Genomic DNA, 54,900 nt, shown 5'->3' with positions numbered 1-54,900 from the left:
ACTTCGACACCACCAGCAGCGGGATGCGCGTGCCGTCGCCGAAGAAGTCGATCGGCTGGATGTAGCCAGAATCGTAGTAGCCACCACCTTCATCGAAGGTCACCATGATCACGGTGTCGTCCCACACCTTCGGGTTGGCTTGGGCCATTTCGACGATCTTGCGCACGTAGCCTTCGAGCAGGTCCAGCTTCGAGGAGGCGGGATGGCCATCGAGGATGGCGTCTGACTTGGAGATGGAAACGGCCGGCAGCGTGTTGTTCTGGATGTCGTTGTACAGGTCGTTGATGTCCTGGTTCTTGGCGCGCAGTTCCGGGTTGGTCATGACCTGCGTGGAGTACAGGAACGGATCGCAGATGTTGCAGAAGGTACCGGCCTCGCCGTCTTCCTTGCCACCACCGAAGCCTTCGCCGTAGTACTTCCAGGAAACCTTGTGCTTCTCCAGCAGCAGCGCCAGGTTCTCCTGCGTGGTTGGCGGGATCGTGAACTGGTCGGCGCCCAGCGGAGCCGGCGTGCCATCACCCAGGTAGCCTGGGTTGTAGTTGTTCACCAGGTAGTAGGCCTTGGCCTTGCAGTCCGTACCCTTGAACGACAGGTACGGCAGCGAGCGCAGGTAGTTCTTGATCTGCTTCACGCCCGGCTGGCTTTCGTCAGCGCAATTGACGTACGAACCGCCACCATAACCGTCCTGCTCCCACCAGTTGTTGGTACCGAACTGCGCGTCCGGATTCTCGATCTGGTTATCCGGTGGGGTGGCCGGGTTGCCGTTGGCGTCGGCGTAGTAGATCAAGGTGCCGAAGCCAAGCATGATGTGGTTGGCACCCGTGCCGCCCATCACCGACTGGTGGAAGTTGTCGCTCAGCGCATACTTTTCGGCCAGCTTCTTGAAGTAAGGCGCATCACCCTGGGCCATGTTCAGGAACTGCATCGCGGTCGATCCTTCACCGGTGGTCTGGTCGGTGAAGTTCGCCGGCAGCGGAGCGCCGTTGTTGCCCGCGCCGATGGTCGTCTCCACCCAGGGAAACAGATCGTTGAGACAACCGCTGGGGTTGGCGGCGGTGGCGGCCCTGGTGTTGCAATCGAGCTGCTGCCACATCTGGAAGAAGCGGTGCACGGGGCTGTTGGCGTAGGCGTCGTAGCTGATCGACGCATGCATGTCCACCGGCGCGTTGGCGAGCTTGGCGGGGAAACGGGTATCGACCACGCCGTTGGGCAGGCCCGTGCCACCGGCAGCGAGCATGTCGTAGGTGCCATCGGGCAGGGCCGGCTCAATGGCCTGCGCCTGCGCCGCGGAAGCAAAGGGTGCCGCGGTGGGTGCGCCGCCGGTGTTCATCTGCGGAAGCATCTTGTACTTGCCGGCCTTCTTCGGCGACATGTCGAACTTGCCGGTGCTTGAGGCCATGAACTGCGTGGCAAGGTCCACGTTGGGACCCGGCGTGCCGTCGGCGTTGACGATACCTTTGGACAGCAGGTTGTCCACCGACTGCCCCTTCGGCGCGGTGTAGGTGCCATAAACGTGGTCGAACGTGCGGTTTTCGCCGATCAGCAGGATCACGTGCTTGATCGGCGTGGCGGTATTGTTGCTGTTGTCCTGGCCCTGGGTCGGCTTGTGCAATACGACGACGCCGCCGGGAAGGCCAACCTGGGTCTTGGAGGGAACCACGGGCACGTTCTGGCGGAATCGGGCATCGCGGTCGGGCGGAGTGGTGTCCTGGGCGCTGACGACGCCGGCGAGGCCGACGGTGAGCGCACTGATCAACAACGGCAAAAGCCGTGTGCGGCGCAACCATGTAACCATTGTGAATCTCTCCCTACTGGAAGTATTCCCCCTGATTCTCGTCGACTAAGGTTGTGGGTGGCCCGTCGACCGCCGTGAGCATCTACCCCACATGTGACGGATCGTTGGCGCGCGGGCGACAATGCGTGAGAGTGCGATGACGGTCACGTGTCGACGCAAGATGTTGCGAACAATCGTTACCACCGCAACCAAAAGCGGAGTTCAGACCAGTTCGTAGGGGCGCATCATTTCGTTGTCTTCGTGCTCGAGGTAATGGCAGTGCCAGACGTATTTGCCAGGCTCGCCGTCGAAGCGCGTGATGATGCGGGTGACCATCCCGGGGTCGCAGCGCACGGTGTCTTTCCAGCCGGCTTCGTGCGCAGCCGGTGGTATCGATGGCCCGGTGAACTTCAGTTCCTTGCGGGCGTTCCACGCGAAGAGGTCGAACGGACGGCGCTCCAGTATCTGGAAGCGCACAAGGTGCAGGTGGATCGGATGTGCGTCGCCGGTCACATTGACGAACGTCCAGGTTTCAACCGTGCCCTTCCTGGGTTTTTCGCTGATGGGATCGCTCCACATCTTTCCATCGAGGAGCATCGTCATCGGATTGCCGCCCGAATCGTCCTGCTCGCCCAGTGCAAGCACGCGGTCATGCACCGCCGTGGATGGATCGATGCGCTGGACCTGCCGCAACGTGGCCGGTACCACCGAAGTGTCGCGACGACCCTTGGCGCGAACGCGGAACTCGACGATGCCGTCGGCCTGGTGGCGTAGCTGCACCGACTGGCCTGCATAAGCACTGAAGTCGACGATTACCTCGGCACGTTCGGCCGGATAGAGTTCGATGCTCCGGCGATCGGCGGGCGCTGCCAGCAGCCCCTGGTCGCTGCCAATCTGCTGGAACGGCTTGCCATGTGACAGCGACAGGTTGAAGAAGCTGGTATTGGCCACGTTGATCAGCCGCAAGCGGTAGCGGCGCGGCTCCACTTCAAGATACGGATACAGCTTGCCGTTGCACAGCACCGCATCGCCGCGGCATTCGGACACCCAGGGTGCCTCCGGATCTTCCGAAACCGGGTAGTAAAGCTTGCCGCTTTTGGCGAGAAGGCGATCGTAGAGCATTAACGGAATGTCGAATTCGCCCGAGGGCAGCCCCAGGGCTTGCTCGTCGTCGTCGTGCACATGGAAGCTGCCGAACAGGCCCGCGTAGATGTTCAACCGCGTGATGCCCATGGCGTGATCGTGGTACCACAAGGTGGTGGCGTCCTGGTCACCCGGGTAAAGGGCGGTCAACGATTTACCCGGCACGTACCAGTCTTCAGGCCAACCGTCGTTCGGCGCGGAAACGCGCGCGCCGTGCACATGGGTGATGGTGCGAACGTCGGGTTTAGATTTCTCCGCGCCATGAATACCGTGATCGATAGGCAGGAAATGCCGGGTGGGAAGCTCGTTGGCCCATTCCACCAGTACCGGCTCGCCGCGGCGCGTCACGATCGTGGGGCCAGGCGTGGACCCTGCGTAACCCCATTGCGGTGTCGGCGGCAGATCCCGGTGCACCCTGGCACTGAATGCCCGCATCGGCATGCGGTAGAGCGGCAGCTGCCGGCCTCCAAACGCGGGGTGGGCACGCTTGCCCGCGGGCAGGGCGATCGGTGGCACCGGCAGGGCATCGACGAACCTTGCCATGGTCACCGGGTTCACCAGCGGCACGTTCGGCGCGGCCAGGGCCGGCATGGCCATCCGTTGCTTCATCGGCATGGCCATCGGCGTATCCGTCGCCTGGACCACGCGCCATGTATCGACGAAAACGCATGCACCGGCGAATCCGCCGGCGACGCCCAGGAAACGGCGTCGGGAATTATCCATGGGAAATGGTCGCTGGTTGCCTGTCGTGCAGCCCACCGTAGGTCGGCTGAATGACAAGGGCATTTCAATCCAGGTCACCCGTTATGCGTAACCTTTTACGGGCGGAGTTCATGCCAATGCATGCGCTTTCCCCATGGTCGGCCAAGCTATGGTGGATCGCGCAATCGCGCAGCTGGGCAAGCCTGAATTGCGCAGGACGTCAAAAGTCCGTGGCGCGAAGTGGTGGCCCACCAGCACTAGAAAAGTCCGTCTATGTCATTGATAGCAATTTTCTTTGGTGCGCGCGCCTGGCATTCTTACTCGCTTTCTTACTCACTTTTCGCGAAGCTCGCATGCTGCGGCTGGAAGGTTCCGGATAGACCTTTAACGATGTTCGCGTTGATTGTGATTCGATCGGAGACGCAGACGGGTGGCGCCGGGCTACCCGCCAGTTGCGGCAGCGCAAGGCGGTTCGGCAGCTCTTACCTAGTCCGGGCATGGCATCCCGCTATCACAGCCAGACGCTGACGCAGCCAGCTATTGGCCGACCGAGGATAAAACACGGCGCCGCTCGCGCAAAAGGCGGCATGGGTACGCTGGACACGTCGCTGTTGCCGCCCAGCCTCCACCATGTCAACCGGGTGCCCAAACAACAAAAGCCCCGCACTTGGCAGGGCTTGGAATGGATGCGCGGGGAAGGGAATCGAACCCTCTATCCTCCCGGGCCAACGGTCAGTGTCTACACATTCGCCTTACAGCCGCTTGATTCGGATACGGTCCACACACCAGTGCCCACGCAGGATCCCCGCACCAATCTCGCCTTCTTTGTTCATCGTCGTCTCCTCAACACGGTCAGCGAACAACTCGAAAACCAACTCTACAAACAGAGCCACGCTTACGTGAGCAAAGAACGTATCCGAACCAATCGCTATAACAACTCCTGCAACTACCACTGCCTTTAGCACCGAAACGGCGGCCGAAGCCACGGTCTGACAGTAGCAAAGTCACAAGCAGGACGAAAGCGCTCTGCACCACTTGCTTGTACGTGACGGTGCGCATCGTCCGCATCAGCCCTGAACTCCACGCCAAGGCACGCTCCAGGGTGACTTCGGTGCCGCGCATCCGCTACACAGACAGGTTGCGCCCCTGGCCTCTGGGCGCAGAAGGTAGCCGGTAGTGCCTCGCGGCGCCCCTGGTCAGCAACAGCGAGATGTTCAGCGCTTAGCGGAAATTAATGTTTACCCGACATGAGCGGGCACTATAAACATTGATAACCTCCGTGTAGATGATGGCCGATCAGCCGGGAAAAATTCAGGGGGAGTGCTCGTGGCAAATCCGTTGCTTGTTTTTCGAGTGGGGTACATGCAGTCATATGCCGGCGTCGGCGAGATCACTGGCGGCGGCGCGTATGTTGATAAAAACGGCAACGGTGGAGAGATGTGGAACTTTCGCTCTGAAGGCGGACGCTGCTACGGGTACGTAATGACCCGTCATTTCGCTGGTGTCGATCTGAACCGGATCGCGCCCGACGAGAAGTGTGAAGAGAGTGACGAACTTGCCGGCGTCGATATCGTCTTCATCGCTCGCCGTCCCGATGTCGGCCAGGTGGTGATCGGTTGGTACAGAAATGCCACCGTTTTCCACAAGGCCTATCGCAAGCGCCGAGGCCGGAAAAGAATGGGGGACTGGGACGGCTTGGATTACTTATGCGAAGTGGATGCCGAGCAGGCTGTGCTGCTTCCGGAGGATGAGCGCACTTTCTCAGTGCCGCATGGACAGAAAGGGTACCCCGGCCAATCCAACGTCTGGTATCCGTCCATCGACAATCCGGACTCCGCGCGCTTTGTGGCTAAGCTCCGCAAGTTCATCGACGATGCGGCAGGAGTGCCCGCTAAGCCAACCAAGGGAAAACGAGGCGGATGGGGGGGCGAACCCGATGAAGACTTGATTACAAAAATTGAGCAGGCAGCCGTCGCAGCAACCAAAGCCCACTTCAAAAAGCACGGATACGAGGTCGAATCGTTCGAGCAGGACAACCGGGGCTGGGACCTTGAAGCTAGGAAAGGCGACGAACGGCTTCTGATCGAGGTGAAGGGGCACATCGGCAATGCAATCCAATTCGAACTGACCCCCAATGAGTACTCCAAGCTCCAGGAGAACAGCCAGAGCTATCGGGTCTGCGTCCTCCGCAACGTACTTCTGCGTGACACGGATCTAGAGGTCTACGCACCAAAGAAGATTGCCGGAGAATGGGTACTCAAACGTATCGACAACTCCGGAGAGATCCGTTTCGTTGAAAAGATCGCTGCGCGGGCTTTTGAAAGTTAACCGGACGAATCCAATAAGCAGGTGAATCAGTGGGCCTCATGAATACATGGTAAAGCGATGAATGGCTCGCATCAATTTTTCAGGAGAAAGAAAGCATGGACCATGAACGTGAATGGACAATAGCTCACGAACCCAAGAGCTTCGTTGATACATACGAGCATCTGATGGGATCGCTAAAGGATCATGCGCTTCATAAGACCAACGACTCAGTGGCGAGGTTCCTGCATGAAGTCCGTCATGAAGCTGCAGTGGATATGCTGAGCGAGGCACTTAGGGCACATCAACGCAAGAACTCCGATCACGCTTGGTACTTTCTTGTTGAGGCAGCCAATGCCATCGGCTACCTCATTGCGTCCCAGGAGGCAGTTTACCCGCGCGAAGGCGAAGCTGATCTTCGCTCTTCCCTGAGAGAGAGCGGAAGCAGAGGCGGGAAAAAGAAGGGGGAAAACGCAAAGAAGATTGAAGATGCGATCGTAGCTAAGTTGCGCTCCGCGAAGCCACCAAAGAGAGGATGGGACAAAGCTGCCTTGCGCAGGGAATACAACAAAGCCATCGAAAACTTCGACAACTACAATGACCCAGATCGCAAGTGGCGAGCCCTATGTAAGCGAGAGGACATACAAAACATTCTTGCGCAGGAGGAGCCGTAAGAACCTCGCAATTGCCGTATCGCTCGAGTTACAAAAAGAACGAGCGGCTGGGCACGAACGCCAGCACGCACAGCTTGCAGATCGGGGGGGCGATTGGCACGCACCCCCCCCCCACACACATGCAAGAACATACCAAATCGCTGTGTCGACTCCCACAAATCAGTGCCAGGCTAAATTAGCGGTTGCCGGGCGGATTCAACTCTGAAGTCGGAATTCGACGGACTGACGCCCGTCGAGGCTGTCGTGCGAAATCTCATTGTTGTAGTCGGCCGCCCACCGTTCCGCGTTCTCACGCACTTCGGTGAGGGTGCGAAAGATGTACATGTCGAGCACGCCACGACGAAAGCTCCCGTCGAAGCAATCGATGAAGCTTTTCTGCGTGGGCTTGCCCGGCTCGCTGAAGTCCAGCGCGATATCCTCGCGTTTCGCCCATTCGGCCAGTGCGATGAACTCCGGCCCGTTGTCCACGCGGAGCTTGCCCGGATAGCCGCGCCAAGCCGCGATGCGCTCCAGCATGCGGATGACCCGCGCCGCGGGCAGGTTGAGGTCGACCTCTGCCGCCAAGGCATCAGGGCTAAAGTCGTCGATCACGTTGAAGGTGGCGGAAACGTCGACTGTCCTGAATCTTCCTCGTTCTTCCGAGTCATCCAGAAGTGGATGTGGTCGATGTGCCATGGCACAGGCGACGGGTCAGAGCGCGCTGAACGATGGATGAGGTCCAGAAGCGCCTCGAGGGACAGCACGGTGTGGACCGTATAGATCCCGTACCGCAGCGCCGGCACGCGCCAACGAGCGATTTTTAGCAAATAGCCGTTGTAAATTTTTATAGCGGGCTATCCAAGCCATTGATTTAATAGATCTAGTTAGGGTGCGCACCTGGGCAACAACTTGCTGGTGCGAACTTGAACGCAGATTCGTTTTCCGCATTGCGGATCCTCCCCGTCCGTGAGACCGCCACTCGACTGAACATCGGGCGCAGCACTCTGTATGCCTGGCTCGATGATAAGTCGCCAAGCTACAAACCTGGTCTCCCCAAGCCTGTGCACCTGGGTAAGAGCACGGGCTTTATCGAACATGAGATCGACGACTTCATTCGCTGCCTCATGCAGGCACGAGGAGGTGATGTCGGGAACTGACTACGTGGCCTTTGCCTGTCTTCTCGGAAGGCAGCATGCAGGTCGCGGGTTGACCCGACATCCACGACTTGCACCCGTTGCGCGCGGATATCCCGTGGCGCACGCAACCATTCAGTGCAAGGAAAAGATCCATGAGCATGACTAATGAAAATGTGCAGGCGCACGCTGCTGACATCGCGGCAGCTCTGCGCAGCCTGAAACCCAAGGAAATACACCGCAAGAGCCAGCTGTTCTCGCTGCTGTACCCCGTGATCGTCGAAATGCTGGAACAGAACGTTACTCAGAAGGCGATCTTGAAGAAGCTCGAAGAGATGGGCCTGAAGCTGCACCCGTCTCGGTTCAAGGAGCTGATGGCTTCCAAAGCCAAGGCAAGTGCTGGCGAAGCCTGTGCCGAGGAGGGCGCATCATGAGCCAGAACTATTATCGAAAGGGCTTCCCGATCCATGCGCTGTATAACAGCATCCGGCTGGCGTTGGAGGAAGTGCGCGCCAATCTGCAAGCACCTGATGGACTCATCGCGGGCGCGTTCTTAACTGGTCTGTCGATCTGCGCCGAAGGCGACGTCAATGTCGAGCTGCCGACCGAGCAGGTCAGTCCGTGCGCACTCTACCTGGGGACCATTGCCGACTCGGGTGAGCGTAAAACCGCCACCGACAAGATCGTGCTGGCCACGATCTACGCGCGTGATGCCAAACAGGCGGCTGAGTACAAGATGGCGCTGGTCGATTACCAAGCGGATTTGCGTTTTTGGCAAGCGAAAGACGCGGCCATTCAACGCAAGCTGGTGAAGGCCATTAGCAACGACGAGGACACTGAGCATCTGCGCCGTGAGCTGAAGGAGCATGCCGAAACGGAACCGAGCAAGCCGGAGCGCTGCCGCATCGTTTACCAAAGCGTCACCGAGCGGCCGCTGATGGAAGCGTTGCAGGGTGATGGCAAGTGCATCGCTATCCTCAGCGACGAAGGAAGCATCGTGCTCAATGGCGGTGCGACCAACAAGCTGGCGACGCTCAACAAGGCCTGGGATGGCCCGAGCCTGCTGACTTTCGATCGCGCCGACGACAGCATTGAGGTGCGTGATCCGCGCGTCACGGTGAGCTTCATGATTCAGGAGAAGTTGTTCCAGGGCTTCATGGACAAGCGTGGCGTGATGGCACGCGAATCCGGCTTCCTCGCGCGCTTCTTGGTTTGCTGGCCAGCATCTACGCAAGGTTTCCGTTACATGTCGCTGGACGAGCGGGCGTGGGAGCATCTGCCGGGGTTCCACCAGCGCATGAACGAACTGCTCGAGGCCACTGCAGCTCGTCGCAAGGGCGGGTGACACGTCGCGGACAACCTTGTCCTTCTCGCCTGAGGCCAAGGAGCTGTGGGTAAGTGTGCAGAACACCATCGAACCGAAGTTGCAGCAAGGCGGCGCGCTAGAGAGCGTCCGCGATTTCGCCTCCAAGTCGATGGAGATCGTTGGTCGCTTGGCTGCATGCATGCACCATTTCGAGGGTCTGGCCGGCAGCGTCATCAGCATGGAGACCTTGCAGCGGGCGCTGGATGTGGTCGAATACTATTTCGACGAGTACATCAATCTGTTTGGCAGCGCCAACGATGTGCCGCAGGATCAGAAAGATGTGCATGCGTTGGCCGTGTACCTGCACTCGCGCTACTGGCTGAACGGTTACAACTCGGTGCTGCGTAACGAGGTTCGCAAGTGCGGACCCATCCGCCATCAGGGCCGTTTTGAGGCGGCGATCCAGCGTCTGGTTTGGGATGACTCGATTTGGGTGGGTCACGAGCAGCAGCGCGCGCGCAAGGGCAAGCTGTGGATTCACCTGAATCCCAATGTGTTCAGCCAAATTGGCCGCCTGTAATTTCGGCGAACCTTCCACCCGAGCCGCCCGTAAGGGCGGCTTTTCTCTTGTACCCTTTGCACGGCATGCGACTATGCCCCAAGTAGGGCACGTTGCGTCGCGTGCAGGCCGCCCAGGGGCCAGTAGGCCTGGCTGCCGTGTGTGAGGATGGACTGTTCGAGCACGCGGCAAGCCGGCTGAAATCAGGCTGTCCCGCCGTGACCGCTGCCGCGTACCGCGACGTACTCGGCCTTCTCTTGTGCCGACATGCGACGGATTCGCGCCGGTCCCAGATGGCGCTCCGCCTTGCGCGGTACTGCTTGTTCCTTGAGGGTACGGTGATCAACACGAGCCCCGTGCCCGTTGATTGCCAGGTGGTGGTTGATGGTTTCGGCGACAGTCTTGCGCAGTGCAATCAGTTCATCGCGCAGTTCCATCCGGTTGCGTCCGCCACTGGCCTTCTTGCGCCCGCCAGCTTCAGGTTTCCTCGGGTTGTAGCGCGAGAAGAAGGTTTCTGCAGGTCGCTCAATTCCATCGTCGACGCGATCAGACGTCATCACGTGCCCGTGCAGGTTGAGCTCACCCTCCAAGGAAGAGATTGGTGCATGGAGTGCGTACTGGAAGGGTTTGTCGTCGGCGATCTTCGCCACGAGCTCGGCTAGCAGAGCCGTGTTCTGCATGATCGTAAGCTCTCCCGGAAGCGCGATGATCGCTTCGCGATAGGTCGCGCCGTTCTTGCGCTCGTTCCTGTCCGCAGCGCTCCAGAACTTCTTGGGATCGTTATCCGACCAAGCTGGCAGGTTGCCATAGTCAGTAGCAATTAGATCTTCCCGCTTCCCGTGATAGCCCTGTCGCGCAATATAGGCCGCGTGATCCGCGGCCGCGCCCTTGCGTCCGCTCTTGATCTCGAAATGAAAGCTCGCCATGTCACTACCCTTTCCCGATAGATAATAAAAAGGCCAGCGATAAATGTCGCTGGCCTGCTGATGAGGATATTTGCCGAGTTGTTGGCTGTCGCGGAGAGAAACGGTAAGTCCGCGTAGGCTTCTCCCCCCTATACCAGTTACTCTTAGACGCTTGCTAAACAGCTCGTGATGTGAGGCGACCTAGACTTCACTCTCCTCATACATGTACGCATTGACGAGTAAGAATTTACTTGCAGCTAATGTCGTCAATTAGCACGATTGACGGCGTCCGCAATGTTCACGCCTCAGCCCGGGGCGAACATATGACTCGGCCATGCATCTGCGGGCCCCTGTTCTTGAAGATCATCGGGCGCTCGGTCAGCCACTTGGCCGTGGACGATCCCGATGCCTGTCTTCACCTCATTGACCGTTGCGTCGTCGGAGACCTCAGGCGCGAGAGTCTTCAAAGCCTGCGATCTGGCTGGAGGGGTCTTATGCGACATTGCGGTAGGCACGTGCTTGCAGCACATCACCAAGATGGATTCGGCGCTGTGAGTCGAGCGCGTTCAGTGACGTGATGATCGCGCCCATACTGGTGCCGAAAACCAGGCCAAACGTCCGGTGCAGCCACTTTCAATGTCCTCCGCGCCCATGGAGAGCTGCCGCCACCCCGACGATCATCAGCTCAGGTCACGAAGCCGCCCCAGCGGCCAGGCTTCGTGAGGGTTGGCCGAACTCCGTGCGGTGGCACCTACATTCTCGTCCCCCGCCAATCATTAAGCGACGCATACACAAATCAAAAAAGTGTGCCAGATAGATTCTGGAGATCACCTATACTAATCGTTAAACTACTCATCACTATTGCCGGTACAAGCGTTCGCTAACTCGAACGAGCCAGCCAGAATGTCGAACGAACAGCTTGCAGATCTAACCCAGCCGCAACGCGACCGGCTCGCGTTCGTGGAGTTGCGCGTGCGCTTCATCGGGGAGCTACGTCGCCAGGACTTGGTTATGCGGTTTGGCATCCAGACCGCCGCCGCATCGAGGGATCTGGCGCTGTACAAGGAGTTGGCTCCGGGCAACATTGACTACGACTCCAAGCGCAAGTCCTACGTCCTGGGGCCGGACTTCCGCCCCGTCTTCGACTTCCCCTCGGAGCGGGTGCTGTCGTGGCTGACCCAGGGCTTTGGCGACGGTGAGCCGATGCGGCTCAAGGCGTGGGTGGCCAGCGAGAGCCCCTCACGGCTCACGCATCAGGATCTGGATGTGCTGGCGAGCGTGACCCGGGCGATTCACCAGGAGTGTCCGCTCGGCATCGAGTACCACTCCATCTCCAGTGGCCGCACCGAGCGGGAGATCGTCCCGTTCGCGCTGATCGATAACGGTCTGCGTTGGCACGTCCGCGCCTTCGACCGGAAATCGCAGGAATTCCGGGACTTCGTCATCACCCGGATCAAACGCCCCGTGCTGCTCAAGGGGCAGCCCGTCTCGCCCCACGAGGCCAGCGATCAGGACATTCAGTGGACCCGGATCGTCGAGCTGGAGCTGGTGCCGCACCCGGATCAACCCCGGCCGGAGATCACCGAGATGGACTACAGCATGCAGGGTGGCGTGCTGCGGATGAAGCTGCGGGCAGCCACCGCCGGTTACATCCTTCGCCAATGGAGTGTGGACTGCACGCCCGACCACAGCTTGCGTGGGTACGAGTACCGGTTGTGGCTGAAGGACCACCTGGCCATCTACGGCGTGCGAAATGCCGTGCTGGCGCCGGGCTACCGCTCCCCTGATCAACAACGGCTCGAAGCCGAGTCGGACTAAGGGGATGAGCATGCTCGCAAAACTCGAACGACTCATCGGCGAAATCGGCGACCTCAACAGCAAGTTGATCCTGCTGGTCGGTCCCAGCCGCAGTGGAAAGAGCCAACTGCTACGCCAACTCAGCGCCAAGCTCAACATCGAGCCGCTCAACGTCGGCCTGGAGTTGGGGCGCCGCTTGGCCGCCACGCCGAACAACAAGCGCGGCTTCTCGGCAGGCGAACTGCTGCGGGAGATCGCGGACAAGGAACGAACTGAAGACCCGCTGCTTCTCGACAACCTGGAGTTGCTGTTCGAGCCGGGCCTGCAGATTAACCCGCTTGACCTCGTCAGGCGGCTGGCTCATTCCAAGCGCGTCGTGGCCGTCTGGCCTGGCGAGCTGCGCGGTGATCGCTTGGTGTACGCCGACATCAGCCATCCAGAACATCGTGACTACAGCTGTGACGGCGTGGTCGTACTCGAAATTTGACGATACAGGGAAGAGAGAACCAGATGGCCAAGAACATGAAATACGGAGATCTGATCCAGTTCGAGCAGATCGAGTCAGTCATTCAGCTGCTCGATGCCGGGCGCCCGGACGAGGCCAAGAAGCTCGTCGCGACCTATGTCATCTCCGACGACATGGCCGAGCGGATCTCCAAGCTCATGGTTCCTCAGCTCAGTTTCGACGACTCGGTCGATCACAAGGGCGTGCTGATCGTCGGCAACTACGGCACCGGTAAGTCGCACTTGATGTCGGTGCTGTCGCTGGTGGCCGAGGATGCGGCCTACGCGCCGATGATCCGCCACCCCAAGGTCGCCGAGGCGGTTGCCCCGATTGCTGGCCGCTTCAAGGTGCTGCGCATCGAGGTGGGCGGGCTGCAGATGCCGCTGCGCCAGATCATCACCCTGCAACTTGAGCGTTTCCTCGAAAAGATCGGCGTCGACTACACCTTCCCAACCGCCGACAAGGAGCTCAACAACAAGGACTCCTTCGAGGAGATGATGGCCGCGTTCGCGGAGAAATTCCCGGACCAGGGTGTGCTACTGGTGGTCGACGAGTTCCTTGAGTACCTGCAGTCCCGTCGCGACCACGAGCTGGTGCAGGATCTGGCTATCCTGCGGCAGATCGGTGAAGTCACCAAGCACCTAAAGTTCCGCTTCGTGGCCGGTGTACAGGAAGCCATCTTCGACAGCGTGCGCTTCCAGCACGTCGCCGACAGCATGCGGCGGGTCAACGAGCGCTTCACCCAGATCTTGATCGACCGCCAGGACGTCAGCTTCGTCGTCTCCGCACGCTTGCTTAAGAAGACTGCTGACCAGCAGAACAAGATCCGCGAGTACCTCACCCCGTTCGCCAAGTTCTACGGCTCCATGAACGAGCGCATGGATGAGTACGTGCGGCTGTTCCCGGTTCACCCGGATTACCTGAAGACCTTCGAGCAGATCCACTTCACCGAGAAGCGCGGCGCGCTCAAGACCATCGAGGCGGCCATGCTGGCGATCCTCGACCAGGAAGTACCCGCCGACAAGCCGCTGTTCATCAGCTACGAGAGCTTCTGGAACACCATCAAGGCCAATACGGTCTTGCGCGCCGACCCTAACATCAAGGAGGTGATGCGTGTCTCCGAAGTGCTGGAGTCGCGGGTCCAGCAGGCCTTCACGCGTCCGCCCTACAAGCCGATGGCGCTGCGCGTCATCAACGCACTGGCAGTCCACCGTCTGACCACGGGCGGAGACATTCACATTCCAATCGGACCCACCGCTGTCGAGCTGCGCGATGCTCTGTGCCTGTTCCAGCCGGGCGTGGAGGACATGCCGGGCGACCCGGCCGAAAACCTGCTGTCGATGGTCCAGACCGTGATGCGGGAGGTACTGAAGACCGTCAACGGCCAGTTCATCTCCAAGGCCCCTGACACCGAGCAGTACTACCTCGACCTCAAGAAAGACATCGACTACGACGCGCAGATTGAAAAGCGCGCCGAGGCCCTGTCCGACGACGCGTTGGACCGTGCCTACTACAGCGCCATCAAGGCGCTGATGGAGTGCAGCGACGTTCTGCCTTACCCCGGCTTTCAGATCTGGCAGTACCAGATCGAGTGGCAGGAGCACCGCGTCGAGCGTATGGGATACCTGTTCTTCGGCGCGCCCAATGATCGCCCCACAGCCCAGCCTGAGCGCGACTTCTACGTCTACTTCATCCAGCCCTTCGACAGGCCGAAGTTCGCCGACAACAACCTGTCGGACGAGGTCTTCTTTCGTCTTACCGGGCTAGACGACGATCTCAAACGCCATCTGTCGTCGTACGCTGCGGCGCTCGATCTGGCATCAACAGCCAGCGGCGGCGCCAAAGCCATCTACCTCTCCAAGGCGCAAGACTTCCTGCACGCCATGAGCAAGTGGCTGCAGGAAAAGCAGATGACCGCCTTCGAGGTCACCTACCACGGCAAGAAGAAGAACCTGCAGGAGTGGGCCAAAGGCGTGTCGCTGCGTGACCGGGCGCGGCTGGGTGCGGACGAGCGCATCAACTTCCGCGACGTGGTGAACGTCATTTCGGGCCTGGTACTCGGCCAGCGCTTTGTCGATCTCTCGCCGGAGTACCCCACCTTCTCGGTGCTGGTCACCGAGGCCAACCGCAAACAACTGATCGGCAACGCACTGCGCGCACTGGCCGGTGGCACCCGTACCAAGGATGCGCTTGCCGTACTCGATGCGCTGGAGCTGCTTGATGGCGACCGCGTCGATCCGGCCAACTCCCGCTACGCGCAGGAAGTGCTGAACCGGCTCAAGGCCAAGGGCCACGGCCAGGTGCTCAACCGCACCGAACTGCTGTCGGGCACCTCCGACGTCGAGTATTTCGCACCCATCAAGTACCGGCTGGAACCGGACCTGCTGATCACCGTGCTGGGCGGGCTCGTCTACTCCGGCGACATCGTGCTGTCGATCACCGGCGACAAGATCGACTCCGGCAAGCTGACCCAGCTGGCAGAGCGCTCGCTGGAGGAACTCAAGCAGTTCAAGCACGTCGAGGCACCCAAGGAGATCAACCTCGCGGTGCTGCGTGCCTTGTTCGAGTTGTTCGACCTGCCGTCCGGCCTGGCCCAGAAGGCCAGCCAGGGCGACACCGAGCCGGTCATCAAATTGCAGGAAAAAGTCAGCGCGCTGGTGCCGCGCGTCCTCAAGGCCGGCTCGGACCTGCAGCAAGGCAAGCTCGGCTTCTGGGGTCAGAACCTGCTGCGCGAGGAAGAAGCCAAAGACTGGCACGCCCGGCTGGATTCGCTGAAGAAGTTCACCGAGTCGCTGGCGCCGTACAACACCGTCGGCAAGCTCAAGAACTTGCGCGTCACACAGGAAGACATGGGCGGCCAGAAGAAGAATCTGGAGATCCTGGCCGCCGTCGAGCGTCTGCTCGAACTGGTGGTGGAGTTGGGCAGCACGGCGTCTTACCTCTCGCAGGCCGAGATGGTGCTGCCCGCCGAGCACCCGTGGGTGAAGCAGGCCGAAGCAGCCCGCAAGACGCTACAGGAGAAGCTGAGCCAGGACCGCACGGCCGAGCACGCGGCCGAATACCGGCAAACGCTCAACCAGCTCAAGAAGGACTACCTCACCGCCTACATCGCCAGCCACAGCAAGGCGCGCCTGGGCGTGGCCGAGGACAAGACACGCAACGCCCTGCGCAAGGACGACCGCCTGCTGGTGCTGCGCGTGTTGGCCGGCGTGTCGCTGATGCCCACCAGTCAGCTCACCGCCTTCGAAGAATCCCTCAACGGCCTGAAGAGCTGCTCCTCCCTGGATGAGCCGACATTGGTCACGGCGGCAGTCTGCCCGCACTGCCAGTTCCGCCCGTCTGCCGAGCAGCTGGAGCTGATCCCGGCGACCAACCGCCTGCACAAGCTGGATGATGACCTGGATCAGTTGGTGGCCAACTGGCAGCAGACCCTGCTGGAGAACCTGGAAGACCCATTCACGCAGGACAGCCTGGGACTGTTGCCACCCGCATCCAAGAAGCTGATCGATGCCTTCCTGGCCTCGCGCAAGCTGCCAGACCCGATGACCAGCGAGTTCGCCAACGCTGTGCAGGAGGCGCTGTCGGGGCTGGAGAAGATCGCGGTCAAGGGCGACGAGATCAAGCAGGCACTGCTGCAAGGTGGCTCGCCGGCCACGCCGGAGGATCTGCGCAAGCGCTTCGACACGTTCATGAACGAGCGCTGCAAGGGTAAGGACGCTACCAAGCTGCGCTTCGTGATCGAGTGACGGACCCAACGGAGGAAGGCAATGGATATTGAGACCGCTGGGGCCATCAGGCTGTTTTTCCCCAACCCATCGTTGACATTGGTTTATTTCGAAGCCCTTGCCAATGCGCTGGATGCGGGTGCGACCGAAGTGTCCATCGATATCGACGTGCAGGCATATGACAAGCCGGACACGTTAAAAATAACCGTTAAAGATAACGGCGATGGATTCACGGACGAGAATTTTGATCGCTTCAAAACCTTATTGAAGCCCAGAGACAAATTCCACAAGGGTATTGGCCGCTTGGTGTTCCTCAACTATTTTGATCGCGTTGAAGTTATCAGCACGCGAGACAAGTGGCTGCGGAAGTTTGTTTTCAAAGAAGGCTTTGATGGCAACGCGCCACTCCAACAGCTTGGGGAGGTGCAACAAGCCAAAACGATATTGACGTTCACCGGCTTTGCGGGCGCGCGCGTCAAGTCCTATGACGATCTGAAGCCGGATGCCATCAAGCCGCTTTTGATCGAACAATTCCTGCCAACGCTTGACGCCCGCAAACGTGATGGCAGGGCGTTCACGATTTCGATCAACCTCAAGACAGTCGAGAGCAACACTCAAAAAGAGTTTTTTCCGCACGAGGTAAAGATAACGCCCGCCGATTTACCTTCAATGACCAAGATCACCATCCACGATGATTCTCTAGATGTGTTCTCGACCATTGACATGCACTATCACGTCGAGTCGGTTTCGGGAAGAGGAAGCCTACTTGTTGCCTTCAGCATTGATGGTCGGACGATTCCCGTCAACTTGATACCGACTTCGTCTTTTCCAACGGGCTACATGGGTGTATTCCTGTTCGAGTCGGAGATGTTTCACTCCAATGCCGACAGTTCGCGCCAAAAGTTGATACTGCCGGAAGGGCTCCAAGAGGCAAATCTATATCGCGTCTTGCGTCGGGAAGTTGGCAAGGTGTTGGCAGACAAGATTCCGAAGATCACCGAGAAGAACGAAAAGGTAAAGGAAAAGTTCGAGGAGCAATTCCCGCATCTTCTGGGCTACTTCGAAAACGACACAGTTGGCTTGATTGATCGTGATGATGCTCTGGAGATCGCGCAACAGAAATTCTTCCGTGCTCAGAAGCAGGTGCTGCAATGCGAGATCCTGACCGAAGCGGCGTATGAGAAGTCGCTGGAGCTGTCATCGCGCACGTTGACCGAATACATCCTTTACCGCGACAAGATCATCGGCCGCATGAAGGAAATGACGGCCGACAATGCCGAATCAGAAATACATAACCTCATCGTTCCGAGATTCAAGGATTTTTCGCGAGAAGCCATGCCTTCGGAGATCTACCAGAACAACGCCTGGTTGCTCGATGACAAGTTCATGGTGTTTCGTACCATCCTGAGCGAGCAACGGATGGATACCGTCGTCAATGCCATACGGCTTGATGAAGAAAGCGAGAAGGATGCGGGTAGGCCAGATATTGCAATGATCTTCTCCGCCGATCCAAAAGTTGCCAGCGCAGTGGACGTAGTCGTCATCGAAATAAAGAAGAAAACGGACGACGAAAAAGAAAACCAATATGCCATCAACCAACTGCTTGATCGTGCGGTCAAGCTGGCGGCGCATTGCCCCAACATCCAGAGAATTTGGTACTACGCCGTCATTCAGATCGGCGACACGATGGGAACTCGGTTGCGCCAGCAAAACTGGGCGCCACTTTTCTCCATGGGGAAGCTTTACTACCAGGAATTTCGGACCGAGCGACCGGATGGAACTGTGGTTCCGACCCCGACTTTCGTCGTGTCCTTCGATGCCATCGTGGCAGATGCCGAAAGCAGGAACCACACATTCCTCGAAATCTTGCGCAATGGCATGAGGGGATACGCCACACAACAGGCGATGGGCCAGGCGGGCAACTAGTCAAATGGCTAAGGCAAGCGGCTTTGCCGTCCTCCTTCCCAAGGAACGGATAACAACATTTCTCCAGTGTGTCGCCGAAGATCGCGCGTTCGCCGAGCCTGTCGCTGACTTCCAGCACAGCCGAACAGCGCCGTTGGTCTGCTTTGTCGTCAGCTCAGGTAAGTTGACTCACATCGGCTTAGGCCGGCGGGGCGCGCGAGCCGGTACCGGACTTAGCCGATTGAACATTGATCAGGCCGAAGAACTCTCAGAGCCGGTGTCGATTCGGCAGGTTCTCAACCGGTTGCCAAAGCGCAACGCTGCATCGGTGCGCAATCGATTTAGGTCAGGCGGCTTATTAACCGAGAAGGGCTTCTCTGCCGTTGTCGAGTCCATCCGCCAACTCGCACCCCAAGCAAGCAGTTTGCTGGAACGCTTCAGCCAAGCTCGAGAGAGACGCATACAACGGCTGTCTGTCAAAGCAAGGGAAAACTTGGCGCAGCAGAAGGAAGCATTGCTCACGGCGCTGTCGATTGCCGGACTTAGCCGGGGCACCGTTCAGGAGTGGACACCATCGGATGGCACGCCGGTGTCATTTCTTGATGGCTTGCCCAGTGTCCGGCTGCGCGAAGACCCGATGGTGGTCAACGATCTGCAAAACCTTCCCGGTTTTGAAGTGATCAAGACCTACACCTACGGCGCAGCAGTGTTTGAATCCCAGGCAACCTCCGAGCGCCTTACCGTCATCCTTGCCAACCGCCTTCCGCTCGAGGAGCAAACCGGCGCCGACCTCATCTATTTCAATGAGACCTACCAGAGCTTCGTCATGGTTCAGTACAAGGCGATGGAGCGTGCGGATCGCAAAGGCGGCGTCCCGCTGTATCTTTACCGGCTACCGGATGCACAGTTGAAGGAAGAGATCGACCGAATGGACTCCATGCTAGGTGCGCTGAAGGCATGTGCGCCCGACACGGCCATTGGCGGGTTCCGGCTGACTGAGAACCCGTTCTTTCTCAAGCTCTGCCCCAGGCTCGTATTCAATCCGGATGACGTGGGCCTCGTGCCCGGCATGTACTTGCCGTTGGACTACTGGAAGTTGTTGGAGAACGACGCTGGCATAAAAGGGCCGAAGGGCGGCCTGCGGATCACCTACGAAAACGTACAGCGCTATTTCGACAACACCTCGTTTACCTCGGTAGTGTCCAAAGCGTGGATTGGCACCACGCCCAGTCAGTCGCAGGTGCTTCAGGAGACTATCCGGGCAGCCCTGGAAGCAGGCAAGGCGGTCGCCATTGCCATTAAACCGAAGATGTCCGCCGAACCCGAGGTGGACGATGAAGAAACTGGAGAGGAAGCACTCGATGACTGACATTTTTGCAGGGAGCGCAGCCTCGACCGCTGCTGGTCCGGTGGAATGCCTTGGCCAGACATTCGCCAGCGAGCAAGCCAGGCGCGAGCACTTCACCAAGTTGCTGGCCGAGAAGCTGAAAGATCCGGCGTTCCGCGAGATCGAAGGATTTCCGCAGGGTACAGACGAGGCCATCCTCGCTATGTCGGACCCGCCGTACTACACAGCGTGCCCGAACCCGTTCCTCGAAGACTACGTTCGCCACTACGGCAAGCCCTACGACCCGAGCGTGCGGTACAGCCGCGAGCCGCAGACCATCGACGTCTCGGTCGGCAAAACTGATCCGCTGTACAAAGCGCATTCGTACCACACCAAGGTGCCGCATCTCGCGATCGTGCCGTCGATTCTGCATTACACGGAGCCGGGTGACATTGTGCTGGACGGCTTTGGTGGCTCCGGCATGACTGGCGTAGCGGCACAGTGGTGCGCATCGGCGCCTTCCTCTTACCGTCACGAGCTGGAAATGGAGTGGAAGAAGCAAGGTAAGGCCGCGCCCAAATGGGGCTCACGTCGAGTCATCCTCAACGACCTGTCGCCTGCCGCGACCTTCATCGCAGCCAACTACAACCTGCCGCTTGACGTAGAGACGTTCGCCAAAGCCGGCCAGAAATTGCTCAACGATGTCGAGAAGGACCTCGGCTGGATGTACGAGACCCTTCACAAGGACGGCAAGACCAAGGGGCGGATCGAATACACCGTTTGGAGCCAGATCTACACCTGTCCAGAGTGTGCCGGTGAAGTGAACTTCGTCGACGAGGCTCTCGATGACGAAAGTAAGCGCATTAGGGACTCTTTTCCGTGCCCGCATTGCAGCGCAGGACTCACAAAGCAAAAGATGGAGAGGCTGTTCGTCACGGAGGTTGACCGTGCAACAGGAAAAACGCGACAGACGCCGAAGCGGAAGCCTTCGCTCATCACTTACCTGGTGGGGAAGGCTCGGTACCAGAAGGTCCCGGATGAACAAGACATGAAGGTTTTGGATCGGATCGACAAGATGGGCATACCGTCCGGCATTCCTACCGTCGAGATTCCTCCAATGCACATGACCCATGAGCGTGCTCGGATGGATTACTCGGGCGTTACGCACATTCACCATTTCTTCCTCCCGCGCGCGATGCATGGCATGTCCGCGCTTTGGGAAAAGGCAAAGGCTCATGCAGAGCCCCGCACGCGCGGGATGCTGCTGTACTTCGTTGAGCAAGCGATCTGGGGCATGTCAGTACTCGCCCGCTATGCCCCCACCCACTTTTCTCAGGTGAATCAGTATCTGAACGGTGTTTACTACGTCGGTTCGCAGCATGCCGAGTGCAGCCCTTGGTACATCCTCGAAGGAAAGCTTTCGCGACTTACGAAAGCCTTCGGTAGTTACCGTACTTCGCCAGCAATGGCTGCGATAAACACTGGCACTGCAGCAAGGGTGCCGTTGCCGGGCGCTAGCATTGATTACGTATTTACCGATCCGCCGTTCGGCGAAAACATCTACTACTCCGATCTAAATTTCCTCGTTGAATCGTGGCATCACGTGACGACTGACTCACAGCCGGAAGCGATCGTCGATAGGTTCAAGAAGAAAGGTTTGCCTGAGTATCAACACCTGATGCAGCGCTGCTTCGCAGAGTACTACCGCTTACTCAAGCCTGGGCGCTGGATGACCGTGGTCTTCTCAAACAGCAAGGCGGCGGTCTGGAATGCGATCCAAGTTGCGTTGCAACAGGCTGGCTTCGTGGTGGCCGAGGTCACTGCGCTCGACAAGATTCAAGGCAGCTATCGCCAGGTGACCTCCGCAACAGCCGTGAAGCAGGACTTGGTGATCTCGGCTTACAAGCCCAACGGCGGTCTGGAGGATCGGTTCAATCAACACGGGCCGACGGTCGACTCGGCGTGGGACTTCGTGCAGACCCACTTGAAGCAGCTGCCTGCCGTCAAAGTCACGTCCGGCTACCCGCAGGAGCTGCTGAACATCGTCGAGCGCGATCCACGTCGTATCTACGACCGCATGGCGTCATGGTTCATCCGCCACGGCTCAATGGTGCCGATCTCGACGCCGGAGTTTCTGGCCGAACTGCCTGTCCGCTTCCGTGAGATGGATGGCATGGTGTTCCTGCCCGATCAATTGGTCGAGTACGAAAAAGCTCGGTCGCGTATTCCGCAGGTGAAGCAGGCGGAACTGTTCGTGTCGGACGAGCGCAGTGCCATCGACTGGCTGACCAACTTCCTGCTGAGGCGCCCATCGACTCGATCGGAAATCCACCCGGAGTACATCCCGCAGATCGGTTCGGCCAAGCGCAAGGGCGAGATCATTCCGGAATTGGACCAACTGCTGGAAGACAATTTCTTGCGCTATGACGGTACCGCCGAGGTGCCTAGCCAGATCCACAGCTACCTCTCGACGAACCACAAGGATCTGCGCGGGTTGGAGAAGAACAGTCCAGCACTGGTGGCCAAGGCCAAGGAACGCTGGTACGTGCCCGACCCGAACAAGGCGCAAGACCTAGAGAAGAAGCGCGAAAAGGCGCTGCTCAAGGAGTTCGACACCTATCGTTCGTTCACCGGTCGCAAGATCAAGGAGTCCCGTCTCGAAGTGCTGCGTGCAGGCTTCCGCGCGGCGTGGGCCAGCAAGGACTACGCGACGATCATCAGCATCGCCAGCAAGCTGCCTGAGGAAACGTTGCAAGAGGACGAGAAGCTGCTCACCCTCTATGACCTCGCGCTGACCCGTACCGAAGACGGGATCTGATCGTGGCCGGTAGCGGATTCACCATCGGCGATTGGTGCTGGTTCACCCGGCAGGCATCGCCGTGTCGGGTGATCGAGCGGCAGGACGTGTGGGGCGAGGTTTCCTACCGCGTCTGGCTGCCGGCCAAGGAGGCGGTGGTGCGTGCACGGGCGGTGGATCTGGCTCCGCTGGAAAGCGTCCGCCCGAGCGTGGAGCAGATCCTGTACACCACGGCGGCGGCCAAGCTGCTGGATGCGCTGGAGGACAACCTGCTGCTGGCGCCGATCCAGTCCAGCGTGGTGCCGCTGCCGCACCAGCTCTACGCGTTGAACCGCGCGGTGAGCCGCGACCGCATTCGCTACCTGCTGGCCGATGAAGTGGGCCTCGGCAAGACCATCGAGGCTGGCTTGGTGCTGCGCGAGTTGAAATTGCGCGGCCGGGTGAAGCGCATCCTGGTGGTGGCGCCGAAGGGGCTGGTACGCCAGTGGCAGGCGGAGATGCGCCTGCACTTTGGCGAGAAGTTCCAGTTCATCGAGCCGTCCGAGCTGGCGGCTTTCCGCCAGTGGCGCAGCGGTGGTGCGGGTGAGGAAGAAAACCTGTGGCGCATGCACGACCAGGTGATCTGCTCGCTGGATTCGGTGAAGCCCCTGGAAGGCCGTCGCGGCTGGAGCTTGGAGCAACTGAACACGTACAACCGCGAGCGCTTTGAGGACCTGATTTCGGCGTCGTGGGATCTGGTCATCATCGACGAGGCCCATCGCATGGGCGGAAGCACCGAGCAGGTGGCCCGCTACAAGCTGGGCGCGGCGCTGGCCGAAGCCTCGCCCTATCTCTTGCTGCTTTCGGCCACGCCGCACCAGGGCAAGACGGACCAGTTCATGCGGCTGATGCAGTTGCTGGACCGCGAAGCCTTCCCGGACGAAAGCAGCGTCAGCCGCGACCGGGTGCGGCCCTTCGTGATCCGCACCGAGAAGCGTGTTTCCATCAACGCCGAGGGGCAACCGCTGTTCAAGCCCCGCGTGACCCGGCCGCAGGCGGTGGCCTGGCAAGCGCGGCACGGCTCGCAGCAGCGCCTGTACGAGGCGGTGACCGATTACGTACGCCACGGCTACAACCAGGCGATGGCGGCCAAGCAGCGCCACATCGGCTTCTTGATGATCTTGATGCAGCGGCTGGTGACATCCAGCACGGCGGCCATCCGCACCACGCTGGAGAAGCGCCAAGCCCTGCTCGACGCACCACAGCCGCAGGCGAACCTGTTTGAAAGCACCAGCGCGGACGAGTGGGCCGACCTCGACGGCCAATCGCAAGTGGATCTGGCCATGCAGTCCAGCGGCTGGGAGCTGGAGAAGTCCGAAGTCGAGATGTTGCTGGAGCTGGCGCGGGAAACCGAGGCCGCAGGAACCGATGCCAAGGCCGAGGCATTGCTGGAGCTGATCTACAAGCTCCAGCAAGAGGAAGGCGACCCAGCGCTGAAGGTGCTGATCTTCACGGAGTTCGTGCCGACGCAAGCGATGCTGGCCGACTATTTGGAGAGCCGTGGTTTCTCGGTTGCGACGCTCAACGGCAGCATGGACCTGGAAGCACGCACGCGGGCACAACAGGTGTTCTCCAAGGATGTGCGCGTGCTGATTTCGACGGATGCCGGTGGTGAAGGTCTCAACCTGCAGTTCTGCCATGTCATCGTCAACTTCGACATGCCGTGGAACCCGATGCGGATCGAGCAGCGCATTGGCCGGGTGGACCGCATTGGACAGAAGCACGTAGTTCGCGCCATCAACTTCGTGCTCGAAGACACCGTGGAGCATCGAGTGCGTCAGGTGCTGGAGGCAAAGCTCGAGGTCATTGCGCAGGAGTTTGGCGTCGACAAGGCGGCTGACGTGATGGATTCGGTCGAGGCCGACCCGATCTTCGACGAGCTGTTCGTGCATGGCCTGCAGAACCCGGATGCCATCGAACAAGAGTGCGACGCGGTGGTGTCGCAGCTGCGAACCACCTTGGCGGAGTCGAAGAAGAACAGCGATCTGCTCACCACAGAGCACGATCTGGACGCTGACGATGCACGCAAGTGGCGCGACCACCCGGCGCAGTTCTGGCTGGAGCGCGCCATCACCAGCGGGTTGGCTGCGCGCGGCGGCTCGGCAACGAAGGTTGGCAAGGCGTGGCGGGTGAAGTGGGCAGACGGCAGTGAGTCGGCACAGGCCTGCTTTGACGCCCGCACGGCGGATGAGAACCCGGAGTTGGAATGGGTCACGATGGAAGACCCACGCGCTCGGGCGGTGATCAGCGAGCTGCCACGCTTTGTCGCCGGGCAGCCGCTGCCGGTGATCCGCGTGACCGGTCTTCCGGACTCGGTACGCGGCATTTGGTCGCTATGGGAGATCAGTCTGGCGGCTGAAGGCTTGAGTCGGAAGCGCTTCCTTCCAGTGTTCATCAACGAGGAAGGCCGCCCCTTCGTGCCGACCGCGAAACGCGTCTGGGATCTGCTGCTCACTGAAACCGTAGACGTGCATGCCGTGACGGGTGCCAAGGAGTCGGTGAGGTGGTTCGAGGCATCGCATTCCGCTGCCAGCACACAGGGTGAACGGATCTTCACCGAGCTGCTGACCGAACACCGCGCCCGGCTGAAGGAAGAGCGCGAGCGTGCGGTGTATGCGTTCGAGGCCCGAGGCCAGGCCATTGGGCGCATTGGCTTACCAGCCGTGCGTGAGCACCGGCGCAAGCGGCTGCAGCAGGAACACGATGCACGCATGGCCGCCTTGGACGGCATGGAGGCCAGCGTGCCGGATTTGAATGCCGTGATGATGGTGCGCGTCGGAGGTGATGCATGAGCCTTTGGACGAAACGCATCCTGAGCCACTTCACGGCCGACCTCACCCGGCTGTGGGTGGCGTGCGACCCTGACGATGTGTTGCTCGACGAGAAGCTGTTGACCGAGCTACGCGGTCGCGGCTTCGAGCTGATGTTGTACGAAGACCCGTTTGCCTTCCGCGCGGAATATGAGGAACGCTACCGCGCCGCATGGGATCGGGGTGAGCAAGGGCCAGCGCCCTCGCTAGTTCTGCATCTGCGCAGCGCCGACGCGAACGCGTTGCCCTGGGACATCGTGCATCACGGGCGTGTGGTGCGCCTTAGCCTTGCCGATCTGTTCCCCAGGCTGGCTTACAGCGCCGTGCAACAAGTCGAGCCGGAGCATCTTGCCGGGCTGTTTCATGCCCACCAGACCGAGTTGCAGTCAGCGCGCGGCGAGAACGAGTCGAAGGACTTCATCCTCGAGCATGTCTACCAACTGGCGCCCATGTCGATTCGCAACCCGGTGGACTTCTGGCGCGAGCTGCTGCGGATGCACTTTGCCAATCGCTCGTTGCCACCCCTGTTTGCTCAGCACGCGGCAGGCATCATTCAAGGCAGGGGGCTGTTAGCGGATCTGCCTGTCGCCACATGGTTGGCGTCCAAGAGCACGTTGTTGCGCGTGGTGCAGGACGCGTGGTATCGCTACCTGAAGACCCTGGGTCTGGATGGCACGAGAACTGGCGAACCCCCGCCGCCAGACTACGTCGCTAAGATCGAGATCCCGTTCGACCACTCCGATGTGCAGGTGCTGGTCGATTCCATGTTCCTCGACGGCAGCTTGCATCCATTGGCGGTGCACAGCGTCCCGGCGGGGATGCCGAGTTGGATCAAGGCGGGGATTGTCCAGGACCCAGCGGCATTGCAGGCCTTGGTGCTCAAGGGCATCGATGGCCTGCTCGAGACGACCCCAATGGCGGCATCTTCCCACAAGGACTGGAGCGAGTTCGCCAAGCGCTACGGTGAGATCCTGGCCCGCACGCACGGCCTGCCCGGCACGGGAGGCAGCGAACACCTGCCCGTGATTCGGGAGCGGATCAAGACCTTGCAGGCGCAATCGGACGAGCGCCTGCAAGCCTGGGTCGCAGCCAAGCATTACGCCGACCTGATCCTGCAGCCGGTGACCAAAGGTCCGGTGATGGTGCACCACGTTCCGCGCTTCTTGCGCCATCGGCGGTCCGCAGGGGAAACCAAGGTCGCCTTGCTGGTATTCGACGGGCTGGCCTTCGACCAGTGGGTGCAGATCCGGGAGCGCCTGATCGCCACCACCAAGCGCTTCACGTTCGACGAGGGAACCGCGTTCGCATGGCTGCCGACCGTGACATCGGTGTCGCGCCAGGCGCTGTTCTCCGGTCTGAAACCACGTGAGTTCGACGACTCCATCGACCGGACGGACAAGGAGGAATCTTTGTGGAAGACGTTCTGGCAGAACGAGGGCGTCAACGCGAATGAGGTGATGTACCGACGTGCGCTGCGCCAAGTTGATCAACTGGACGTGCTTGAGGCCGACTTGAACGACCGGCGTCCAAAGGTGGTGGGCCTGGTCATCGATGAGGTGGATGACCGGCTCCACAAGGAGCGGTCCAAGAAGGACGTGGCGATGTGGATCGGCAACTGGTTGTCGACCGGATTCGTCGATCGGTTGTTCTCGCTGCTGCTGGACAGGGGTTACCACATCTATCTCACGGGGGACCACGGCAACGTGGAGTCCACCGGCGTCGGCAGGCCCAGCCAGGGCGTGATTGCAGAGACGCGCGGAGAGCGCGTGCGGGTCTACCGGAGTGAGCCGTTGCTGGCCGATTCCGCTGCGGCCTATCCCACCACGTTGAGGTTGGACATCGCTGGACTACCCGCGAACTTCATGCCCCTATTCGCAGGCGGACGAACCGCCTTTGTGCCGGAGGGCGAGCAGGTGGTGGTCCACGGCGGGGTGTCGGTCGAAGAGTTGATCGTGCCCTTTGTGAAAGTCAGTTATGTGATTGGTACCGAATGAATTCATCAGCCCCAAAAATAGGCTTTGATCGGTTCATTCAGCTTGATTGGGCGGCTGCGGCACTGAATATTCGTGCAGGCGTGGCTGGGCTAGATGATCTGAATGCACTGCTCGATGCAGCCGAGCTTGGCGTGGAAGCCAAGAAGAAAACACGCACCGTACTGAATCGGCTGTGGCTGGAGCCGCGCGCCGAACTGGTCGATTACGCGGATCGCGGCGTGGCCATCCACAAGACGCAGCCGGATATTCATGTCGCGGCGCTGTGCTGGGGTATGTCCGTGGCGACGTACCCGTTCTTTGGCAAGGTGGCTGAGCTGGTGGGCCGCCTGTCCGCCATCCAGGGCGACTGCGCGTCCGCCGAGGTGCATCGGCGCATGAGTGAAACCTATGGGGAGCGCGAAGGCACCCGGCGCATGACCAACATGGTCATCCAGAGCCAGGCGAGCTGGGGAGCCGCGGAACGGGTTGAGAAAGGCAAGCGAGTCATTCGCCTGCCCCAGACTAGCATCGACAACGATGCGCTCACTGCTTGGCTGATCGAAGCTGCGGTCCGCTACGCCGGCAGGCCGGTTTCAGTGCCCAGTCTGCAGTCACTGCCCGTGCTGTTCCCGTTTAACTTGACGCGGCCCCTGGCCTACGTGGTGTCGAACAGCCCGAACCTTGACCTCCGGTCGGAAGGCCCGAGTAACCAGTTTGTCGCTTTGCGCAGCACGATTTGAAGCGACGAAAAAGGAAGAAGATGGCCCGCATCGAAAACCACAAATACAGCATCGAGGAGGCATTCCGTGAGTGCTTCTACATCGTCCCGGACTATCAGCGCGAATACGTCTGGACGGACAAGGAAGTGCACCAGCTCCTTGAAGACATCAATGAGCAGATTGATGCTGGTTCGACGCGGGAGTACTTCATCGGCACCGTGCTGGTGTCCCCGACCGATCAGAAGAATCACTACGAGGTGATCGACGGCCAGCAGCGCCTGACGACCTTCTTCCTGCTGCTCTGTGCACTGAAGCGTGTGTTTCAGGGTGAGCCACAGCGACATGTCGTCAGCGGCCTCATCTCGACCAGCTACACCGACAGCGACGGTGAGACGAGGACCAGTTTGAAGCTGGAGCCGCGCTACGAAAACGCCGGCGACGTCATGACGAAACTGGTAGAGCTGGACACCGATCCACAGGCCGTGCGCGTCGGCATGCAGGCGGCGGGCATTCCCAGCTTTGGCTCACTGGAGAACCTGGTCAACGCCTACGGCACTCTGTATCGGTACTTAAAGGACAACTACGACGACGCGACCAAGCTGAAGAAGTATTGGGGCTACCTGGCCAACAACGTTGTGTTCATTCAGATTTCGACCGATGTGAGCAGCGCGTTGAAGATCTTCGAGACCATCAACGAGCGCGGCGTCGGCCTGAACCCGATGGATTTGCTGAAAAACCTGCTGTTCACGCAGGTCAAGCAGACGCAGTTCACCCAGCTCAAGGATGAGTGGAAGAAGATCACCAAGCCGCTGGAGAAGGGCAAGGAAAAGCCGCTGCGGTTCCTGCGCTACTTCCTGATGGCCAACTATGTCATCAAGAACGACCGTGGTGATGCCGTGGTGCGGGAGGATGAGATCTACGACTGGTTTGTCGACAAGGACAACGCGGCGCTGTGCGACTACGCGACCAAGCCGTTCGAGTTCGTGCGCAAGGTTATTCGCAGCGTCGAGCACTACCTCGCCTTTGGCAACGGCCTCGGCAACGATGGCAAGCCCAATCTCGCGATGGACGGCCTCAAGCGTCTGGCTGGTGGCGCGTTCAGTTTGCACTACGTACTGCTGCTGGCGGCCGCTGCCTTGCCCAAGCCGCTGTTCGACCACTTTGTCACCCAGCTCGAGAGCTTCCTGTTCTATTACATCTTCACCAAGACCCCGACCAAGGATCTGGAGCGGAATTTCTCGCTATGGGCCGACGAGCTGAGGACAATTGCGGCGGTCACGGACCCAGCGACGCAGCGGGTTGCGCTCAACGCGTTCGTCGCGGACCGGTTCGAGAGCAACATGGCGGCGAAGTCACCGGAGCTGTCGGATGCGCTGAAGCGCTTCTCGCTGTACACCATGCAGCAATACCGGACGCGCTACCTGCTGGCCCGCTTGACCCAGCACGTCGACATGGCATTCAGCGGTGTGAAATCGCCCGGCAGCCTGGAACCGTACACCAGGCTCGAAATCGAGCACATCCTGCCGGACACGCCAACCGCAGAGCTGCGGCAAAAATGGGCGACTGAAAACCCGACTGCTGTCTACGATGACTACAAGAACCGGCTGGGCAATCTGACGCTGTTGGAGAAGCCGATCAATATCGTGGCAGGGAATGACTTCTACGCGGCGAAGCAGGCCGAGTACCGCAAGAGCAGCAACTACCTCACGCGTAGCTTGGTCGAGCTGACGAGTGTCGGGCAGAACACGTCCATCTCCAGGATCAATGAGCAGTTGAAAGCATTCCCCACGTGGGGCGCCGCATCGATCGAGAAGCGACACGGCATGCTCATCGCACTGGCTCGGGATGTTTGGAAAACGAAGCCTATTGATCTCAGGTGAGAGAGCGCAAAAGCGTATTCTTTCGAACTATGGCCCAACTGGTGTTCGTACGGACCCTCATCCTGAGCAAGAAAAAAAGTACTTGGATGCATGGCGCCAGGAGCATCTGCTCCCGGCGCCATGCATCCTGTTTACATCAGTCATCGAGCTGGGTATGGCGGGCCTGAAGAAACCTCAGCAGTCCGTACATAGCAAACCCGTAGACGACGCCACCGCCAATGAATGCAAACATGACTTCACCCTCCTGATGCGCTAGCTCGTCCGGACCACGCGTGATGCGAGCCGGCGAGCCAGTCGTGATCCATCGGCATCTGCCGGTTCGATGCTAGGGTCGCTCGCCGTCTCGCTCTCCAACCACTGCTGGCGGTCGAGCGTGCGCGCGTCGACAAGCCGCAAAGCTGTCTGTCTCTTCATATGTCCTCTTCTGAAAAAGAAACGCCCGGCCATGGGGCCGGGCGGTATGCCGCTTCCTCGGAGGAGTGGGGCGACGTGCAGGGCGCGCTACATCAGATCGCGCGTAGCCATCGAGACCACGTCGGTGGCGGTCACCACGAAGTGATCCAACACGCGGATATCCACCAGGCCGAGAGTTTCCCTCAAGCGTGAGGTCAAAATTCGGTCCGCCGGGGATGGCTCGGGATCGCCGCTCGGGTGGTTGTGCGCCAGCATGACTGCCACCGCATTCAAGGCCAGCGCGCGTTGGACCACCACGCGTGGATGCACCTCGGCTCCGTCCACGGAGCCGGAAAACAGGCGTTCGACCGCGATGAGCCGGTGGCGGTTGTCCAAGAAAGCCACCTCGAAGTGCTCCCGGCTCTCTTCACCCAGTCGCAGGCGGAAGAATTGCGCGGCAGTCGGCGGATCCTTCATGAACTGCCCGGGGGTCAGGGCCCGTGCCGACAGGATGCCCAGCGCCTGCGCGATGACGGCATCCTGCTGGTCGCGGGAGATGGCCTCGCGGGTGGCCCCGTGCTCGACAGGTTTCCTTACCGCCATGGCGCGCATCAGGCCACCCCCTTGACCAGCTCATCCCACGCCCGCTGCTTGATCTGCGCGCCCTGTCCAAACCACGCCGCGTCCCGGCGGTGATCCTCGGTACGGGCTCGTCGGTGGTGGTCGACGAACTCGGTGACGCTGTTGAGCAGGCCCCAAGCTGTCCCGCGGCTGGAGGCCATCTGGGCGCCACGGCCACCGCCCTCGTACAACGCCCGGACGGTCGCCACCGCCTGCTCGTTGACGACCGCCGTGCGGCTGTCCTGCCCCGGATAGGTCAGTACCCGACGCAGCAGGCCCTCGGCCGAGTCCGGATCGACGGGCTTGTCGACCAGCGCCTTCATGCGTGCGACGAACCCGTCCCACGACGACACGGTGATGCCAAGCTGCCGCTTCACCGCATCCGGATCGAACTGACTGCGGTGCGGCACCTTGATGGCCCCCTGACCATGGCCCAACGCGATCTGCAAGGTGTTATTGCAGACCACCCGCACGCTGGTGAACTGCGCCGTGGTAGCCAGCGTGCCATCGCAGGCCGTGGCTAGCAGAAGATAGCCATCGATCTTGTCCCGGCTCTTGAGCGTGGTGCTCTGACCGGTACGTGCCAGCGCCCAGAACTTGCGGCCTTCACGCAGCACTCCTGCCGTTTCCAGCTCGAAGCCGTTGCATGCAGTCAGGTCACGGTAGAACTCTAGGATCTCGCCCGGCTGGACGACCTTGAATCGCTTGCTGACGACGGCGAGTGGCGCGGTGGTATCGGAGCGATACAGCACTTTCTGCTCCGGAAAGGCGTTGATGACGCCCACATGGCTTTTGCCGCTGATGTAGCGAACTTCGGACTCCTCGATCTCCCAGTCCATGCCGGCGTTGGCCTTCCAGACGTCAATCGGCTGCTGGGCTTCGAGCCTCTTCCCCCGGCCATGCCAAGGCTTCTCGCCGGCATAGGCCATCGTTTCGACCAAATGCATGTTCGTTTCCTCTCGATGAGGCGGCATAAACGCCGAAGGCCCGGGGGATCCCGGGCCTTCGGCGTATGTCGCATGGTGAGTTGGATCAGGGCGCTTTCGTGGTCTTGCTGCTGCAGCGGGCGAAACCCAACAGCAGGGTGGCCGCGACAACAAGCACGCAGGTGAGCGTGTCATTCTTCGGCGGGATCATGCTTCCTCCCAGCAGCGAGCACATCAGGGCGGATGCGCCCTCACGCGAGACGGGATCTCCTCTGTCTCGTATGAGTGATATGTGCCTGAAATTCTTTTCGTTCGTCTGCCTTACCGCGAGTGGCGCTCGAATGGGATGACCTTGGCGCCCAAACGGAGCCCATCCAGGTAGTCCGCCCACGATTGCATCATCTTCCTACGCTCCGGCAGATGGGCTGTACGGTTGTAGGCGCGACCGTTCGGATCTCTCACCGCATGGGCAAGCTGATGCTCGATGTAATCGGGCCGAAAGTGCAGCACCTCGTCCAGAACCGTGCGCGCCATGGCACGGAATCCGTGGCCGCACATCGTCTCGCCGTCGAAACCCATGTAGCGCAACGCGCTGTTGACTGTGTTCTCCGACATGGGGCGGCGCAGGCTACGTATGCTTGGGAAAACGAACTCGCTGCGTCCCGTCAGGGGCTGTAAGTCGCGCAGCACGGCTACAGCCTGATGCGCCAAAGGCACAATGTGTGGCGTATTTGTCTTGCTGGCTACGTATCGCCATTCGGAAACGTCCAGGTTCAGGTCGGCCCACCGGGCCTTGCGCAACTCACCTGGGCGAACGAAAACCAACGGCGCCAGCTTCAACGCCGCAATCGTAACGGGCGAACCTTTGTAAATCTCAATGGCACGCAACAGCTCGCCAATGCGTGCGGGATCGGTGATGCTCGCGAAGTGCCTGGTCTGTGGTTGGACCAGCGCACCGCGAAGATCGGCTGACGGGTCGCGTTCTGCGCGTCCGGTAGCGATGGCATAACGGAATACCCGTCCTGCAAACCCACGGGCACGATGCGCCGTTTCCAGTACACCGCGCTGCTCCAGCTTGCGCAGCGCAGCCAGCAATACTGGGGCAGTGATTTCTGTCACCGGCAGATGGCTGAGGCCGATCAGGTCTTTCTCGATCATCCGCATGTCGCGTGCGACGCTGCCAGCCCCCATACCTTCTTTTGAGCGCTTGTTCAGAAACTCGCCAGCGATGGCTGCAAAAGTGTTGGCAGTGCTCTCCATCTTCGCTGCCCGCGCGGCCCGCACCGCGTTGGCGGGGTTGACGCCGCCTCTGACGAGTGCGCGTGCCTTGTCGCGCTCGGCACGCGCATCAGCTAACGATGTAGCCGGGTACTCACCCAGCGGCAACATGCTCGCATTGCCCGCGTGGCGATAACGATAGCGCCACAGCTTCGAGCCACTGGGGCGTACCTCCAAGCAAAGCCCATTGGCATCAGCAACGCGATAGATGTTGGCGCGAGGCTTTAGGGCGCGAATCTTGACGTCGGTAAGCATGTGGTTCGCCGGATGTGAGTAACGGGAGTGTGAGTAAGGCACCATGCGACGTGCCTCGTTACTCACAGCCTTACTCACTTCCCGCGTGGACGCAACTGGACGACCATGCACTGACCGGGACGAAAAACCCCGCATTCCGCGGGGTTTCGGCCTGATTGCTGGACTTTGCTGGGTGCCGTCGGACGGCTAGATGGTGGGCCCACCAGGACTCGAACCTGGAACCAAAGGATTATGAGTCCTCTGCTCTAACCATTGAGCTATAGGCCCTTGCGGCGCAAGGAGTGTAACGGATGGCGCCGGGCAGGTGGAGAGGCTCCTGAGCCAACGTAGAGCAGTAGAAGCGATCCGCGTGCAGGTAGGCGCTTTCGCCCGGCCATTTCAGTTCATCCGCGCAGCTCACCCGCGAGATCATTGAGTAGCTCGTGGAACATGTCCGGTGGGCTATCCAGGTCCGAGCGCTCTGCATAAGCATCGAGCGCGAGTTGTCTGACGTTCGCAGGTGTCAATACGCTTTGTACGGCAAGCAATGTCCCGGCGCTGCAAAGCTGCCTGACATCGCGCCCGAGCAATCTGGCCGAACCCCGCTGGTAATCGTGCCCCACGTCGTCCAGCAGAGCAGGGTCATCATACATTCGCTCGATGTTCCCCAGTTCTGCGTAATGGCTCAGTAAGGTGTAGAGGTCGCTGGCGTCCTTGCGTGTTGCAGCGTGGCGGTCGTTCCAGGCGAACAGCTTGAGCAAAGCCAGTCCGGGCGTGTCCAGTACGTCGATAACGGTACCACCTACATCAACTTGGGATGCCGCCCTGGCTGCATCCGGATACCCTTCGACGTTCATCTCGACCTCTGGATCGTTCGGCCATCTGAACTTCGGTCCGCCCGCGCCTGGGCCGAACGGCACGATGTCCACGGGATTAGAGTGTCTGCTCGCAGGGTCCAGTGGAGCACTGGCCCTCAGTTTAAGCACCGACATAGTCTTTCCGTATCAGCGCCGCCGCCTCTGCTGCGCGTGAGTCCTTCATGGTGAGGAGGTCCGCATAGATGAGCAGCGGATTCACGATGCCGTGTGTATGCGCGTATGTTTCGTCGAAATGCCAGAAACGCTCGACAAACTCTATTGCGCCCGCGGGATCTGCCCGTAAGCGATATTTCCTGAGAAGTGGGTTCATCGCATCGCCGGCGACGCCTTCCGATAGGTAGATCGTCTGTGTGGCGGGCCGTAAAAAGCCGTTCAATCTATGGGCGGCGACTTCGCCGCCCCAAAGTGCGTCGGACCCAAGATCCGCATCTTTCCACCAGTCCGGCGTCGGCGCGCTGAAGCGACGCTGGCCCAATCGTGGGCGGAGTTTGTGGGGGAAGTTAGTCACCCACTCGCCTTGGAGACGGTCGAGCGCCAGGAAGTGCCTGCGCTTATCGCTGTCCCGCGCCGACACAAGACCGCGTTGCTCGAGGTCAGCGAATATAGGCGGTATGGCACCCAGGGATACTCCTGCCGCCATGGCCAGCTCGCGGTAGGGCGCAAAGAGCAATGGGCGATGGCAGAGCAAGGCGTAAACCACGCGCAGGGATGCGTAACTGGTACCGCCCCTGTAAGGGGAGGGTGAGGTGGTTCGGGACGGGCGGTTCCCCCGCACCAGCACCCACCGTGTGCCTGCGCGGAGCAAGCAGTTGCCGGCGGTGTCCATGAAGTCCAGGTCGATTTCCCGGCAGTGGTCGATCTGCCCGCTTGTGAGGTGATGGGTCACGAGAAGAGGGCGCGACCGATGGTCGTGCGGCGTAAGTTGCTGTTTTATAAGTGTTAGCTGAGCGTCGCCAACGATCCGGCGTTTGCATTCGGCCACGAACGAAAGAACGCCATCAGGAAATTCAACGGTTATGAGCCCGTCCGGGCGGTAGCCGCCCGGTGCGTCTAGCGCGGGAAGAATGCGGATAGACAGACCCGTGGTTGCTTCGACGGCCTGGGCAGCATCCTGGATCAGCGTAAGCTCGCTCATACCGGACCCTTGTTCAATAATTTCATATGTTCATTTTTATAAAACATATAAAACAATTGAACAAGGGTCCGGAGGTCACCGATTAGGTTGAAAGCTAAAAAGAAAACGCCCGCTTGCGCGGGCGTTCTCGTCTTGCCGAGTCCCGCTATCGATCAATCAATATCAAGAAACGACCGCAACGTCTCCGAGCGGCTCGGGTGGCGCAGCTTGCGCAGGGCCTTGGCTTCGATCTGGCGGATGCGCTCGCGGGTGACGTCGAACTGCTTGCCGACTTCTTCCAGCGTGTGGTCCGTGTTCATGTCGATGCCGAAGCGCATGCGCAGCACCTTGGCTTCACGCGGGGTGAGGCCGGCGAGCACGTCGCGCACGGTTTCCATGAGACCCGTTTCGGTGGCCGACTCGACAGGCGAGCTGGCGTTGGTGTCTTCGATGAAGTCGCCAAGATGCGAATCTTCATCGTCACCGATCGGGGTTTCCATGGAGATCGGTTCCTTCGCGATCTTCAGGACCTTGCGGATCTTGTCTTCCGGCATTTCCATTTCCTTCGCCAACTCTTCCGGCGTCGGCTCGCGGCCGAACTGCTGGAGCATCTGGCGGGAAATGCGGTTGAGCTTGTTGATCGTCTCGATCATGTGCACCGGGATACGGATGGTGCGCGCCTGATCGGCGATCGAGCGGGTAATGGCCTGGCGGATCCACCAGGTGGCGTACGTGGAGAACTTGTAGCCGCGGCGGTACTCGAACTTGTCCACCGCCTTCATCAGGCCGATGTTGCCTTCCTGGATGAGGTCGAGGAACTGCAGGCCGCGGTTCGTGTACTTCTTGGCGATGGAGATCACCAGGCGCAGGTTCGCCTCGACCATTTCCTTCTTGGCGCGACGGGCCTTCGCCTCGCCCACGGACATGGCGCGGTTGATTTCCTTGATGTCGGTGAGCGGCAGGTACAGCGTGCGCTCGATCTGGGCGAGCTTCTCCTGCTCACCGTCGATCGCCTCGCGGTAGTTCTTGATGTTCGGCGACCACTTCTGGCGCTTGCGCGACAGCTCGGCGGCCCACTCGAGGTTGCCCTCGTTGGACGGGAAGCTCTTCAGGAACTCGGCGCGCGGCATCTTCACCTGCTTGACGAAGATGTCCATGAGCACGCGCTCGTGGTGACGGATGTCGTTCACCACTTCGCGCAGCTTGCGCACGAAGCTGTCGATGAGCGCCGACGGAAGCTTCAGGTTGAGGAAGGCCTCCGACATCTGCTCGCGGATCTTCGCGACCTTCTTGTCGTTGATTTCCGCCTTCGGCGCGGCCTTCTGGAACTTGCCGTGCAGCGAACGCAGTTCTTCCATGCGGCGCTTGACCTCTTCCGGGTCAGGGCCAGTCGGACCGGCTTCCTCTTCCTCGGCGGTGCCGTCGGTCGAGTCGTCGTCGCCGTCCGATTCGCCATCCGCGTCGACATTGGCGTCGGCTTCGGCCTGGGCGGCGTCGGCGGCTTCCTCGAGATCGGCGAAGCCTGCCAGGATTTCGCTCAGGCGGCGCTTGCCCTCCACGTGCTGGTCGTATTCCTCGAGCAGCAGCTGGATGGTGAGCGGGAAGCTGGCCAGCGCGGTCTGTACCTGGCTCAGGCCTTCCTCGATGCGCTTGGCGATGGCGATCTCGCCTTCGCGGGTCAGCAGTTCGACGGTGCCCATCTCGCGCATGTACATGCGGACGGGGTCGGTGGTGCGGCCCACCTCCGCGTCGACAGCCGAAAGCAGCGCCACGGCTTCTTCGGCCGCGGACTCGTCGTCCGTGCTGGTGCCCGGGGCGGCGCCGTCGGAGATGGTGTCGGTGTCGGGTGCGGAATCGTGGACCTCGATGCCGACGCCCTTGAGCACCGCCATGATGTCTTCGATCTGCTCCGGATCGACGATATCGTCGGGCAGGTGGTCGTTGATTTCGGCGTAGGTCAGGTAGCCCTGCTCCAAACCCTTGGAGATGAGCTGTTTGATTTCAGACTGTTGCTCGTGAGCTTTATTAGTCATGCCGACCGCCGCGGGTTACAGGAACCGATCAGTATAGTCATTTGATGATTTTTTGACCAGTTTTCAAGTGGATCGGGCTCATCGTCGTAACGCAAGAATCGCGCCAAAAGGCCGGTTGGGACGGGCGATTCAGCGAGGCGATGAGAAGGGTGCGAGACCGGGAAGCCCCGCGCAGTGACGCCTCAGTGCACCTCCAGGAGGAAGGTGACCGGGCCGTCGTTGATCAGGTGAACCTTCATATGGGCACCGAAGCGTCCGGTTTCCACCCCCGGCTGGGCCATCCGGGCCAGGTCCACCAGGCGGTCGAACCAGCGTCGGCCCTCCTCGGGCGGCGCGGCCGTGGTGAAGCTGGGACGCATGCCCTTCCGGGTGTCGGCGGCCAGGGTGAACTGGCTGACCAGGAGCAGACCGCCGCCGGTATCGGCAAGGGCGAGATTCATCTTCCCGCCGGGGTCCGGGAAAATCCGGTAGCCGCGCAGCCGCTCCAGCATGCGCACGCACTGTGCCTCGCCGTCGCCGGGCTCCACCGCGACCAGCGCGAGCAGTCCGGGACCGATGGCGCCCACAGTTTCCCCGGCGACATCGACGCGCGCGGATTCGACCCGCTGGATGAGTGCAATCATGGAAGTTTTAACGGCTGGTGGGCGCCAAGCTTAATCGCGAACTACACTCCGCAGGATGCGTCCCGACATCTATCTTCTTTACCTGCTGCTCAGGCTCGTGAGCCTGTTCCCCTTGCGCACCGTCCATGCCCTCGGCGCGTGGATAGGCCGCCGCTCCCTGCGCGCGAAATCCCGCAGCGCGCGATTCAGCGACGTGAACCTGCATCTTGCCCGCCCTGAACTGGGCCATGCCGAGCGGATGGAGTTGCTGCGCCGGACCATGGAGGAGTCCGGCAAGTCGGTGACCGAAGTGGCCGCGATCTGGGGCGGCGGGGCGGAGAAGGCGCTGGGACTGGTGCGCGAGGTGGTGGGCGGCGAGTTGTTCGCCGAGGCTCTGGCCTCGGGCAAGGGCGTGATCGTCGCGGCGCCCCACCTGGGGTGCTGGGAGCTTCTGAACTACTGGCTGAGCAGCAAGACACCCATGGCGATCCTCTACCGGCCACCGCGTATCCATGCCATCGAGGCTCTGCTGCGCAAGGTGCGCGGCAAGCTGGCGCCGGAGCAGGTGCGGGCGGAAGGGGCCGGTGTACGCACGCTGTTCAAGCGCCTGGGTGCCGGCGGTACCGTCGGCATCCTTCCGGACCAGAAGCCGCGCGAAGGGGAGGGCGAGTTCGCGCCGTTCTTTGGCGTCGACGCGCTCACCATGGTCCTGCTCCCCCGGCTGGCGGCGCGTACCGGCGCGACCGTATTGTTCAGCTTCGCCGAACGCCTTCCAAACGGCGAGGGCTTCCGCATCCACGTGCTGCCCGCTCCCGAGGGCATCGACAACGGCGACCTGAAGATCGCCTGCACGGCTCTGAACCGTGGCGTGGAGCAGTGCGTGGAGCGAGCCTTCGCGCAGTATCAGTGGCACTACAAACGCTACACGTCCCGCCACCGGGCGGATCCTTACAAGGCTAACGCGGGCGCGAAAGCCTGTTGAGGAACACGGTCATTTCCTTCGCGGCCTGGATGTCGCCGCGGGCGGTGGCCGTGTCGACGCCGGAACGCCAGGCGGCTGCGGCGCCTGCCTCGTCCTCGATGGCGAGCAACGCCTTGCCGAGCAGCTTCCACGCCGCCGAGTAGTGCGGATCGAAATCGAGAGCGTCGCGGAAGGCCTGCGCGGCCTCCGCATACGCGCCATCGCCGAGCAGCGCGGTGCCGAACGAAAAACGTAGCAGCGCCCCATCGCGAACGCCTCCGAGTTGTGCGCGCAAGCGCTCGACGAGGGTATCGGTCATCGCAATGCCGTCCGCGTGCGCCAATAATCCTGCGGATACAGCAGGGTCGGCTGCCTCGGCTCCGGCGGCAGGCGTCCGTCGTGCAATGCATCCAGCGTGGGCGCGTCCCAGATCATCAGCCAGCCCGTGCGCGAGGGCTGGATCAGTCGTGCGTAACGGAAGGCATCCGCGGGCGGGTGCTTCGCGTAGGAGACGACGACGCCGTCGGGATGGTGGCTGGCGAAGTCGGTCAGGCTGTCGCCGTTGTGCACGATGTTGTCGTCGTCCTCGTCCACCTGCACGGGCATGCCCGGGGCGACCTTGATCCTCGCGATCGGGTGCATCAGGCGTCCGGCGAAGTGGTACTGGCCGTTGTACGACACGCCGAGGTTCCCGATGGGACGCCCGGCGGCATCGGCCTGTGCGAGGAACAGCGAGGCCGGGGTCAGGTCATACCGATACCAGAGGCCGAGCGTGAACAGGGCATTGAGCGCCACCGTTCCGATGAGTCCCGCGAACGCGAGCCGGCGCATCTCGCCGCGGCCGCGAAGCAGGAGCAACGCGCCGAGCACGATGAAGATCACACCGAAGAAGCGCGCATAGGGTGCCATGCCCACGAGCCAGATATTGTCCGGGAAGCGGGTGGGCACCACCGAGGGCATGGCGAACAGAAGGATCGCGAGGATGAAGGCGCCCAGCGACAATGGCCACGTGCCCAGCGCGTAGTGCGATGCCAGGCCCACGTGCCGTTCGCGCAGGTCGGCCACCGCGGCTGCCACCAGCATGGTGGCGCCGGCCAGTTCGGGCAGCACGTAGTAGAGCTGCTTGCCGGTGATGAGCGAGAAGGTGAGCAGGGTCGGCAATAGCCAGGACACCAGGAAGCGCAGGCCGGGCTCGAGCGGCTGGCGCACGAGGGTGACCCATAGCGGGAACACCACCAGCACCACCAGCAGCTTTTCGAGCCATCCCGGGAAGGGCGCGCCGATGGCCGCCACGAGCAGGAGCAACAACGCCACGCCCGCGCAGATCAGCCGCGCTTTCGTACCCGGCTGCCAGGGCCGGCGGAAGAGCGTGACCGGTACCGCGACGATGCCGCGCAGCCAGCCGCTCAGCGGAAAGAGCAGGACGGGCAGGTAGACGAGGTAGTACCAGGCGGGATGCGCATGGTTCTGCAGGTCCTCCGCGTTCGTGTCCACGACACGGCCGGCGGTCTGGGTGAAGAACAGGCGCTGGCGATAGGCTTCGCCACCGGCTTCGCCGGCGGGGATCGCCCAGGCCAGCAGGAGGGCGAAGCCGAGCAGCATGCCGAGTACGCCAAACCCATACCAGCGGCCCTTGTTCTGCCGCGCCCAGTCGTTCCACATCGGCCCGAACAGGAAGGGAAAGAGCACATGGACCGCCATGACCGGGCCCTTGGTCAGGAGGCCGGCACCGATCATCAGGCCGAACAGCCACCAGCGTGGTTTGGCGCGCGTGGCGGTGGGGGTCAGGCAGAGCAGGGCGGCCAGCACCCAGACGACGAGCAGTACTTCGTACATGATCTGCAGGCCGAACAGGAACGAGTAGGCCAGGGCCATCAAGAGCCATGGCGTGGCCTTGGCCACCCAAGGGCGGGTCGGGAACAGGCGGGCCGCCAGTACCGAGGCCAGCACCAGCTGCGCACCGCCGAAGGCGACTTCCAGGACCCGGGGCCAGACATCGTTCACGCCGAACACCGCCCAGCCGGCATGGATCATCCAGAACAGCAGAGGCACCTTTTCGCTGTACGGCTCGCCGTTGATGTGCGGTACCAGCCAGTGCCCGTGCGCCCACATCTCCCAGGCGACGGCGAGCGTCCGTGTCGAGAACATCGGCATCGGGCCATGCGCGAAAATGGCCAGCAAGGCCATCGCGGCCCAAAGCGGCAGCCACGGCCAAAGGGCGCGAAGATGTTCCGATCGGGTATAGGCGCTGTTGGACAAGGGCGTCGTCACCGTTAAAGGATCATGAATTCTAAACGCATTGAGCCACTTCGGGTACGATACGCGTGGCTCCCCGACCCTGCTTTAGCGCGCTTTTGCCGAGAGAAAGGGCCCCGCGAGCCTTCATCCGTCATGAGCGAAGGCACGTAGAAACCGTATGGCGGCACCCACTGTTTCCCTGATGATCTCCACGTACAACTGGAAGGAGGCCCTGGCACTCGTGCTGGCCAGCGTTGCCACGCAACGTCACCTTCCGGACGAAGTGATCGTCACCGACGATGGCTCGCGGCCGGACACGGCCGAGCTGCTGCGCACGGTCGCCGCCGGTTTCCCCGTTCCGCTTCGCCATGTCTGGCAGCCGGACGACGGCTTCCGCCTGGCGCGCAGCCGCAACCGCGGCATGGCCGCGTCGCGGGGCGACTACCTCATCCAGGTGGATGGCGACATGATCCTGCATCCGGATTTCGTCGGCGACCACCTGCGCCTGGCGCGTCGCGGCCGCTTCCTGCAGGGGACGCGCATCCGCACCACCGAGGCCGAGACAGCACGCCTGCTCGCCGGCGGCGAAGCACGTTTCGGCTGGTTCGTGGATGCCTACTACCGCGTCGAAGGCGACAAGTCCACCTACCACTTCGGCCGGCGCCATCACACGATGCGCCTGCCGTGGCTGGCCTGGATCAAGGCGCGCTCGACGGGGCATCCCATGGGCTGCAACGTCAGCTTCTGGCGCGATGACGCGCTGCGCGTGAATGGCTACGACGAGCGCATGCAGGGCTACGGCAGCGAAGACCTGGAAATCGATATCCGCCTGCGCAATGCCGGGCTGCGGCGCAGCCAGATCAAGTTCGCCGCGCTGGCGCTTCACCTGGAACACCGCAGCGTGGCGCCGCCCGATCCCAGCGATCCCGAGCTGCCCAACAACAGGCTCCTGCGCGCCAGTCGCGAGGCACGGCTCGTGCGCAGCGAACTCGGCCTTTCTACGCACTTGGACGAATTCCGGGAGCCTCCCAACGACCTGCGCTCCATCGCACGATGACCCTGCCCGTATCGCACTCCGCTCCATCCACCTGTGTGCAGCCGGCCGGTCCATCCGCGATCGAGACCTGGCTCACGCGCATCGTCCTGGTCGGTTTCGGCTGGTTGATCCTCGGCATGGGCATCGCCCCGGCGGGCGTTTCATATAATCCAGGCAAGCTGTACCAGTACGCGCTGGCACTGACCCTGTGGCTGCCGATCCTCGCCTTGCTGGCCCTGCGCCCCCGACGCTGGATGGACTTCCTGCGCGAGCCGCAGATGGCGTTGACCGCGCTGTTTCTCGCGTGGGCCGGGGTCACCCTGTTCTGGAGCCATGTGCCCAGGGCTGCCGACGAGGTCGGCCACATCCTGACGATCCTGTTCTTCCTCTTTGCGTGGTATCGCGCGGTTGGCGAGAACGAGCGCGTGGTGATTCGCCTGTTATGGATCTGCACGATCAGCCTCGCCGTCGTGGCCCTGGTGGCAGGCATCGTGCGGGGCCTGCATCCGGCGGAAGACGGACGCCTCGCTGGCTTCGGTGTCATGGCCAACGCCAATCTCGCCGCAGGCGCCATGGGCGCGGCGGTCGTCTGGCTGTGGCCGCTACCGGCTCCGACGGCGCGCATGCGACTGCTCAAGAGCGCGGCGACGACCCTGCTCGTGGTGTTCATGTTGTTCACCTTTTCCCGCAGCGCATGGGCCGCGCTTGTCGTCGCGCTGATCGTCCAGTTGCTATCCCGTGGCTCGCGTCGCGCGTGGCTTCACGCGGGCGTACTCGCGGTGGTGGCCATCGCCGCCACCGTGGTTGGCATGCCGCTCCTGATGGAGCGCGGCTGGTCGTTGCGTCCGGAGATCCTGACCAGGGGCTGGGAGCTCTTCGTCCAGCACCCCTGGTTCGGCCTGGGCCAGGGCAGCCCCTTCACGCTGGATGCCGGGGCGGAGACGCTTACCCACGCGCACAACATGTTCAGCCAGCTTGCCATCGAGCTGGGCCTCGTCGGCTTCCTGCTCTGGGTGGCGATCTGGCTGGTCCTGGGCTGGCGCGCCTGGACGTGCCGCCGCGAAACCATGGGGCAGGTCGTTCTGGGTCTGTGGGTATTCGGTAGCGTGCTCGTACAGTTCGACCTTCCTCACCTGGTCGATAGCCCGCGTCCCGGCTGGATGATGACCTGGATCCCACTGGCGATCAGCATGGCACTGGTCCGGCGGCCGCGTGGTGCGGAGCGCGGATGAAGGTCTCAGTGGTCGTCCTGACCTATAACTGGCCCTCGGCTCTCGGCCGGTTACTCGAAAGCCTTGCGACACAGACGCGACTGCCCGACGAAATCGTCGTCGCCGACGACGGCTCCGGCGCTGAAACCGCTGCGCTACTGGCCCGATTTGCCGGGCGGCTGCCGGTGCCGCTGCGTCACGTGTGGCAGGAGGACAAGGGTTTCAGGGCGGCGCGGGCGCGCAATCGCGGCATCGCCGCCAGCAAGGGCGACTACGTGATCCTCCTCGATGGCGACATGCTCTTGCACCCGTCGTTCGTCGCCGATCACCTGATGCTTGCCGAACGCGGGTACTTCCTGCAGGGCGGGCGCATCAAGGCGAACCATGAGGAAAGTGCCCGCCTGCTCGCTGGTGGACACCCGGTGTTCGCTCCCTGGGCCAGGGCCCATTTCCACGAGTTCGACGGCACCCGGCGCATCTATGCATTCCACCAGCCCTTCCTGGCGCGTTGGAAGGCGCGCTCTCGGCGCGGTGGCCGGGTGATGAGTTGCAACATGAGTTTCTGGCGCGACGACCTGCTCAAGGTCAACGGGTTCGACGAGCGGATGGAAGGTTACGGCGCCGAAGATCGCGAACTTGCCGCACGCATGGGCAACGCGGGCGTGCACCGCCGTCAATTGAAGTGGTCCGCGCTCGCCCTGCATTTCGAGCATGCGTCGCGCGCTCCGGTGGACGTCGACGACATGTCGTTGCCGAACAATCGCCTCTTCCGGCAGACCGTCGAGCAGCGGATCGTGCGTTGCGCTCAGGGCATCGACAGCCATCTGGCGGAATTTCCGTCGTGAAGATCCTTTACACGAACTTCCATGGCGGGGACGGTGGCGGCCATACGACCTACCTGGTCAGCCTCGCACGCGGCCTTGCCAGTCGCCACGAGATCCATGTCGCCGCGCCGTCCGGCAGCCGGTTGAATCGCGAAGCACGCGAGTTGTCCGATGTGCACGTGCTCGACCAGCCTTATCCCAATGGCCTGGGACGTCTTCCCGCCCGCTGGCGCGCGCGCCGACAGCTGGCCGCCTATCTGAGGGAGCATCGTTTCGACGTCGTCCACGTCAACGGCTCGGCCGATCATCGATTGGTAATGGCGGCGCTGCGCGGCATGCGTCCACGCCCGGCGATCGTCCTCACCAAACACAATTCCAAACCGATGACGGGTATCGGCCACGCCTGGCGCTCGCGCTTCGGCACCGACCAGGTGATCGCCGTGTGCGAGTTCGTGCGCCGTCAGGTGCAGGCCTCGGTCTATGCGCGCTGCCGCGTGGCGACGGTGTTCAACGGCGTGGACATAGAGCGTTTCTCGCCGCGCGCGGCCGACCCTGCACAGCGCGCGGGCTGGCTCGAACCCGGGGCGGAAACCAGGCCGCTGCTTATCGGCAGCAATGCCGGCACCGCTCATTACAAGGGCTGGATGGACCTCGTCGAGGCACTCGCCCTGCTGGTGCCGGACCAGCGGGCGCGCGTCCGCGTGCTCCTGGCGGGCGGCAAGCCGAAGGCAGGCGACCTGGCCCGGATCGAGGCGCTTGGCGTCGGCGCGCAGCTGCATTTCACCGGGCGGCTCGACGACGTGCGGCCCATGGTCGCCGCACTGGACGCCGGCTTCGTACTGTCCTGGGACGTCGAAACGATTTCTTTCGCCTGCCGCGAAATGATGGCGATGGGCAAGCCCGTGCTGGTCAGCGATTACGCAGGCCTGCCGGAGAACATCCGAATGGGAGAGGACGGCTGGGTCGTTCCGGCACGCGATCGCGAAGCGATCGCCGACGCCTTGCGCCGCCTGCTGGACGAGCGCGATGCGCTTCCCGCGATGGGGCGTGCGGCGCGGATGCACGCGGAAGCGGAGTTCGGCATGCAGCGCTTCGTGGATGCGACAGAAGCCGTCTACGCGGCACTCGTCCGCGACTTTTTTTCCAGCAAGGCGTAATACATCCCGTCGAGGTCGCCGTCGCCCGGAAGGATCTGCCAGCCGATGGCCGCCGGCTGTCCCACGGGAAGCGACAGCGGTAAGGCCGAGGCGTCGGCGTGCCCCGAGAGGAACGCGCCCACCACGCCTTCATTCTCACGGCGCAGCAGTGAACAGGTGACGTAAAGCAGGCGTCCGCCCGGTGCCAGCGTTTGCCAGCATGCCGCGAGGATGCGCTCCTGCTGGGCCACGAGCGCATCGATGTCCGTGGCGCGGCGATGCAGGCGCACGTCGGGCCGGCGGCGGATCACGCCCGTGGCCGAGCACGGCGCGTCGATCATCACCCGGTCGAACGCGCGGCCATCCCACCAGCCCGCCGCATCGCCGGCATCGCCGACGACCACCTCCGCCTCCAAACCCAGGCGAGCGAGATTCTGCCGGATGCGCGGCGTGCGCTTCGCGTCGAACTCCACGGCTAGCAGGTCTACTTTCGCCCGCTCGAGCGCGTGGCAGGCTTTGCCACCTGGTGCGGCGCAGGCATCCAGCACGCGCTGTCCGTCGGCAAGGTCTAGCAGGTCGGCCGGGACCTGTGCGGCACCGTCCTGGACAGCGAAGAAACCGTCGTCGAACCCCGGCAAGCGGGTCACATCGGTGCTGTGCGGGAGCACGAGTCCATCGGCCAGCCAGGCATGGCGTTCCACGTCTTGTCCGGCGGCGCGCAGGCGCCCGGCAAGTTCGTCGCGCTCCGTCCGCCGCCGGTTGGCGCGCAGCATGAGCGGCGGCTCCGTATTGGCCGCGGCGAGCACGGCGTCCGCCTGGCCGGGCCAGTCTCGCGCGATCGCTTCGGCGAGCCAGCCCGGATGCGCATGCCGCGTGGCGGGGACGGCATCGAGCGCCGCCGACAGCGTCTCGCGCTCGCGTTGCCAGCGCCGCAGCACGGCATTGACCAGGCCGGCCAGGCGCGGTCGGCGCAACTCCCGCGCCGCTTCGACCGTCGCCGCCACGGCGGCGTAGGCCGGCAACTCGAGCACGTCCAATTGAACCAGCCCAGTGACCAGCAGTGCGTGGATCACCGGTTCGTTGCGCCGGATGGGTTTGTCGAGCAGGTGGTCGAGTGCCGCGTCGAAACGCGGCCACCAGCGCGCCCCGTCATGGAGCAACGCGGTGAGCAGGGCACGATCGCGCGCATCGGGAAGGCGCGGCAGGGCACGGTCGGCCACATCGCGAAGCGAATGGCCCGAAAGCGCGATCTCAGCCAACGCTTCGGCAGCCAGAGCGCGTACGGAAATGGGGCGGTTCACGAGGTAGCCTGCTTCAGCTCCGGCCGGGCATTCAGGTAATCCACCGCACCGATCCGCCGCCCGCCCGCGCGCTGCACGGCCGTGAGCCGCAGGGCGCCCTCGGCACAGGCCACGTCGATGCCATCGCGCGAAGCGGCGAGGATGCGGCCCGGCTCGGCGCCGGCGATACCGGGCACCGCCCGCGCCGACCAGATGCGCAGGCGTTCGCCGGCGATGTCGGCTTCGGCCACGGGCCATGGATCGAACGCCCGGACCTTGCGCTCCAGCGCGATCGCCGACTGCGTAAAGTCGAGGCGCGCTTCGGCCTTGTCGAGCTTGTGCGCGTACTCGACACCTTCATCCGCCTGCGCCAGAGGCGCGAGAGTCTCGCCCGCCATCGTGCGGCGCAGGCCTTCGGCAAGTGCTTCGGCACCAAGGGCGGAGAGACGATCGTGCAGGCTGCCGCCGGTGTCGCCGCCGGCGATCGGCGTGCGCTTTTCGATCAGCACCGGGCCGGTGTCGAGGCCGGCTTCCATCTGCATCAGATCGACACCGGATTCGGCATCGCCGGCGAGAATGGCGCGCTGGATCGGCGCCGCACCGCGCCAGCGTGGCAAAAGCGAGGCGTGCACATTCCAGCAGCCGAGACGGGGGATGGCCAGCACCTTGCGCGGCAGGATGAGACCGTAGGCGACGACGACCATGAGGTCCGGCGCGTAGGCGGCCAGACGAGCGCGATCGGCTTCGGCCTTGAACGACTCGGGCTGCTCGACCGGTACACCGGCGGCCAGCGCGGCTTCCTTCACCGGACTGGCGGCGAGCTTGCGGCCACGGCCGGCGGGCCGGTCAGGCTGGGTGTAGACGGCGACGACCTCCGCGCCGGAGGCGCGGCAGGCTTCGAGACAGGGAACGGCGAATTCAGGCGTTCCCGCGAACACCACCCGCAGGGAAGGGTTGGCCATCGGTCAGGCGCTGGCCTTGCGCTGCTTTTCCATCCGCTTGAGGAGCATGCCGCGCTTCAGCGGGGACAGGTAGTCAACGAAGACCTTGCCGGCGAGGTGGTCCATTTCGTGCTGGACGCAGACGGCGAGGGGCCCCTCGACGTCGATGAGGATTTCCTTGCCCTCGACATCCTGCGCGCGGACTTTGACGTGCAGCGCCCGGGTCACGTCGGCGTAAATGCCAGGGAACGAGAGGCAGCCTTCCTGGTAGACCTGCTGGCCGTCCTTTTCGAGGATCTCGGGGTTGATCAGCACCATGGGTTCGTCGCGGTCATCGCTCATGTCCGCGACCAGCACGCGCTTGTGCACGTCGACCTGGGTGGCGGCGAGGCCGACGCCGTTGGCGGCGTACATGGTCTCGTACATGTCGGCCACGAACTGCTTCAGTTCGTCGTCGAAGACGGTGACCGGCGCGGCCACGGTGCGCAGTCGCGGATCGGGGAATTCGAGGATGGCGAGGGTGGACACGGTGTCACCTTGAACGTTTACGGGCCGCTGCGGCGCCTCGTCCGCGAATTTGCGGGCAAATCGGCGAAATCCAAGCAGCGGCGAAGGTAGGATGCCCCCGTATTCTAGCGCGGGGCACGTATTGTGCCCATTAACGATTCGGTTACACTCGCGACAGCACCGGGGAAAGGGGAAAACCCGCCATGATCAAGAAGTTCGCCATGCTGCTTGGCGGCATGTTTTTCACCGTGGCCGCTTATGCGGCAGTGTCCCAGCTTCGTCCCGACCATCCCGACACCTATACGGTGCGCAAGGGCGACACCTTGTGGGACATTTCGGCGCGTTTCCTGACCAAGCCCTGGCTGTGGCCCGAGATCTGGCAGGCCAACCCCCAGGTCCGCAACCCCCACCTCATCTATCCCGGCGACGTGCTCAACCTGTCGATGCTGGGTGGCGGTCCGCGCATCGGCCTGCAGCCGCGCGTCCGCACCGACGGCGAGCCGGTCACGGCCATTCCGCTGAGCGAACTGCGCATGTTCCTGAAGGAACTGCGGGTGATGAACGCCGATGAAGTAGAGCAGTCGCCCTACCTGGTTGGCTTCGAGGAAGCGCACCTGCGTGCCACGCCCGGCAACAAGATCTATGCGCGCGACCTCGATGCCGCACAGGCGGGCCAGCGCTGGGCGATCGTGCGTCCGACCAATCGCTTCCGCGACCATGGGGGCTCGGAAGGTGGCCTCGACATGCTGAACAACCCCTCGCACGGTTCCTTCGTGGCCGACGAGCTGGACAGCAACGTGTCGATGGCCCCCAGCCCCTGGCGCGAGGACACGCACCACGACACCCACAACGGCAAGGGCGAAGATCGCGGCGTGGAGGTCTCGGTGATCGGTACGGCCGAGGTCATTGCCACCAACGGCGACATCACCAGCCTCGTGCTGGTGGATTCGACCCTCGAGATCCGCAAGGGCGACCGCCTGGTGCAGGTGGACGACAAGCCTTATGACCCCTATTTCTACCCGCATGCGCCGAAGTCGATGCCCGCCGACGCCCGCCTGATCGGCTTCACCGATGCGTTGAACGCGGTAGGCAGTCGCCAGGTCGTTTCCATCTCGGCCGGCTCCGTCGACGGTGTCGATAACGGCACCACCTTCACGGTGATGAGCCAGGGCGAGACGATCAGCGACGAGGTTTCCGGCAACTACAACCGCCGTGGCACCTCCCGTGAGGCGAAACTGCCGGATGAGTACGGCGGCCACATCATGGTTTTCCGCACCTTCGACCACGTGAGCTATGCCCTGGTGATGGACGCCCTGCGTCCCCTGAAGAAGGGCGACAAGCTGGTGCAGCCCGAGTAAACAGCCCGGCTTCGATGTAGGAGCGCGCCCTGCGCGCGACATGTTTTGAAGCCGTAGCCCGGAGCTGGCGCGCCAGTTCCGGGACTGGCACGAAAAACCGTCGCGCGCATGGCGCGCTCCTACGTGTGTCGCGAGCATCGGATGCCGACTCCCCGCATCGACCTGCTCCGACAGGAACGGAGTCCCGGTCCCCTAAACTGCGCGGATGACCGATTCCGACGACGACCTGCGCGACTGGCTGATCCTCCTGCGCATCCCGGAGTTCAGCGCGCGGCGCCTCCGCGAGGGCCTCGTCGCCCGTGGCAGCGCCTCCGCCCTGCTGCGTTGGCTGGGCCGCCATCCCGATGCCCTCGACGCCGAGAGCCGGGCCTGGATCGAGCGGCCCGACGAGGCCACGCTCGCCCACGACCTCGCCTGGCTCGCCGGTGCAGGCCAGCGCATGCTCTGCTGTACCGAGGAAGATTTCCCGCCCCAGCTCGAGGCTATCCCCGACCCTCCGGCCGCTTTGTTCGTGAAGGGCGATGCCTCGCTGCTCCTGCGCCCGCAGGTGGCCATTGTCGGTGCCCGGCGCGCCCAGGAACCCGGCCTCGCCAATGCCCGGCGCTTTGCCGCCGAACTGGCCTCGGCCGGTTTGCTGGTCACCAGCGGCATGGCCGATGGCATCGACGGGGCCGCCCACATGGCCGCCCTGGACGCCGGGCAGCCCACGGTCGCCGTGATCGCCACGGGGCCCGACCGGGTCTATCCTCGCAAGCACCACGCCCTGGCCCGGCGCATCGCGGAGCAGGGCGCCATTGTCAGCGAGTACCCGCCGGGCACCCCGGGCCTGGTGCACCAGTTCCCGCAACGGAACCGGATCATCGCCGGTCTGAGCCTCGGGGTGGTCGTGGTCGAGGCCGGCCTGCGTTCCGGCTCGCTGATCACGGCCCGCTGCGCGGGCGAGCAGGGACGAGAGGTATTCGCCCTGCCGGGCTCGATCCACAACCCCCTGGCTGAGGGCTGCCATTCTCTGATCGGCGAGGGCGCCCGGCTGGTCCAGCGCCCCGACGAGGTGCTGGCCGCGCTGGCGCCAGCCGCCATGGAACTGGGGATCGAACTGAGGGCCCGGCTGGAGCGGGACGGGGCCGTCGCCGGGGCCGGCAGGCGCAAGACCGGCCCCTTCGATTGGCGCCAGGATGAGGAATATCGCCGCCTCCTCGACGTCATGGGGTACGATCCCGCCTCCCTCGACGCCCTGGTGGGCACGACCGGCCTCTCCCCGGGGGCGCTATCGTCGATGCTCTTGATACTGGAACTCGAAGGCGAGATCGCGACCCTGCCCGGCAACCGTTACCAGCGCGTGGTCCGGTAGCCGCGGCTTGACAGCCATCCCGGCGATATGTTTCCAACTAAATATATACATACGCTGGGGTTCACTCGCCCCCGCGCTCCTCGGAATCGGTAACGCATGGCAAAGAACCTCCTCATCGTCGAATCGCCGGCCAAGGCCAAGACGATCAACAAGTACCTGGGAGCCGACTTCCAGGTGCTGGCGTCGTATGGCCACGTCCGCGACCTGCGGCCGAAGGAGGGCGCCGTCGACCCCGAGAACGGCTTCCGCATGGCCTACGAGGTGATCGACCGCAACGAGAAGCACGTGGACGCCATCGCCAAGGCGGCCCGCGCGGCCAGCAGCATCTACCTCGCGACCGACTTGGATCGCGAAGGCGAGGCCATCTCGTGGCACATCAGCGAGATCCTCCGGGAGCGCGGCCTGCTCGAGGGCAAGGACGTCCAGCGCGTGGTCTTCAGCGAGATCACGCCGAAGGCGATCAAGGAGGCCGTGGCAAACCCGCGCAAGCTCTCCCACGACCTCGTCGATGCCCAGCAGGCTCGCCGGGCGCTGGATTACCTGGTGGGTTTCAACCTCTCGCCGGTGCTCTGGCGCAAGGTGCAGCGCGGCCTGTCGGCCGGCCGCGTACAGTCGCCGGCCCTGCGCATGATCGTCGAGCGCGAGCTTGAAATCGAAGCCTTCAAGGCGCGCGAGTACTGGACGATCCAGGCCAGCCTGGTCCATCCGGAGGGTGCCTTCGAAGCCCGCCTCGTCAAGCTCCACGGCAAGAAGTTCGAGCAGTTCGATCTCACGAACGAAGCCGACGCCATGGCGGCGCGCGGCGCGCTGGAGAAAGCCGCCGCGGGCCGCTTCACCGTCGGCGACGTCACCAGCCGCGAGCGCAAGCGCCGCCCGGCACCCCCGTTCACCACCTCCACCCTGCAGCAGGAAGCCGCGCGCAAGCTGGGCTTCTCCACCAGCCGCACCATGCGCGTGGCCCAGGGTTTGTACGAAGGTGTCTCGCTGGGCAGTGAGGGCAACGTCGGCCTCATTACCTATATGCGTACCGACTCGGTGGCGCTGTCCGACGACGCCCTGGCCGAACTGCGCGACCTGATCGGGCGCGAATACGGCAAATCCGCGCTGCCAGACGGCGTGCAGGTCTACAAGTCGAAGGCCAAGAACGCCCAGGAAGCGCATGAGGCCGTTCGTCCGACCTCGGCCATGCGCATACCGCGCAGCGTGGCGTCGTTCCTCAACGACGACCAGCGCAAGCTCTACGAACTGATCTGGAAGCGCACCGTCGCTTGCCAGATGCTCCACGCCACCATGAACACCGTGTCGGTGGAATTCCCCGTGGGCGACTCCGCCTTCCGCGCCACCGGTACCACCGTGGTCGACCCGGGCTTTCTCGCCGTGTACGAGGAAGGCCGCGACCAGAAGAACGAGGACGAGGACGATCAGCGCCGCCTGCCGCGCCTGGCGCAGGGCGACGTGGTGCCGGTGTCGCAGATCGGTGCCGACCAGCACTTCACCGAGCCGCCGCCACGTTACTCGGAAGCCAGCCTCGTGAAGACACTCGAGGAATATGGCATCGGCCGCCCTTCGACCTACGCCAGCATCATCCAGGTGCTGCTGAGCCGTGAGTACGTCCTGCTCGATAGCCGCCGCTTCAAGCCCACCGACGTCGGCCGCGCGGTAAGCCAGTTCCTCTCCGGACACTTCGCCCAGTACGTGGACTACGACTTCACGGCCCGCCTCGAAGACGAACTGGATGCGGTCAGCCGTGGCGAAGAAGCCTGGGTGCCACTGCTCGAGCGCTTCTGGCAGCCGTTCAAGGCGCTGGTGGACGACAAGACCGAATCGGTCGATCGCAGTGAAGCCACCGGCGCGCGCGAACTCGGCAGCGATCCGAAGAGCGGCAAGCCCGTGTCGGTGCGCCTGGGCCGTTACGGCGCCTACGCACAGATCGGCAGCAAGGACGACGAGGACAAGCCAACCTACGCCAGCCTGCGCCCCGGCCAGAGCATGCACACCATCACCCTCGACGAGGCGATGGAGCTGTTCAAGCTGCCACGCACGCTTGGTCAGTCGGAGGCCGGCGAAGACGTCACCGTGGGCATCGGCCGCTTCGGTCCCTTCGTGAAGCAGGGCAGCACGTATGCCTCGCTCAAGCCCGAGGACGATCCCTACACCATCGAATTGCCGCGCGCGCTTCAGCTCGTGCAGGAGAAGCTCGAAGCCATCGCGAACCGCACCATCCTCGACTTCGGTAACGGGGTGCAGGTGCTCAACGGCCGCTACGGCCCGTACATCACCGACGGCGAGAAGAACGCACGCATTCCAAAGGATCGCGAACCGAAGAGCCTCACCGAAGCCGAATGCGCGGAATTGCTGGCGGCGGCACCGGTGAAGAAGCCGCGTGGCGGCCGTGCCGCCAAGAAGACGGCCACGAAGAAGGCCGCGGTGAAGAAGGTCGCCACCAAGGAAGCCACGGCCAAGAAGACGGCCGTGAAGAAGACCGCGACCAAGAAGGCCACCAAAAAGACGGCCGCCAGGAAGGCCACGGCGACGAAGTCCGCCGCGACGAAAACGGCCACGAAGAAAGCCGCCGCGAAGAAGACCGCGAGCAGCAAGGCGACGAAGACGGTGTCGCCCGCTGTCGATTGACATGCGCCGCTTTGATCCATCGACCGTCGACGCGGCCGCCACGGTCCTCCGCGACGGTGGCGTCCTCGCCTATCCCACGGAAGCGGTTTTCGGCCTCGGTTGCGACCCGCACGATCGCCATGCGTTCGAGCGTGTGTTCGCGCTGAAAGGGCGTCCGTCGACGCAGGGTGTCCTGTTGATCGCCGCGACATTCGAGCAGATCGAACGTTATATCGATCTCGCCTTGGTCCCAGGTGGCGTACTCGAGCAGGTGCGTGCCTCCTGGCCCGGACCGAACACCTGGGTCTTCCCACGGAGCGCACACGTTCCCGACTGGATCGTCGGTGCGCACGCGGGCATCGCCCTGCGCGTGACCGCCCACGGGCCGGCGGCGGCCTTGTGCCGCGCCTTCGGCCGGCCGCTGGTATCCACCAGCGCGAACCCCCACGGCGAACCCCCCGCCCGCGACCTGGCTACCCTGGAGCGCTACTTCGGCGACCGGCTGGATGCCACGTTGGACGCGCCCCTCGGCGGGCTCGACCGGCCGACGGTCATCCGGGATGCCCTCAGCGGCGTTATGATCCGCGGTTGAAGGGGGGATTGCCGTTGTCGTCGAACGTTCATGAGATCACCGGGCGCCTTGCTGGCGCGCCCTTGCCGTTGCTCGTCGGTGCACTGAGCCGGCCCGTTGCGTGGCGCGAAGGCCGCGCGGTCAGCGCCGGCACCTTCCTGGGCCATGTGCGCCAGGTGGCGGCCTTGCTTCCACAGGCCGACAGCGCGGTCAATCTTTGTGAAGACCGCTACGCCTTCCTCGTGGCCTTCGCCGCGCTCATCGTGCGTGGGCAGGCCAACCTGCTGCCGCCGTCGCGCGCGCCGCATGCCGTCGACGAAGTGATGGCGGGGCATCCCGGCTCCTATGCCATCGGCGAACAGCCGCTGTCCCCCGCGCCTGCCGGCTACCTGTGCATGCCGTCGCTGGACGACGATGTCGCGGTGGGTGGCGAGGTGCCGATGATTCCGGCGAATGCCGTGGCCGCCATCGGCTACACCTCCGGCTCCACCGGCAGGCCGAAGCCGAACATCAAGACCTGGGGCGGTTTCGTCGCCAGCAACGCGGGCAACGCGAACATGCTGGGCAAGGCGATCGGCGGTTCGTTCGACCTCGTCGCCACGGTGCCGCCGCAGCACATGTACGGCATGGAGATGTCCGTGCTGATGCCGCTGTTGTCCGAAGTCAGCGTGCACGCCGGGCGTCCGTTCTTCCCCGCAGACGTGGCGGCCGCGCTCGGCACGATGCCCGAGCCGCGCGTGCTGGTCATCACGCCCGTGCACCTTCGCGCCATCGTGGAATCGGGCGTGGCCCTGCCGACGCTCGCCGCCTTTGTCTCGGCCACCGCGCCGATGCCGGTGGA

Annotated in this window: 42 protein-coding genes, 1 tRNA gene and 1 pseudogene (1 of these 44 running past the window's edge); 27 read left to right on the top strand and 17 right to left on the bottom strand. The window is 62.5% G+C overall.

Features of this window, described 5'->3' with window-relative positions; genetic code table 11:
- Positions 1–1,795, bottom strand: a 1,795-nt coding sequence (locus VGM71_RS02300; RefSeq protein WP_331542165.1) for an alkaline phosphatase family protein, incomplete at its 3' end; no start/stop codon positions are given.
- Positions 1,796–1,996: 201 nt separating this feature from the next.
- On the bottom strand, positions 1,997–3,640 hold the full coding sequence (locus tag VGM71_RS02295; RefSeq protein WP_331542164.1) for a multicopper oxidase family protein: 1,644 nt from the start codon (positions 3,638–3,640) through the stop codon (positions 1,997–1,999).
- A 476-nt stretch (positions 3,641–4,116) separates the two neighbouring features.
- Between VGM71_RS02295 and VGM71_RS02290 the strand changes: the two genes are divergently transcribed.
- The 3 genes from VGM71_RS02290 (at position 4,117) to VGM71_RS02280 (ending at position 6,597) form a co-directional block, all read left to right on the top strand.
- Positions 4,117–4,581: a hypothetical protein gene (locus VGM71_RS02290; RefSeq protein WP_331542163.1), complete on the top strand. Its 465-nt coding sequence runs from the start codon at positions 4,117–4,119 to the stop codon at positions 4,579–4,581.
- 364 nt (positions 4,582–4,945) lie between these two features.
- Positions 4,946–5,947, top strand: coding sequence for a DUF3883 domain-containing protein (locus VGM71_RS02285; RefSeq protein WP_331542162.1), 1,002 nt, complete (start codon positions 4,946–4,948; stop codon positions 5,945–5,947).
- A 95-nt stretch (positions 5,948–6,042) separates the two neighbouring features.
- Positions 6,043–6,597: a hypothetical protein gene (locus VGM71_RS02280; protein ID WP_331542161.1), complete on the top strand. Its 555-nt coding sequence runs from the start codon at positions 6,043–6,045 to the stop codon at positions 6,595–6,597.
- Positions 6,598–6,792: 195 nt separating this feature from the next.
- Here the strand turns inward: VGM71_RS02280 and VGM71_RS02275 are convergent.
- Positions 6,793–7,216 (bottom strand): annotated as a pseudogene (locus VGM71_RS02275) (integrase core domain-containing protein); the annotation flags it as partial.
- 283 nt (positions 7,217–7,499) lie between these two features.
- On the opposite strand from VGM71_RS02275, the gene VGM71_RS17625 reads away from it, so the two are divergent.
- The 4 genes from VGM71_RS17625 to VGM71_RS02260 all read left to right on the top strand — a co-directional run bounded on the left by VGM71_RS17625 (position 7,500) and on the right by VGM71_RS02260 (position 9,595).
- A complete protein-coding gene (locus tag VGM71_RS17625) occupies positions 7,500–7,733 on the top strand; it encodes a helix-turn-helix transcriptional regulator (protein WP_414675076.1) in 234 nt (77 codons plus the stop codon).
- 131 nt (positions 7,734–7,864) lie between these two features.
- The gene (locus tag VGM71_RS02270) at positions 7,865–8,143 is read left to right on the top strand and encodes a hypothetical protein (protein ID WP_331542159.1); all 279 of its coding nucleotides are present in this window, start codon (positions 7,865–7,867) and stop codon (positions 8,141–8,143) included.
- Positions 8,140–9,054: a YfjI family protein gene (locus tag VGM71_RS02265; protein WP_331542158.1), complete on the top strand. Its 915-nt coding sequence runs from the start codon at positions 8,140–8,142 to the stop codon at positions 9,052–9,054. The genes VGM71_RS02270 and VGM71_RS02265 overlap by 4 nt, the downstream gene beginning before the upstream one ends.
- Positions 9,055–9,070: 16 nt before the next feature.
- A complete protein-coding gene (locus tag VGM71_RS02260) occupies positions 9,071–9,595 on the top strand; it encodes a DUF3987 domain-containing protein (RefSeq protein ID WP_331542157.1) in 525 nt (174 codons plus the stop codon).
- A gap of 182 nt (positions 9,596–9,777) precedes the next feature.
- On the opposite strand, the gene VGM71_RS02255 is transcribed toward VGM71_RS02260, so the two are convergent.
- Positions 9,778–10,500 carry a MobA/MobL family protein gene (locus VGM71_RS02255; RefSeq protein ID WP_331542156.1) on the bottom strand — a complete coding sequence of 241 codons (723 nt, stop codon included), beginning with the start codon at positions 10,498–10,500 and terminating at the stop codon, positions 9,778–9,780.
- Between the two features lie 882 nt (positions 10,501–11,382).
- Here VGM71_RS02255 and VGM71_RS02250 point away from each other — a divergent pair.
- The 10 genes from VGM71_RS02250 to VGM71_RS02205 are packed head-to-tail and all read left to right on the top strand — an operon-like array spanning position 11,383 to position 29,956.
- Positions 11,383–12,297 (top strand): helix-turn-helix transcriptional regulator, encoded by a 915-nt coding sequence (locus VGM71_RS02250; RefSeq protein ID WP_331542155.1) that lies wholly within the window; start codon positions 11,383–11,385, stop codon positions 12,295–12,297.
- Positions 12,298–12,307: 10 nt separating this feature from the next.
- Positions 12,308–12,763, top strand: a complete 456-nt coding sequence (brxF, locus tag VGM71_RS02245) for a BREX-3 system P-loop-containing protein BrxF (RefSeq protein ID WP_331542154.1) — start codon at positions 12,308–12,310, stop codon at positions 12,761–12,763.
- Between the two features lie 23 nt (positions 12,764–12,786).
- The gene (locus VGM71_RS02240) at positions 12,787–16,527 is read left to right on the top strand and encodes a DUF6079 family protein (protein ID WP_331542153.1); all 3,741 of its coding nucleotides are present in this window, start codon (positions 12,787–12,789) and stop codon (positions 16,525–16,527) included.
- A 21-nt stretch (positions 16,528–16,548) separates the two neighbouring features.
- Positions 16,549–18,432 (top strand): ATP-binding protein, encoded by a 1,884-nt coding sequence (locus tag VGM71_RS02235; protein ID WP_331542152.1) that lies wholly within the window; start codon positions 16,549–16,551, stop codon positions 18,430–18,432.
- A 4-nt stretch (positions 18,433–18,436) separates the two neighbouring features.
- Positions 18,437–19,780 (top strand): hypothetical protein, encoded by a 1,344-nt coding sequence (locus tag VGM71_RS02230; protein ID WP_331542151.1) that lies wholly within the window; start codon positions 18,437–18,439, stop codon positions 19,778–19,780.
- The gene (locus tag VGM71_RS02225) at positions 19,746–22,556 is read left to right on the top strand and encodes a DNA methyltransferase (protein WP_331542150.1); all 2,811 of its coding nucleotides are present in this window, start codon (positions 19,746–19,748) and stop codon (positions 22,554–22,556) included. The genes VGM71_RS02230 and VGM71_RS02225 overlap by 35 nt, the downstream gene beginning before the upstream one ends.
- A gap of 2 nt (positions 22,557–22,558) precedes the next feature.
- The gene (locus tag VGM71_RS02220) at positions 22,559–25,366 is read left to right on the top strand and encodes a DEAD/DEAH box helicase (protein WP_331542149.1); all 2,808 of its coding nucleotides are present in this window, start codon (positions 22,559–22,561) and stop codon (positions 25,364–25,366) included.
- Complete coding sequence (gene pglZ / locus VGM71_RS02215; RefSeq protein WP_331542148.1) at positions 25,363–27,378, top strand: BREX-3 system phosphatase PglZ; 2,016 nt, start codon at positions 25,363–25,365, stop codon at positions 27,376–27,378. Before VGM71_RS02220 ends, pglZ begins: the two co-directional genes overlap by 4 nt.
- Positions 27,375–28,097 (top strand): hypothetical protein, encoded by a 723-nt coding sequence (locus VGM71_RS02210; RefSeq protein WP_331542147.1) that lies wholly within the window; start codon positions 27,375–27,377, stop codon positions 28,095–28,097. The genes pglZ and VGM71_RS02210 overlap by 4 nt, the downstream gene beginning before the upstream one ends.
- Positions 28,098–28,117: 20 nt before the next feature.
- Positions 28,118–29,956, top strand: coding sequence for a DUF262 domain-containing protein (locus tag VGM71_RS02205; RefSeq protein WP_331542146.1), 1,839 nt, complete (start codon positions 28,118–28,120; stop codon positions 29,954–29,956).
- 501 nt (positions 29,957–30,457) lie between these two features.
- Here the strand turns inward: VGM71_RS02205 and VGM71_RS02200 are convergent.
- The 8 genes from VGM71_RS02200 to dtd all read right to left on the bottom strand — a co-directional run bounded on the left by VGM71_RS02200 (position 30,458) and on the right by dtd (position 38,056).
- Complete coding sequence (locus VGM71_RS02200; RefSeq protein WP_414675075.1) at positions 30,458–30,961, bottom strand: JAB domain-containing protein; 504 nt, start codon at positions 30,959–30,961, stop codon at positions 30,458–30,460.
- Positions 30,961–31,917: a DUF932 domain-containing protein gene (locus tag VGM71_RS02195; protein ID WP_331542145.1), complete on the bottom strand. Its 957-nt coding sequence runs from the start codon at positions 31,915–31,917 to the stop codon at positions 30,961–30,963. The genes VGM71_RS02200 and VGM71_RS02195 overlap by 1 nt, the downstream gene beginning before the upstream one ends.
- Before the next feature lie 300 nt (positions 31,918–32,217).
- Positions 32,218–33,429 carry a tyrosine-type recombinase/integrase gene (locus tag VGM71_RS02190; RefSeq protein WP_331542144.1) on the bottom strand — a complete coding sequence of 404 codons (1,212 nt, stop codon included), beginning with the start codon at positions 33,427–33,429 and terminating at the stop codon, positions 32,218–32,220.
- Positions 33,430–33,620: 191 nt separating this feature from the next.
- Positions 33,621–33,696, bottom strand: a tRNA-Ile gene (locus tag VGM71_RS02185).
- A gap of 116 nt (positions 33,697–33,812) precedes the next feature.
- Positions 33,813–34,337: a hypothetical protein gene (locus tag VGM71_RS02180; protein ID WP_331542143.1), complete on the bottom strand. Its 525-nt coding sequence runs from the start codon at positions 34,335–34,337 to the stop codon at positions 33,813–33,815.
- A 49-nt stretch (positions 34,338–34,386) separates the two neighbouring features.
- Complete coding sequence (locus VGM71_RS02175; protein ID WP_331542142.1) at positions 34,387–35,421, bottom strand: type IV toxin-antitoxin system AbiEi family antitoxin; 1,035 nt, start codon at positions 35,419–35,421, stop codon at positions 34,387–34,389.
- A 152-nt stretch (positions 35,422–35,573) separates the two neighbouring features.
- Positions 35,574–37,433 carry an RNA polymerase sigma factor RpoD gene (gene rpoD / locus VGM71_RS02170; RefSeq protein WP_331542141.1) on the bottom strand — a complete coding sequence of 620 codons (1,860 nt, stop codon included), beginning with the start codon at positions 37,431–37,433 and terminating at the stop codon, positions 35,574–35,576.
- A 182-nt stretch (positions 37,434–37,615) separates the two neighbouring features.
- Positions 37,616–38,056, bottom strand: coding sequence for a D-aminoacyl-tRNA deacylase (gene dtd / locus VGM71_RS02165; RefSeq protein ID WP_331542140.1), 441 nt, complete (start codon positions 38,054–38,056; stop codon positions 37,616–37,618).
- Positions 38,057–38,111: 55 nt separating this feature from the next.
- On the opposite strand from dtd, the gene VGM71_RS02160 reads away from it, so the two are divergent.
- Positions 38,112–39,017 (top strand): lipid A biosynthesis acyltransferase, encoded by a 906-nt coding sequence (locus VGM71_RS02160; protein ID WP_331542138.1) that lies wholly within the window; start codon positions 38,112–38,114, stop codon positions 39,015–39,017.
- Here VGM71_RS02160 and VGM71_RS02155 read toward each other — a convergent pair.
- Together VGM71_RS02155 and VGM71_RS02150 are read right to left on the bottom strand one after the other, a co-directional pair.
- On the bottom strand, positions 38,992–39,315 hold the full coding sequence (locus VGM71_RS02155) for a hypothetical protein (protein WP_331542137.1): 324 nt from the start codon (positions 39,313–39,315) through the stop codon (positions 38,992–38,994). The two genes, VGM71_RS02160 and VGM71_RS02155, sit on opposite strands and share 26 nt — an antisense overlap.
- Positions 39,312–41,255, bottom strand: coding sequence for an ArnT family glycosyltransferase (locus VGM71_RS02150; RefSeq protein ID WP_331542136.1), 1,944 nt, complete (start codon positions 41,253–41,255; stop codon positions 39,312–39,314). Before VGM71_RS02150 ends, VGM71_RS02155 begins: the two co-directional genes overlap by 4 nt.
- Positions 41,256–41,412: 157 nt before the next feature.
- On the opposite strand from VGM71_RS02150, the gene VGM71_RS02145 reads away from it, so the two are divergent.
- From VGM71_RS02145 to VGM71_RS02130, 4 genes are read left to right on the top strand one after another with little or no spacing between them, the layout of a single operon-like run.
- Positions 41,413–42,291, top strand: coding sequence for a glycosyltransferase family 2 protein (locus VGM71_RS02145; protein WP_331542135.1), 879 nt, complete (start codon positions 41,413–41,415; stop codon positions 42,289–42,291).
- Entirely contained in the window at positions 42,288–43,502 is a 1,215-nt protein-coding gene (locus VGM71_RS02140) for an O-antigen ligase family protein (RefSeq protein ID WP_331542133.1), read from the top strand. The genes VGM71_RS02145 and VGM71_RS02140 overlap by 4 nt, the downstream gene beginning before the upstream one ends.
- On the top strand, positions 43,499–44,326 hold the full coding sequence (locus tag VGM71_RS02135; RefSeq protein WP_331542132.1) for a glycosyltransferase family 2 protein: 828 nt from the start codon (positions 43,499–43,501) through the stop codon (positions 44,324–44,326). Before VGM71_RS02140 ends, VGM71_RS02135 begins: the two co-directional genes overlap by 4 nt.
- Positions 44,323–45,462, top strand: coding sequence for a glycosyltransferase family 4 protein (locus VGM71_RS02130; RefSeq protein WP_331542131.1), 1,140 nt, complete (start codon positions 44,323–44,325; stop codon positions 45,460–45,462). Before VGM71_RS02135 ends, VGM71_RS02130 begins: the two co-directional genes overlap by 4 nt.
- On the opposite strand, the gene rsmB is transcribed toward VGM71_RS02130, so the two are convergent.
- Genes rsmB through def form a run of 3 tightly spaced genes read right to left on the bottom strand, consistent with a single transcriptional unit; the run spans position 45,420 to position 48,190 of the window.
- Complete coding sequence (gene rsmB, locus VGM71_RS02125; protein WP_331542130.1) at positions 45,420–46,742, bottom strand: 16S rRNA (cytosine(967)-C(5))-methyltransferase RsmB; 1,323 nt, start codon at positions 46,740–46,742, stop codon at positions 45,420–45,422. The two genes, VGM71_RS02130 and rsmB, sit on opposite strands and share 43 nt — an antisense overlap.
- On the bottom strand, positions 46,739–47,683 hold the full coding sequence (fmt, locus tag VGM71_RS02120; RefSeq protein WP_331542129.1) for a methionyl-tRNA formyltransferase: 945 nt from the start codon (positions 47,681–47,683) through the stop codon (positions 46,739–46,741). The genes rsmB and fmt overlap by 4 nt, the downstream gene beginning before the upstream one ends.
- Positions 47,684–47,686: 3 nt before the next feature.
- The gene (gene def, locus VGM71_RS02115; RefSeq protein ID WP_331542128.1) at positions 47,687–48,190 is read right to left on the bottom strand and encodes a peptide deformylase; all 504 of its coding nucleotides are present in this window, start codon (positions 48,188–48,190) and stop codon (positions 47,687–47,689) included.
- A 182-nt stretch (positions 48,191–48,372) separates the two neighbouring features.
- Here def and VGM71_RS02110 point away from each other — a divergent pair, with 182 nt between their 5' ends.
- The 5 genes from VGM71_RS02110 to VGM71_RS02090 form a co-directional block, all read left to right on the top strand.
- Positions 48,373–49,527, top strand: a complete 1,155-nt coding sequence (locus VGM71_RS02110; protein WP_331542127.1) for a LysM domain-containing protein — start codon at positions 48,373–48,375, stop codon at positions 49,525–49,527.
- A 205-nt stretch (positions 49,528–49,732) separates the two neighbouring features.
- A complete protein-coding gene (gene dprA, locus VGM71_RS02105; protein WP_331542126.1) occupies positions 49,733–50,878 on the top strand; it encodes a DNA-processing protein DprA in 1,146 nt (381 codons plus the stop codon).
- 96 nt (positions 50,879–50,974) lie between these two features.
- On the top strand, positions 50,975–53,509 hold the full coding sequence (locus tag VGM71_RS02100; RefSeq protein WP_331542124.1) for a DNA topoisomerase I: 2,535 nt from the start codon (positions 50,975–50,977) through the stop codon (positions 53,507–53,509).
- A gap of 1 nt (position 53,510) precedes the next feature.
- Positions 53,511–54,080, top strand: coding sequence for an L-threonylcarbamoyladenylate synthase (locus tag VGM71_RS02095; RefSeq protein ID WP_331542123.1), 570 nt, complete (start codon positions 53,511–53,513; stop codon positions 54,078–54,080).
- 14 nt (positions 54,081–54,094) lie between these two features.
- Positions 54,095–54,900, top strand: the 5' portion of a protein-coding gene (locus VGM71_RS02090) for an AMP-binding protein (RefSeq protein WP_414675074.1). 562 nt of this gene lie beyond the right edge of the window; 806 of the gene's 1,368 nt are visible here — the first part of the coding sequence; the start codon lies at positions 54,095–54,097; the stop codon falls past the right edge of the window.

The organism is Luteibacter sp. (genome assembly GCF_036499525.1).
Classification (GTDB): Bacteria; Pseudomonadota; Gammaproteobacteria; order Xanthomonadales; family Rhodanobacteraceae; genus Luteibacter.
This window is presented reverse-complemented; position numbering and strand designations above follow the sequence as displayed.

What these genes read in the sequence shown, in the direction of transcription:
- VGM71_RS02295 (WP_331542164.1), bottom strand. Translation starts at nt 3,640, where the DNA reads ATGGATAATTCCCGACGCCGTTTCCTGGGCGTCGCCGGCGGATTCGCC.
- VGM71_RS02290 (WP_331542163.1), top strand. Translation starts at nt 4,117, where the DNA reads ATGGCATCCCGCTATCACAGCCAGACGCTGACGCAGCCAGCTATTGGC.
- VGM71_RS02280 (WP_331542161.1), top strand. Translation starts at nt 6,043, where the DNA reads ATGGACCATGAACGTGAATGGACAATAGCTCACGAACCCAAGAGCTTC.
- VGM71_RS02270 (WP_331542159.1), top strand. Translation starts at nt 7,865, where the DNA reads ATGAGCATGACTAATGAAAATGTGCAGGCGCACGCTGCTGACATCGCG.
- VGM71_RS02265 (WP_331542158.1), top strand. Translation starts at nt 8,140, where the DNA reads ATGAGCCAGAACTATTATCGAAAGGGCTTCCCGATCCATGCGCTGTAT.
- VGM71_RS02255 (WP_331542156.1), bottom strand. Translation starts at nt 10,500, where the DNA reads ATGGCGAGCTTTCATTTCGAGATCAAGAGCGGACGCAAGGGCGCGGCC.
- VGM71_RS02250 (WP_331542155.1), top strand. Translation starts at nt 11,383, where the DNA reads ATGTCGAACGAACAGCTTGCAGATCTAACCCAGCCGCAACGCGACCGG.
- brxF (WP_331542154.1), top strand. Translation starts at nt 12,308, where the DNA reads ATGCTCGCAAAACTCGAACGACTCATCGGCGAAATCGGCGACCTCAAC.
- VGM71_RS02240 (WP_331542153.1), top strand. Translation starts at nt 12,787, where the DNA reads ATGGCCAAGAACATGAAATACGGAGATCTGATCCAGTTCGAGCAGATC.
- VGM71_RS02235 (WP_331542152.1), top strand. Translation starts at nt 16,549, where the DNA reads ATGGATATTGAGACCGCTGGGGCCATCAGGCTGTTTTTCCCCAACCCA.
- VGM71_RS02230 (WP_331542151.1), top strand. Translation starts at nt 18,437, where the DNA reads ATGGCTAAGGCAAGCGGCTTTGCCGTCCTCCTTCCCAAGGAACGGATA.
- VGM71_RS02225 (WP_331542150.1), top strand. Translation starts at nt 19,746, where the DNA reads ATGAAGAAACTGGAGAGGAAGCACTCGATGACTGACATTTTTGCAGGG.
- pglZ (WP_331542148.1), top strand. Translation starts at nt 25,363, where the DNA reads ATGAGCCTTTGGACGAAACGCATCCTGAGCCACTTCACGGCCGACCTC.
- VGM71_RS02210 (WP_331542147.1), top strand. Translation starts at nt 27,375, where the DNA reads ATGAATTCATCAGCCCCAAAAATAGGCTTTGATCGGTTCATTCAGCTT.
- VGM71_RS02205 (WP_331542146.1), top strand. Translation starts at nt 28,118, where the DNA reads ATGGCCCGCATCGAAAACCACAAATACAGCATCGAGGAGGCATTCCGT.
- VGM71_RS02200 (WP_414675075.1), bottom strand. Translation starts at nt 30,961, where the DNA reads ATGCGCGCCATGGCGGTAAGGAAACCTGTCGAGCACGGGGCCACCCGC.
- VGM71_RS02195 (WP_331542145.1), bottom strand. Translation starts at nt 31,917, where the DNA reads ATGCATTTGGTCGAAACGATGGCCTATGCCGGCGAGAAGCCTTGGCAT.
- VGM71_RS02190 (WP_331542144.1), bottom strand. Translation starts at nt 33,429, where the DNA reads ATGCTTACCGACGTCAAGATTCGCGCCCTAAAGCCTCGCGCCAACATC.
- VGM71_RS02175 (WP_331542142.1), bottom strand. Translation starts at nt 35,421, where the DNA reads ATGAGCGAGCTTACGCTGATCCAGGATGCTGCCCAGGCCGTCGAAGCA.
- rpoD (WP_331542141.1), bottom strand. Translation starts at nt 37,433, where the DNA reads ATGACTAATAAAGCTCACGAGCAACAGTCTGAAATCAAACAGCTCATC.
- dtd (WP_331542140.1), bottom strand. Translation starts at nt 38,056, where the DNA reads ATGATTGCACTCATCCAGCGGGTCGAATCCGCGCGCGTCGATGTCGCC.
- VGM71_RS02160 (WP_331542138.1), top strand. Translation starts at nt 38,112, where the DNA reads ATGCGTCCCGACATCTATCTTCTTTACCTGCTGCTCAGGCTCGTGAGC.
- VGM71_RS02155 (WP_331542137.1), bottom strand. Translation starts at nt 39,315, where the DNA reads ATGACCGATACCCTCGTCGAGCGCTTGCGCGCACAACTCGGAGGCGTT.
- VGM71_RS02145 (WP_331542135.1), top strand. Translation starts at nt 41,413, where the DNA reads ATGGCGGCACCCACTGTTTCCCTGATGATCTCCACGTACAACTGGAAG.
- VGM71_RS02140 (WP_331542133.1), top strand. Translation starts at nt 42,288, where the DNA reads ATGACCCTGCCCGTATCGCACTCCGCTCCATCCACCTGTGTGCAGCCG.
- VGM71_RS02135 (WP_331542132.1), top strand. Translation starts at nt 43,499, where the DNA reads ATGAAGGTCTCAGTGGTCGTCCTGACCTATAACTGGCCCTCGGCTCTC.
- fmt (WP_331542129.1), bottom strand. Translation starts at nt 47,683, where the DNA reads ATGGCCAACCCTTCCCTGCGGGTGGTGTTCGCGGGAACGCCTGAATTC.
- VGM71_RS02110 (WP_331542127.1), top strand. Translation starts at nt 48,373, where the DNA reads ATGATCAAGAAGTTCGCCATGCTGCTTGGCGGCATGTTTTTCACCGTG.
- dprA (WP_331542126.1), top strand. Translation starts at nt 49,733, where the DNA reads ATGACCGATTCCGACGACGACCTGCGCGACTGGCTGATCCTCCTGCGC.
- VGM71_RS02100 (WP_331542124.1), top strand. Translation starts at nt 50,975, where the DNA reads ATGGCAAAGAACCTCCTCATCGTCGAATCGCCGGCCAAGGCCAAGACG.
- VGM71_RS02095 (WP_331542123.1), top strand. Translation starts at nt 53,511, where the DNA reads ATGCGCCGCTTTGATCCATCGACCGTCGACGCGGCCGCCACGGTCCTC.